The organism is Pseudomonas sp. B21-035 (assembly GCF_024748945.1).
Lineage (GTDB): Bacteria > Pseudomonadota > Gammaproteobacteria > Pseudomonadales > Pseudomonadaceae > Aquipseudomonas.
The window spans coordinates 5619977-5674363 of record NZ_CP087179.1; the positions used below are offsets into that span (position 1 = coordinate 5619977).

At 63.1% G+C, this 54387-nt stretch carries 55 protein-coding genes, 1 other RNA gene and 3 pseudogenes (2 of these 59 only partly in view); 26 read left to right on the forward strand and 33 right to left on the reverse strand.

The window, feature by feature from the left end; all coding sequences use genetic code 11:
- The 4 genes in view from LOY22_RS25735 to LOY22_RS25750 are tightly spaced (at most 23 nt apart) and all read right to left on the reverse strand, a layout consistent with a single transcriptional unit that may run on beyond the window.
- Positions 1-197 carry the 5' end (the start) of a DUF4442 domain-containing protein gene (locus tag LOY22_RS25735; RefSeq protein WP_045201076.1) on the reverse strand. Its footprint begins 286 nt before the window's first position, so 197 of the gene's 483 nt are visible here — the first part of the coding sequence; it begins with the start codon at positions 195-197; the stop codon falls past the left edge of the window.
- 2 nt (positions 198-199) lie between these two features.
- Positions 200-1393: a 2-octaprenyl-6-methoxyphenyl hydroxylase gene (gene ubiH / locus LOY22_RS25740; RefSeq protein ID WP_045201074.1), complete on the reverse strand. Its 1194-nt coding sequence runs from the start codon at positions 1391-1393 to the stop codon at positions 200-202.
- On the reverse strand, positions 1390-2724 hold the full coding sequence (pepP, locus tag LOY22_RS25745; protein ID WP_093378235.1) for a Xaa-Pro aminopeptidase: 1335 nt from the start codon (positions 2722-2724) through the stop codon (positions 1390-1392). Before pepP ends, ubiH begins: the two co-directional genes overlap by 4 nt.
- Positions 2725-2747: 23 nt before the next feature.
- The gene (locus tag LOY22_RS25750; protein ID WP_093378230.1) at positions 2748-3302 is read right to left on the reverse strand and encodes a YecA family protein; all 555 of its coding nucleotides are present in this window, start codon (positions 3300-3302) and stop codon (positions 2748-2750) included.
- 152 nt (positions 3303-3454) lie between these two features.
- Here LOY22_RS25750 and LOY22_RS25755 point away from each other — a divergent pair, with 152 nt between their 5' ends.
- The 4 genes from LOY22_RS25755 to LOY22_RS25770 all read left to right on the forward strand — a co-directional run bounded on the left by LOY22_RS25755 (position 3455) and on the right by LOY22_RS25770 (position 4875).
- Positions 3455-3664 carry a TIGR02449 family protein gene (locus LOY22_RS25755; RefSeq protein ID WP_010221172.1) on the forward strand — a complete coding sequence of 70 codons (210 nt, stop codon included), beginning with the start codon at positions 3455-3457 and terminating at the stop codon, positions 3662-3664.
- A complete protein-coding gene (locus LOY22_RS25760; RefSeq protein WP_195885287.1) occupies positions 3661-3978 on the forward strand; it encodes a cell division protein ZapA in 318 nt (105 codons plus the stop codon). The genes LOY22_RS25755 and LOY22_RS25760 overlap by 4 nt, the downstream gene beginning before the upstream one ends.
- Positions 3979-3996: 18 nt before the next feature.
- Positions 3997-4174, forward strand: a non-coding RNA gene (gene ssrS, locus LOY22_RS25765) — 6S RNA.
- Positions 4175-4254: 80 nt separating this feature from the next.
- A complete protein-coding gene (locus LOY22_RS25770) occupies positions 4255-4875 on the forward strand; it encodes a 5-formyltetrahydrofolate cyclo-ligase (protein WP_093378227.1) in 621 nt (206 codons plus the stop codon).
- Here the strand turns inward: LOY22_RS25770 and LOY22_RS25775 are convergent.
- Positions 4856-4996, reverse strand: coding sequence for a hypothetical protein (locus tag LOY22_RS25775; RefSeq protein ID WP_165392175.1), 141 nt, complete (start codon positions 4994-4996; stop codon positions 4856-4858). The two genes, LOY22_RS25770 and LOY22_RS25775, sit on opposite strands and share 20 nt — an antisense overlap.
- Positions 4997-5174: 178 nt before the next feature.
- On the opposite strand from LOY22_RS25775, the gene LOY22_RS25780 reads away from it, so the two are divergent.
- The 4 genes from LOY22_RS25780 to LOY22_RS25795 all read left to right on the forward strand — a co-directional run bounded on the left by LOY22_RS25780 (position 5175) and on the right by LOY22_RS25795 (position 10523).
- On the forward strand, positions 5175-5624 hold the full coding sequence (locus LOY22_RS25780; protein ID WP_093378222.1) for an EVE domain-containing protein: 450 nt from the start codon (positions 5175-5177) through the stop codon (positions 5622-5624).
- Positions 5625-5725: 101 nt separating this feature from the next.
- Positions 5726-6685 carry an HlyD family secretion protein gene (locus LOY22_RS25785; RefSeq protein WP_195885934.1) on the forward strand — a complete coding sequence of 320 codons (960 nt, stop codon included), beginning with the start codon at positions 5726-5728 and terminating at the stop codon, positions 6683-6685.
- The gene (gene rbbA / locus LOY22_RS25790; RefSeq protein WP_093378219.1) at positions 6682-9405 is read left to right on the forward strand and encodes a ribosome-associated ATPase/putative transporter RbbA; all 2724 of its coding nucleotides are present in this window, start codon (positions 6682-6684) and stop codon (positions 9403-9405) included. The genes LOY22_RS25785 and rbbA overlap by 4 nt, the downstream gene beginning before the upstream one ends.
- A complete protein-coding gene (locus LOY22_RS25795) occupies positions 9405-10523 on the forward strand; it encodes an ABC transporter permease (RefSeq protein ID WP_258595382.1) in 1119 nt (372 codons plus the stop codon). The genes rbbA and LOY22_RS25795 overlap by 1 nt, the downstream gene beginning before the upstream one ends.
- Here the strand turns inward: LOY22_RS25795 and LOY22_RS25800 are convergent, their stop codons facing one another.
- Positions 10524-10928, reverse strand: coding sequence for a flagellar basal body-associated protein FliL (locus LOY22_RS25800; RefSeq protein ID WP_045201057.1), 405 nt, complete (start codon positions 10926-10928; stop codon positions 10524-10526).
- A 156-nt stretch (positions 10929-11084) separates the two neighbouring features.
- On the opposite strand from LOY22_RS25800, the gene LOY22_RS25805 reads away from it, so the two are divergent.
- A complete protein-coding gene (locus LOY22_RS25805) occupies positions 11085-12062 on the forward strand; it encodes an NADPH:quinone oxidoreductase family protein (RefSeq protein WP_258595384.1) in 978 nt (325 codons plus the stop codon).
- A gap of 16 nt (positions 12063-12078) precedes the next feature.
- Here LOY22_RS25805 and LOY22_RS25810 read toward each other — a convergent pair whose 3' ends face one another.
- From LOY22_RS25810 to trxA, 5 genes and pseudogenes are all read right to left on the reverse strand, one after another.
- Positions 12079-12720, reverse strand: coding sequence for a gamma-glutamylcyclotransferase (locus LOY22_RS25810; RefSeq protein WP_045201052.1), 642 nt, complete (start codon positions 12718-12720; stop codon positions 12079-12081).
- A 275-nt stretch (positions 12721-12995) separates the two neighbouring features.
- Positions 12996-13964 carry a CDP-6-deoxy-delta-3,4-glucoseen reductase gene (locus tag LOY22_RS25815; protein WP_045201050.1) on the reverse strand — a complete coding sequence of 323 codons (969 nt, stop codon included), beginning with the start codon at positions 13962-13964 and terminating at the stop codon, positions 12996-12998.
- Complete coding sequence (ubiD, locus tag LOY22_RS25820) at positions 13965-15431, reverse strand: 4-hydroxy-3-polyprenylbenzoate decarboxylase (protein WP_045201047.1); 1467 nt, start codon at positions 15429-15431, stop codon at positions 13965-13967.
- A gap of 129 nt (positions 15432-15560) precedes the next feature.
- Positions 15561-16819 (reverse strand): annotated as a pseudogene (gene rho, locus LOY22_RS25825) (transcription termination factor Rho).
- A 229-nt stretch (positions 16820-17048) separates the two neighbouring features.
- Positions 17049-17378, reverse strand: a complete 330-nt coding sequence (gene trxA, locus LOY22_RS25830) for a thioredoxin TrxA (protein ID WP_045201042.1) — start codon at positions 17376-17378, stop codon at positions 17049-17051.
- Positions 17379-17619: 241 nt separating this feature from the next.
- On the opposite strand from trxA, the gene ppx reads away from it, so the two are divergent.
- Positions 17620-19122 (forward strand): exopolyphosphatase, encoded by a 1503-nt coding sequence (gene ppx / locus LOY22_RS25835; protein WP_045201201.1) that lies wholly within the window; start codon positions 17620-17622, stop codon positions 19120-19122.
- Here the strand turns inward: ppx and ppk1 are convergent.
- Both ppk1 and hemB read right to left on the reverse strand, forming a co-directional pair.
- Positions 19109-21340, reverse strand: coding sequence for a polyphosphate kinase 1 (ppk1, locus tag LOY22_RS25840; RefSeq protein WP_093378207.1), 2232 nt, complete (start codon positions 21338-21340; stop codon positions 19109-19111). The genes ppx and ppk1 overlap by 14 nt on opposite strands.
- A gap of 19 nt (positions 21341-21359) precedes the next feature.
- The gene (gene hemB / locus LOY22_RS25845; RefSeq protein WP_045201037.1) at positions 21360-22370 is read right to left on the reverse strand and encodes a porphobilinogen synthase; all 1011 of its coding nucleotides are present in this window, start codon (positions 22368-22370) and stop codon (positions 21360-21362) included.
- A 207-nt stretch (positions 22371-22577) separates the two neighbouring features.
- Here hemB and LOY22_RS25850 point away from each other — a divergent pair, with 207 nt between their 5' ends.
- The gene (locus LOY22_RS25850) at positions 22578-23222 is read left to right on the forward strand and encodes a DedA family protein (protein WP_082075496.1); all 645 of its coding nucleotides are present in this window, start codon (positions 22578-22580) and stop codon (positions 23220-23222) included.
- Positions 23223-23723: 501 nt separating this feature from the next.
- Here LOY22_RS25850 and LOY22_RS25855 read toward each other — a convergent pair.
- Positions 23724-24362: pseudogene (locus LOY22_RS25855) on the reverse strand (sterol desaturase family protein); the annotation flags it as partial.
- Between the two features lie 102 nt (positions 24363-24464).
- Here LOY22_RS25855 and elbB point away from each other — a divergent pair.
- Complete coding sequence (gene elbB / locus LOY22_RS25860; RefSeq protein WP_093378198.1) at positions 24465-25133, forward strand: isoprenoid biosynthesis glyoxalase ElbB; 669 nt, start codon at positions 24465-24467, stop codon at positions 25131-25133.
- Between the two features lie 87 nt (positions 25134-25220).
- On the opposite strand, the gene LOY22_RS25865 is transcribed toward elbB, so the two are convergent.
- Both LOY22_RS25865 and LOY22_RS25870 read right to left on the reverse strand, forming a co-directional pair.
- The gene (locus tag LOY22_RS25865) at positions 25221-25688 is read right to left on the reverse strand and encodes a YaiI/YqxD family protein (protein WP_093378193.1); all 468 of its coding nucleotides are present in this window, start codon (positions 25686-25688) and stop codon (positions 25221-25223) included.
- Between the two features lie 59 nt (positions 25689-25747).
- On the reverse strand, positions 25748-27646 hold the full coding sequence (locus LOY22_RS25870) for a cytochrome c/FTR1 family iron permease (protein WP_258595396.1): 1899 nt from the start codon (positions 27644-27646) through the stop codon (positions 25748-25750).
- Between the two features lie 345 nt (positions 27647-27991).
- On the opposite strand from LOY22_RS25870, the gene LOY22_RS25875 reads away from it, so the two are divergent.
- The 4 genes from LOY22_RS25875 to LOY22_RS25890 are packed head-to-tail and all read left to right on the forward strand — an operon-like array spanning position 27992 to position 31126.
- On the forward strand, positions 27992-29389 hold the full coding sequence (locus LOY22_RS25875; protein WP_045201029.1) for a COG3014 family protein: 1398 nt from the start codon (positions 27992-27994) through the stop codon (positions 29387-29389).
- Positions 29390-29398: 9 nt separating this feature from the next.
- On the forward strand, positions 29399-29770 hold the full coding sequence (locus LOY22_RS25880) for a YcfL family protein (protein WP_045201027.1): 372 nt from the start codon (positions 29399-29401) through the stop codon (positions 29768-29770).
- A 24-nt stretch (positions 29771-29794) separates the two neighbouring features.
- Entirely contained in the window at positions 29795-30382 is a 588-nt protein-coding gene (gene lpoB / locus LOY22_RS25885) for a penicillin-binding protein activator LpoB (protein WP_045201026.1), read from the forward strand.
- A gap of 3 nt (positions 30383-30385) precedes the next feature.
- Positions 30386-31126, forward strand: coding sequence for a hypothetical protein (locus LOY22_RS25890; protein ID WP_045201024.1), 741 nt, complete (start codon positions 30386-30388; stop codon positions 31124-31126).
- A gap of 51 nt (positions 31127-31177) precedes the next feature.
- Here LOY22_RS25890 and LOY22_RS25895 read toward each other — a convergent pair whose 3' ends face one another.
- From LOY22_RS25895 to LOY22_RS25905, 3 genes are all read right to left on the reverse strand, one after another.
- Entirely contained in the window at positions 31178-31810 is a 633-nt protein-coding gene (locus tag LOY22_RS25895) for a LysE family transporter (protein WP_045201023.1), read from the reverse strand.
- An 83-nt stretch (positions 31811-31893) separates the two neighbouring features.
- The gene (locus LOY22_RS25900) at positions 31894-32481 is read right to left on the reverse strand and encodes a mechanosensitive ion channel family protein (protein WP_045201021.1); all 588 of its coding nucleotides are present in this window, start codon (positions 32479-32481) and stop codon (positions 31894-31896) included.
- Positions 32481-34391: an ATP-binding cassette domain-containing protein gene (locus LOY22_RS25905; protein ID WP_258595400.1), complete on the reverse strand. Its 1911-nt coding sequence runs from the start codon at positions 34389-34391 to the stop codon at positions 32481-32483. The genes LOY22_RS25900 and LOY22_RS25905 overlap by 1 nt, the downstream gene beginning before the upstream one ends.
- 50 nt (positions 34392-34441) lie before the next feature.
- Between LOY22_RS25905 and LOY22_RS25910 the strand changes: the two genes are divergently transcribed.
- Complete coding sequence (locus LOY22_RS25910) at positions 34442-34924, forward strand: TIGR02444 family protein (protein WP_093378179.1); 483 nt, start codon at positions 34442-34444, stop codon at positions 34922-34924.
- Here LOY22_RS25910 and LOY22_RS25915 read toward each other — a convergent pair.
- A complete protein-coding gene (locus LOY22_RS25915; RefSeq protein WP_258595403.1) occupies positions 34900-36000 on the reverse strand; it encodes an AlgP family protein in 1101 nt (366 codons plus the stop codon). The two genes, LOY22_RS25910 and LOY22_RS25915, sit on opposite strands and share 25 nt — an antisense overlap.
- Before the next feature lie 226 nt (positions 36001-36226).
- Between LOY22_RS25915 and LOY22_RS25920 the strand changes: the two genes are divergently transcribed.
- On the forward strand, positions 36227-36892 hold the full coding sequence (locus LOY22_RS25920; RefSeq protein ID WP_045201016.1) for an FKBP-type peptidyl-prolyl cis-trans isomerase: 666 nt from the start codon (positions 36227-36229) through the stop codon (positions 36890-36892).
- 15 nt (positions 36893-36907) lie between these two features.
- Here LOY22_RS25920 and rsd read toward each other — a convergent pair whose 3' ends face one another.
- The 8 genes and pseudogenes from rsd to LOY22_RS25960 all read right to left on the reverse strand — a co-directional run.
- Positions 36908-37378, reverse strand: coding sequence for a sigma D regulator (rsd, locus tag LOY22_RS25925; RefSeq protein ID WP_258595405.1), 471 nt, complete (start codon positions 37376-37378; stop codon positions 36908-36910).
- A gap of 227 nt (positions 37379-37605) precedes the next feature.
- Positions 37606-38127 (reverse strand): disulfide bond formation protein B, encoded by a 522-nt coding sequence (locus tag LOY22_RS25930; protein WP_045201012.1) that lies wholly within the window; start codon positions 38125-38127, stop codon positions 37606-37608.
- Between the two features lie 216 nt (positions 38128-38343).
- Positions 38344-39582 carry a heme biosynthesis protein HemY gene (locus tag LOY22_RS25935; RefSeq protein ID WP_093378165.1) on the reverse strand — a complete coding sequence of 413 codons (1239 nt, stop codon included), beginning with the start codon at positions 39580-39582 and terminating at the stop codon, positions 38344-38346.
- The gene (locus LOY22_RS25940; RefSeq protein WP_093378160.1) at positions 39579-40670 is read right to left on the reverse strand and encodes a uroporphyrinogen-III C-methyltransferase; all 1092 of its coding nucleotides are present in this window, start codon (positions 40668-40670) and stop codon (positions 39579-39581) included. The genes LOY22_RS25935 and LOY22_RS25940 overlap by 4 nt, the downstream gene beginning before the upstream one ends.
- Before the next feature lie 46 nt (positions 40671-40716).
- A complete protein-coding gene (locus tag LOY22_RS25945) occupies positions 40717-41484 on the reverse strand; it encodes a uroporphyrinogen-III synthase (RefSeq protein ID WP_045201006.1) in 768 nt (255 codons plus the stop codon).
- Positions 41481-42422 (reverse strand): hydroxymethylbilane synthase, encoded by a 942-nt coding sequence (hemC, locus tag LOY22_RS25950; RefSeq protein WP_045201004.1) that lies wholly within the window; start codon positions 42420-42422, stop codon positions 41481-41483. The genes LOY22_RS25945 and hemC overlap by 4 nt, the downstream gene beginning before the upstream one ends.
- 121 nt (positions 42423-42543) lie before the next feature.
- Entirely contained in the window at positions 42544-43290 is a 747-nt protein-coding gene (locus tag LOY22_RS25955; protein WP_045201002.1) for a LytTR family DNA-binding domain-containing protein, read from the reverse strand.
- Positions 43287-43394: pseudogene (locus LOY22_RS25960) on the reverse strand (sensor histidine kinase); the annotation flags it as partial. The pseudogene LOY22_RS25960 and the gene LOY22_RS25955, both read right to left, overlap by 4 nt.
- Positions 43395-43613: 219 nt before the next feature.
- Here LOY22_RS25960 and argH point away from each other — a divergent pair.
- A complete protein-coding gene (gene argH / locus LOY22_RS25965) occupies positions 43614-45008 on the forward strand; it encodes an argininosuccinate lyase (protein ID WP_093378152.1) in 1395 nt (464 codons plus the stop codon).
- 17 nt (positions 45009-45025) lie between these two features.
- On the opposite strand, the gene LOY22_RS25970 is transcribed toward argH, so the two are convergent.
- On the reverse strand, positions 45026-45706 hold the full coding sequence (locus LOY22_RS25970) for a glutathione S-transferase family protein (protein WP_093378148.1): 681 nt from the start codon (positions 45704-45706) through the stop codon (positions 45026-45028).
- Positions 45707-45825: 119 nt separating this feature from the next.
- Positions 45826-46488 carry a glutathione S-transferase gene (locus tag LOY22_RS25975; RefSeq protein ID WP_045200996.1) on the reverse strand — a complete coding sequence of 221 codons (663 nt, stop codon included), beginning with the start codon at positions 46486-46488 and terminating at the stop codon, positions 45826-45828.
- 146 nt (positions 46489-46634) lie between these two features.
- Between LOY22_RS25975 and LOY22_RS25980 the strand changes: the two genes are divergently transcribed.
- From LOY22_RS25980 to LOY22_RS25990, 3 genes are all read left to right on the forward strand, one after another.
- A complete protein-coding gene (locus tag LOY22_RS25980) occupies positions 46635-46919 on the forward strand; it encodes a hypothetical protein (protein ID WP_045200994.1) in 285 nt (94 codons plus the stop codon).
- 84 nt (positions 46920-47003) lie between these two features.
- A complete protein-coding gene (locus LOY22_RS25985; RefSeq protein ID WP_045200993.1) occupies positions 47004-47249 on the forward strand; it encodes a TIGR02647 family protein in 246 nt (81 codons plus the stop codon).
- Positions 47250-47427: 178 nt separating this feature from the next.
- Positions 47428-50274, forward strand: coding sequence for a class I adenylate cyclase (locus LOY22_RS25990; protein WP_093378134.1), 2847 nt, complete (start codon positions 47428-47430; stop codon positions 50272-50274).
- 3 nt (positions 50275-50277) lie between these two features.
- Here the strand turns inward: LOY22_RS25990 and rnk are convergent, their stop codons facing one another.
- The 3 genes from rnk to cyaY all read right to left on the reverse strand — a co-directional run bounded on the left by rnk (position 50278) and on the right by cyaY (position 51384).
- A complete protein-coding gene (rnk, locus tag LOY22_RS25995) occupies positions 50278-50697 on the reverse strand; it encodes a nucleoside diphosphate kinase regulator (RefSeq protein ID WP_258595410.1) in 420 nt (139 codons plus the stop codon).
- A gap of 133 nt (positions 50698-50830) precedes the next feature.
- Positions 50831-51052, reverse strand: a complete 222-nt coding sequence (locus tag LOY22_RS26000; RefSeq protein ID WP_010221127.1) for a DUF1289 domain-containing protein — start codon at positions 51050-51052, stop codon at positions 50831-50833.
- Complete coding sequence (gene cyaY, locus LOY22_RS26005; protein ID WP_045200985.1) at positions 51052-51384, reverse strand: iron donor protein CyaY; 333 nt, start codon at positions 51382-51384, stop codon at positions 51052-51054. Before cyaY ends, LOY22_RS26000 begins: the two co-directional genes overlap by 1 nt.
- A gap of 195 nt (positions 51385-51579) precedes the next feature.
- Between cyaY and lptM the strand changes: the two genes are divergently transcribed.
- The 4 genes in view from lptM to LOY22_RS26025 are tightly spaced (at most 13 nt apart) and all read left to right on the forward strand, a layout consistent with a single transcriptional unit that may run on beyond the window.
- A complete protein-coding gene (gene lptM / locus LOY22_RS26010) occupies positions 51580-51717 on the forward strand; it encodes an LPS translocon maturation chaperone LptM (RefSeq protein ID WP_045200983.1) in 138 nt (45 codons plus the stop codon).
- Positions 51718-51726: 9 nt separating this feature from the next.
- Positions 51727-52974 (forward strand): diaminopimelate decarboxylase, encoded by a 1248-nt coding sequence (gene lysA, locus LOY22_RS26015; protein WP_258595421.1) that lies wholly within the window; start codon positions 51727-51729, stop codon positions 52972-52974.
- A gap of 4 nt (positions 52975-52978) precedes the next feature.
- Complete coding sequence (gene dapF, locus LOY22_RS26020; protein ID WP_093378122.1) at positions 52979-53809, forward strand: diaminopimelate epimerase; 831 nt, start codon at positions 52979-52981, stop codon at positions 53807-53809.
- A 13-nt stretch (positions 53810-53822) separates the two neighbouring features.
- On the forward strand, positions 53823-54387 hold the 5' portion of the coding sequence (locus LOY22_RS26025) for a DUF484 family protein (protein ID WP_045200976.1). The gene runs 173 nt beyond the window's last position; 565 of the gene's 738 nt are visible here — the first part of the coding sequence; the start codon lies at positions 53823-53825; the stop codon falls past the right edge of the window.

Sequence of the window (54387 nt, forward strand, 5' to 3'; positions counted from 1 at the left end):
ATCGAGTACAGGCTGCCGCCGAACTGGGTGCCGACATAGTTGCGGTTGAACCAGCGCAGGCCCATGCGCACGCGGATGTGGCGCAGGTCGGGGCTGACGCTGAGCACGCGAATGCCCGCGCCCAGGTACGGCGGGTAGATATTCAGCAGCCAGCGCAGCCTGCGCGCACGCCGGGCCAGTTTGCGCGGGTCGCTCATGCTCAGCTCCGTGGATCCGGGCGAGTTCCCAGGCCCATGGCCTGGCGGGCGAACCAGCGCTTGGCCGGAGGCAGCAGGTCGAGGCCGAGCAGGCCCAGGTTGCGGCCGGTAGCGACCAAGGGTTGGGCGCTGCCGAACAATCGGGTGACGCGGTCGGAGAAGCCCACGGTCAGGTCCTGGTCCAGGCGCTGACGCTCACGGTAGGCCTGCAGGGTGGCGAAATCACCCGGCACTCCAGGGCTGGCCAGCAAGCCGTCGGCCAGCGACTGCACATCGCGCAGTGACAGGTTGAAGCCCTGCCCGGCAATCGGGTGCAGGCTGTGCGCAGCGTTGCCAAGGACTACCAGATGCGGGCGCACCTGCTCCTGGGCCTCGACCAGCGACAACGGATACAAGTGCCGGGCGCCGACCTGGCGCAGCGCACCGAGGCGGTAGCCGAACACGTCCTGCAGCTCGCTGAGGAAGCTGCGTTCGTCCAGCTCGGCCAGGCGCTTGGCGTCCATACCGGCGCGGGTCCAGACCAGCGCGCAGCGGTTCTCCGGCAATGGCAGCAAGGCCATCGGCCCTTCGTCGGTAAAGCGCTCGAAAGCCTGGCCGCAGTGGGCTTCGCTCGGGGTGATATTGGCGATCAGGGCGCTCTGGTTGTACGGCCGCTGGCTGACATGAATACCCAGTTGCTCGCGCAGGCCGGAGCGGCCGCCATCGGCCAGTACCGCCAGGTCGCATTCAAGCGTGGTGTCGTCGTTGAGCGACAGCCGGTAACCGTCTTCCAGCGGCTGCAGGGCGGTGACCTCCGCCGGGCAGCGCCAGCTCACCACCTCAGCGTCCAGGCCCTGCCACAGGCACTGGCCAAGCCAGGCGTTCTCGACCACGTAGCCGAGCGCCGGTACCCCTTCTTCCAGGGCGTCCAGGCGGGTGGCGCCAAAACGGCCACGGTCGGAGACCTGGATCTGACGGATCGGCTCGGCGCGGCGGCTGATCTGTTGCCACAGGCCAAGACGCTCGTAGATTTGCCGGGTACCGAAAGACAACGCCGAAGAGCGGGCGTCATAGCTCGGCTGGAAACTGTCACCCGGGGCGAACGGTTCGATCAGCAGGATCTTCCAGCCACGCGCCTTGGCGCCGGCTTGCAGGGCCAGGGCCAGGCTGGCGCCGACCAGGCCGCCGCCAATGATCGCAAGGTTGACCCGGCTCATGCTGCGGCACTGCGCGCAGCAGCCATCAAGGCTTCGATTTCGGCAACCGTCTTGGGTACGCCGGAGGTCAGGATTTCACAGCCCTGCTTGGTTACCACTACGTCATCCTCGATTCGCACACCGATGCCACGCCATTTTTTCGCGACACTCTGGTTATCGGCACCAATGTAAATGCCAGGTTCAACAGTCAGGGACATGCCCGGCTCGAGCACTCGCCACTGGCCGCCGACCTTGTACTCGCCGACATCATGCACATCCATGCCCAGCCAGTGCCCGGCGCGGTGCATGTAGAAAGCCCGATAGGCTTCGCTTTCAATCAGTTCGTGCACCTGGCCCTTGAGCAGGCCCAGTTCCACCAGGCCTTCGGTAATCACTTGCACCGTGGCCTCATGGGCGTGATTCCAGTGCTTGCCCGGGGCGATGACCGCAAAGGCCGCTTCCTGGGCCTTGAGCACCAGCTCGTAGATGGCCTTCTGCTCCGGCGAAAAACGCCCGCTGACCGGGAAAGTGCGGGTGATGTCGCTGGCGTAGCAGTCAATCTCGCAACCGGCGTCGATCAGCACCAAGTCGCCGTCCTTGAGCAGCGCGTCGTTCTCCTGGTAATGCAGGATGCAGCTGTTGCGCCCGGCGGCGACGATCGAGCCGTAGGCCGGCATCTTCGCCCCGCCCTTGCGGAACTCGTAGTCGAGCTCGGCTTCCAGGCTGTATTCGCGCAGACCGGCGCGGCAGGCCTGCATGGCCCGCACGTGGGCACGGGCGGAAATCGCCGCGGCCTCGCGCATCACTTTCACTTCCGCCGCCGATTTATACAGGCGCATGTCGTGCAGCAGATGATCCAGGGCAACGAATTCGTTCGGCGGCTGCGCACCCAGCCGCGCTTTGGAGCGGATGACGTTGATCCACTCCATCAAGTGGCGGTCGAACTCGGCGTTGCTGCCCATGGCCGAATACACCCGGTCGCGACCTTCGATCAGGCCGGGGAGGATGTCGTCGATATCGGTGATGGGGAAAGCATCATCGGCGCCAAAATCGCGGATCGCCCCTTCCTGGCCAGCGCGCAGGCCGTCCCAGAGCTCGCGCTCGGGATTGCGCTCGCGGCAGAACAATACGTACTCGCCGTGCTCGCGGCCGGGGATCAGGGCGATCACCGCCTCGGGCTCGGGGAAGCCGCTGAGGTACTGGAAGTCGCTGTCCTGGCGGTACACGTGCTCGACGTCGCGGTTGCGGATGGCAACCGCGGCGGCGGGCAGGATGGCGATGCTGTTGGGTTCCATCTGCGCCATCAGCGCCTTGCGTCGACGGGCGTATTCCGACTTGGGGATGTGGCTCATGGGCAGTGGCAGTCCGTGGTTAATCAGTGCAACGAAGGTTTGGCCGCAGGCTCGACCGGCTGCTTCAGCTCGGTGTAGAGCAGCAGCGGGGCGACGCGCAGGTATTCCATGACTTCCATATAGTCGTTTTCGCCGTCTTCGGACTCTTCCAGGGCGTCCTGGACCTGAGAGATCGCGACCAGGTCCTGCAGCACTTCCTTGGCCTCGGTGCTCAGGTCCTTGCCACCGGCATTCAAACCGAAACCGGCAATGAAGCCCTGGCACCATTGACCCAGGGCGGTGGCACGCTCGGTCAGCGGCTCATCATCACCCGGCAGCAACAGCACCACGGTGATATCGTCGCTGGTCAGTTCGCCCTTGACCATTTCTTGCAGGCCGATCAAGGCGTTACGAACGTTGTCTGCCGGTTCGCTTTCCAGCAGGCCGGCGGCGTCTGCCAACCATGCCTCGGCATCGAAGCCGGCACCGGCGCAGCTGCGCCCGAGCAACAGCCCGTGCAGTTCGGCAGGGGAAACAGGATGCCCGTTGCTGCTGAGCAAGGTGGCGAAGGCGGTGTACGGCGAATTGATATTGGGCATGGGCAACTAGGCGCCAGACGGCGCAATGACTAGAATGAAGACCTTGTATCCTAGCACCGGCAGGCGCGCCAAGACCATCGACGCGGCCAACTCCGGGCCGGCCAGGGCATAAACCGGGCAACCACCCGCACGACCGAATCGAGTGGCAACCAATGCAAGAGAACGATCTGCAAGCGCTGATGGGCCGATTCGAACTGCTGATTGAGCGGGTCGAGCAACTAAAACGGCAAAACGCACTCTTATTAGCTCAGGAAAAATCCTGGCGCGAAGAGCGCGCCCACCTCATCGAAAAAAATGAAATCGCCCGGCGTAAGGTCGAATCGATGATTTTGCGACTCAAGGCCCTGGAGCAAGACTCATGAGCTCAAGCAATAGCGTCACTGTTCAGATTCTCGACAAAGAATATTCGATCATCTGTCCGCCGGAAGAACGCAGCAACCTGGTCAGCGCCGCGCGCTACCTGGATGGCAAGATGCGCGAAATCCGCAGCAGCGGCAAAGTCATCGGTGCCGACCGCATCGCCGTGATGGCTGCGCTGAACATTACCCACGACCTGCTGCACAACCAGGAACGCCCGCAAGCGACCGGCACTGGCGTCAACCGTGAACAGGTGCGCGACCTGCTTGAACGCGTCGATAGCGCACTGGCCGACGATCAAGATTCAAATAAGGGTTGAGTATCGGTATACTGGCGCCACTCCCTGGAGTGCTTGCCAGTCGGTCATGTCCCTGAGCCGATACGCACAACCACGGGGGTTGCACGTGGGGCCGGTGTGCATGTCCGCTTGACGGAAAGCCTTAACGCCTCCTGCAATCTCCACCTTGAACTTTCGGGTTCAAGGGCTACACCGACAGCGGTTCGTCGGGGAGCCTGAATTCTTTGCCCGCCCTTCTGCGCGGGCAATCGAGCTGTCACCCGGCGGGTGGCAGCCCTCTCTGGGACCGCCCGTGCCATGACCGACACCGCGCCGCTGACCCGCCCGCAACTTCGCCGCCTGCTTCGCGATGCCCGCCGTGCCCTGACGCCGGCCGAACAACGCCAGGCAGCCCGTGGCCTGTACCGTCAGCTGGCACAGCATCCGTTGTTTCGCCGGGCCCGGCACATCGCCCTGTACCTGCCCAATGATTGCGAGATCGACCCGCGCCTGCTGATGCGTGAAGCCCAGCGCCGTGGCAAACGCACCTACCTGCCGGTACTGCACGCCTGGCCAAAAACCAAGATGGTGTTCCAGCGCATCGAAGCCGGCGAGAAGCTGCGGCGCAACCGCTTTCGCATCCCCGAGCCGCACATCAGCCTGGCCCGGCAACGACCGATCTGGGCGCTGGACCTGATCCTGCTACCGCTGGTGGGTTTTGATGAAGTGGGTGGCCGGCTGGGCATGGGCGGCGGTTTCTATGACCGCAGCCTGGCCTATCAGGCCCGCCGCAAGGCCTGGAAAAAACCCTTGCTGCTGGGCCTGGCGCATGAATGCCAGAAGGTCGAACGACTGGCGCAAGCCAGCTGGGATGTGCCGCTGCAGGGGACGGTCTCGGACCGTGGCTGGTACCTGGCTATCAACGTTGTTGCGGATTGACCGGCATTTCGTAAGGGGCGTCGAGTTTGCGTTCCCAAAGGCTTTGCGCATAACCGGTAGTGACAACACCCAAACCGAACAGAAACACCAGAATCCAGAGCAAATCCGGTTTGCGATTCATCGATTGCCCCCCTCAGGCAAACTGATCACGTTGTCAGCAACGTTTTTGTTGTTGCAGCAGCGTCAAGCTTAAAATGCGCGCATTCTCCGACAACCTGAGGCGACACGCAAACGTTGACGCCAACCGACCGTCGGTTTCCTGAAACAGGTTATTTCAAACATTGTCTGGAGCACCACCCATGGCCTACTGGCTGATGAAATCCGAGCCCGACGAACTCTCGATCAAGGACCTCGCGCGGCTGGGCGAAGCGCGCTGGGATGGCGTGCGCAACTACCAGGCGCGCAATTTCTTGCGGGCCATGGCAGTCGGTGACCAGTTCTTCTTCTACCACTCCAGTTGCCCGGAGCCGGGCATTGCCGGCATTGCCCGCATCAGTGCCGCAGCCTATCCCGACCCCACTGCACTCGACCCGCAAAGCCACTACTTCGACGCCAAGGCCAACGACGCCAAGAACCCCTGGAGCGCTGTCGATGTCGCCCATGTCGAAACCTTCGGCAGGGTCCTGCAACTGGGCTACCTCAAGCAGCAAACCGCCCTTGCCGAACTGGCGCTGGTACAGAAAGGCAGCCGCCTTTCAGTGATGCCGGTGACCGCCGAACAATGGGCAGCGGTACTCGCACTGCGTTAAACAGGGTAGGATGGCCGCTCATTTGACGAACATCAACGCACCAGGACCGGTGCGGCGTCACAATTTGACGTTAATGCAGCAAGGATTGCCCAACCATGTCGATGAGCCAACACGCCCCGAAATTCTTCGCCGGTGCCTTGATCGCCCTGCTCCTGGCCGCGGGTGGCCTGGGCTACTGGAAGTCCCTGCATGACCGCCTGCCCGAAGGCCTGAGCATGGGCAACGGCAGGCTCGAAGCCACCGAAGTGCAGATCGCCAGCAAGATCCCCGGGCGCCTGGCCGAGGTGCTGGTCGACGAAGGCGATACCGTCAAGCAGGGCCAGTTGCTCGCCCGCATCGACACCCGCACCCTCGAAGCCCAGCGCAACCAGGCCGAAGCCGAAGTGCTACGGGCCCGGGAAAACTACTCCGCCGCCCAGGCCACGGTGCAATTGCGCCAGAGCGAACAACTGCTGGCCAGCCAGGAGCTCAAGCGCGTCCGCGAGATCTTCCAGCGCAAATATGCCAGCCAGCAGCTGCTCGACCAGCAGCAGGCCCGCTACGACACCAGCAACTCCGCCGTGGTCGCCGCCCGCGCGCAACTGGCGGCAATCAAGGCCGCCATCGGCGCCGCTGAAGCCCAGGTGGCACAGCTGACCAGCGAAATCGACGACAGCAGCCTGCGCGCGCCAATCAACGGCGTGATCCAGCTGCGCCTGGCCGAGCCAGGTGAAGTGCTCGGTGCCGGCGGCCGCGTGCTGATGCTGATCGACCCCAGCGACCAGTACATGAACCTTTACCTGCCCGCCTCCACGACCGGCCGCCTGACCGTCGGCGACCAGGCGCGCATCGTTCTCGACGCCCTGCCCGACCGGGCCTTGCCGGCGAAGATCGCCTTCGTCGCGGCCAAGGCGCAGTTCACCCCCAAGCAGGTGGAAACCCGTGACGAGCGCCAGAAGCTGGTGTTCCGGGTCAAGCTGCGCCTGACCGAACCAAGCGCCGTGCCCCAGGCCAAACCCGGCATGCCGGGCGCAGGCTATGTGCGCACCGCTGATGTGGACTGGCCGGCCAACCTGCAATGAGCGCGCTGGCGCTGCACGCCGAGGGCATCAACCACCGCTACGGCGGGCTGAACGCCCTGCAGGACATTGCCTTCAGCCTGCCGGCCGGCACCCGCTGCGGCCTGATCGGCCCGGACGGCGCCGGCAAGTCGAGCCTGCTCGGGCTGATCGCCGGGGTGAAGAAGCTGCAAAGCGGCGAACTGCAGGTGCTTGGCGGCTCGATCCGCCAGCGCCGCCATCGCAACAGCCTCTACCCGCGTATCGCCTTCATGCCCCAAGGGTTGGGCGGCAACCTTTACCCCGAGCTGTCGATCAGCGAGAACATCCGCTTCTTCGCCACCCTGTTCGGCCTTGGCGCCACGGAGTGCGAGCAGCGCATGCACAACCTGCTGCTGGCCACCGACCTGCTGCGCTTTGCCGAACGCCCGGCGGGCAAGTTGTCGGGCGGCATGAAGCAGAAGCTCGGCCTGTGCTGTGCGCTGATCCACGAACCGGACCTGCTGATCCTCGACGAACCCACCACTGGCGTCGACCCGCTGTCGCGCCGGCGCTTCTGGGAGCTGGTCGAGCAGGTGCGCCAGGAACGCCCGCAACTGACCCTGCTGGTCGCCACGGCCTACATGGAAGAGGCCGAACAGTTCGAACACTGTCTGATGCTCGATCGTGGCCGGCTGATTGCCGCAGGCTTGAGCGAAGAGCTGGCCGCAGCCACCGCCAGCCACAAGCTCGATGACGCCTTTACCCACTTTCAGGGCGACAGCCAGCGCAGCCAGCAGCCCCTGGTGATCCCGCCGCGCGATAGCGGCGATGCCGAGATCGCTATCGAAGCCCATGAACTGACCTTGCGCTTTGGTGACTTCACCGCCGTGAACAAGGTCAGTTTCGCCATCGGCCGTGGCGAGATCTTCGGTTTTCTCGGCTCCAACGGCTGCGGCAAGACCACCACCATGAAGGTGCTCACCGGGCTGATGCCGGCCAGCGAGGGCAGCGCCACCCTGCTCGGTCGCCCGGTGAACGCCAAGGACCTGGCCACGCGTAAGCGCGTTGGCTTCATGTCCCAAAGCTTCTCGCTGTATGGCGAACTCAGCGTGCGGCAGAACCTTGAACTGCATGCGCGGCTGTTCGACCTGCCCAAGGCCGACAGCGGCCCGCGCATCGCTGAGCTGATCGAGCGTTTCGATCTGGGCGCCATCGCCGACCAGCAGTCCGGCGCCCTGCCCCTGGGTTTGCGCCAGCGCCTGTCGCTGGCAGTGGCGGTACTGCACCGTCCGGAAGTGCTGATCCTCGACGAGCCCACCTCAGGTGTGGACCCGGCAGCGCGCGACGACTTCTGGCGCCTGCTGATCGAGCTGTCGCGCGATCAGGGGGTGACGATCTTCCTCTCTACTCATTTCATGAATGAAGCCCTGCGCTGCGACCGGATCTCCCTGATGCATGCCGGCAAGGTCCTGGCCTGCGACACCCCGGCGGCGCTGCAGCAGCAGTTCGGCGGTGAAACCCTGGAAGACGCCTTCGTCACCTGCCTGGAACAGGCCCAGGGCGCCAGCGAAGCGCCAACGGCCCCAACCCAGTTCGACAGCCCGGCCAATACAGCAACGCAACCCCTGCGCCATGGCTTCAGCCTCAAGCGCCTGGTCGCCGTCGCCACCCGCGAAGGCAAGGAACTGCTGCGCGACAAAGTGCGCCTGGCGTTCGCCCTGCTTGGCGCGCTGTTCATGATGGTGATCTTCGGCTACGGCATCTCCCTGGACGTGGAAAACCTCGCTTTCGCCGTTTATGACCAGGACCAGAGCCCGCAAAGCCGCGCTTATCTTGAAGCCTTCCGCGGCTCGCGCTACTTCGCCGAACAGACGCCGATTCGCGATGCCGCACAGTTACACAAACGCCTGCAGCGCTCGGAAATCAAGCTGGCCCTGGAGATTCCACCAGGTTTTGGTCGCGATCTGCACGCCGGTCGCCAGCCGGTGGTAGCAGCCTGGCTGGATGGCGGCATGCCATTTCGCGCCGAGACCAGCCGTAACTATGTCGAAGCCGTGCACCAGGGCAACCTCGAACAACTGGCGGCGCTGAGCAGCAAGGCCCGGGCCGGGCAAACTCCAGTGCGCCTGGAAACCCGCTTTCGCTACAACCAGGACGTGGTCAGCGTCAACGCCATCGGCCCCGGGGTCATGGCGCTGATCCTGGCGTTCATTCCGGCAATGCTCACCGCACTGGGCATCGTGCGCGAAAAAGAGCTGGGCTCGATCACCAACTTCTATGCCACGCCCCTGACCCGACTGGAGTTCCTGCTCGGCAAACAGGCGCCCTACCTGGCGGTAAGCCTGGTCAACCTGGCGCTGCTGGTAGCAATGAACCGCTGGCTGTTCGGCGTGCCGTTCAAGGGCAGCGCCCTGGCCCTGGCCTGCGGCGGCGTGCTCTACCTGCTGGCGACCACCAGCCTGGGCCTGCTGATCTCGGCGTTCACCCGCACGCAGATCGCCGCGATCCTCGGCACCATGATCATCACCAGCCTGCCGACCATTCAGTTCTCCGGGCTGATCGTGCCGCGTTCCTCGCTCGATGGCGCGGCGGCCTTGATGGGCCAGTTGTTCCCGGCCGGTTACTTTCTCGATATCGCCGTCGGCACCTTTACCAAAGCCCTGGACCTGCGCGAACTCTGGCCCCAGTGCCTGGCACTGCTGGGCTTCTTTGTCGGTTTCACTGGCCTGAGTCTGGCCATGCTGAAGAAGCAGGAGGTCTGATGCATCGTCTGGCACATACCCTGCGCCTGGGGCTCAAGGAGCTGACCAGCCTGCGCCACGACAGCGTGCTGCTGTTGTTCCTGCTGTACGCCTTCAGCGTGGCGATCTACATGCCGGCCGCAGGCTCGGTGATCGGCGTGCACAACGCCAGCGTGGCGATCATCGACGAAGACCACAGCCTGGTCTCGCGCAAGCTCGCCGAGGCCCTGCAACCACCGGAATTCCAGCACGCCGTGCCGTTGCCCTACGACCAGCTCGACCAGGCCCTGGACAGCGGCCGCTACACCTTCGTGATCAACGTACCGGTGAACTTCCAGACCGACCTGCTGGCCGGGCGCTCGCCCGAGCTGCAAGTCAACGTCGACGCCACGGCCATGAGCCAGGCGTTCATGGGCGCCGGTTACATCGGCAGGATCGTCGAGCGCGATCTGCTCGACTATGCCAAGCAGGGCTCGGCTACCGCCGGCAGCCCGGCGCTGCTCAGTGCCCGGGCGTTGTTCAACCCCAACCTTGAGGGCGGCTGGTTTCTGGCGGTGATCCAGATCGTCAACAACATCACCATCCTGGCCATCATCCTCACCGGCACGGCACTGCTGCGCGAGCGCGAGCACGGCACCCTCGACCACCTGCTGGTGCTGCCGCTGACCGCGCTGGAAATCATGCTGGCGAAGATCGCCAGCAACGCCCTGGTGGTGGTGCTGTGCACCTGGGTATCGCTTGAGGTGATCGTCAAGGGCGCGCTGGGGGTACCGCTGGCGGGATCGTTGGGGTTGTTCCTGGCGGTGACGGCGCTGTACCTGTTCGCCAGCACCGCATTGGGGATCTTCCTCGCCACCCTGGCGCGCTCGACCCCGCAATTCGGCCTGCTGGCGATTCCGGTGATCATCCCGATGCTGTTGCTGTCAGGCGGCAGCACGCCGCTGGACAGCATGCCGCAATGGCTGCAGTGGGTCATGCAGGGCTCGCCCTCGACCCACTTCGTCAGCCTCAGCGCGGCGATCCTGTTCCGTGACGCCGGGCTGGCAGTGGTCTGGCCAGACATCGCGGCGCTCGCCGCCATTGGCCTGGCCTTCTTCGCCATTGCCCTGGCGCGTTTTCGCCGCAGCCTGACCTCGTGATTACTGGACGATCAGGTTGTTGAACAGCAGGTCGTCGACGGTCGGCTTGCCTTCTTCGGATTCGAGCACCTGCTGGACCTGCTTCAGAGCTTCCTGACGCAGTTTTTCCTTGGCCTCGACGTTACTCATGGCCTCCAGGTTCTGCTGGGTGAACAGCGCCACCAGCTGGTTGCGGATCAGCGGCTCATGATGCTTTACCGCTGCGGCGGCGGCATCGCTGTTGACCCGCAGGGCCACGTCGGCCTTGTACACGCGCAGCTTCGGCCCGCCATCAAGGGCGTAGTTGCCCACAAAAGGCGGGCTCAGGGAAATGTAGGAGACCTTCGGTTCCCCTTCCTTGGCTTCCTCGGCCATGGCCGCCATCGGCAGCATCAGCGCCAGTACCATCAAGATCCACGCTTTCACGAATTCGCTCCTCATACAGTTGGCGCCAGCATACCCAGCGCACCGGTCAAACCCAAGCCCGGGCTTATGCCGGCCTATCAGGGCGGGCCATGCTCGTTGACCCGGCACCTCGCCCACCTACACTTATCGGCCACTACGCGCAAAGGAATAGTCCCGATGAAAGCAGTGTTGTGCAAAGCCCTTGGCCCGGCGCAAAACCTGGTCCTGGAAGAAGTCGCCAGCCCCGTGCCGAAAAAGAACGAGATCCTCCTCGACGTGCAGGCCGCCGGGGTCAACTTTCCCGACACCCTGATCATCGAAGGCAAGTACCAGTTCCAGCCGCCGCTGCCGTTCTCCCCTGGGGGCGAAGCCGCCGGCGTGGTCAGCGCCGTGGGTGAAAAAGCCGGCAACCTGAAGATCGGCGACCGGGTCATGGCCCTGACCGGCTGGGGCAGCTTTGCCGAACAAGTGGCGGTGCCGGCCTACAACGTATTGCCGATCCCGGCGCAGATGGACTTCACCACGGCGGCGGCCTTCGGCATGACCTACGGCACCTCGATGCATGCGCTCAGCCAGCGCGGCCAGCTCAAGGCCGGGGAAACCCTGCTGGTGCTGGGCGCCTCGGGCGGGGTTGGCCTGGCGGCGGTGGAAATCGGCAAGGCCATGGGCGCGCGGGTGATTGCCGCCGCCAGCAGCGCCGAGAAACTTGCCGTAGCCAAGGCGGCAGGCGCCGACGAGCTGATCAACTACAGCGAAACCAGCCTCAAGGACGAAATCAAGCGCCTGACCGGCGGCAACGGCGCCGATGTGATCTACGACCCGGTTGGCGGCGATCTGTTTGACCAGGCGGTGCGCGGCATTGCCTGGAATGGCCGGCTGCTGGTGGTCGGTTTTGCCAGCGGGCGCATCCCCGAGCTGCCAGTGAACCTGGCGCTACTCAAAGGTGCAGCGGTGCTCGGGGTGTTCTGGGGCGCCTTTGCCCAGCGCCAACCGGCCGACAATGCGGCGAACTTCCAGCAGCTGTTTGCCTGGTTCGCCGAAGGCAAGCTCAAGCCGCTGGTATCGCAGACCTTCCCGCTGGCTGAAGCAGGTGCAGCCATCGAGTTGCTGGGCCAGCGCAAGGCGGTGGGCAAGCTGGTGGTGACCATGGCCTGAACAGCTGAGCCCGCTCCTACCTGGAATGGCAGCGCCGAAAGCGCGCCTCCAGGTTGCGATCGGGCATGGCATGGCTGCGCAAGGCATTGAGGGTCTGCTCGACATAATCGCGAGTGCTGCCGTAACGGCCCTTGGCATTGGCAAATATCTGGCTGAGCAAGGTGTCCGGCAGGTTGCCGGCATAGCATGGCAAATGCCGCTCCAGCACAAACCCCAGGGCCTGGACCTTGCTGCCGTCCTCAAGCCGGCAATTGAGCCAGTGCGGGCGGTACGCAGGGTAAGGCATTTCTCGTTGCCACAAGGCCAGCAACGAATCTTCCAGGCAGTCGTCCGGCAGGCGGTAGGCAAAACCGCTGCATGAACCACCACGATCAAGACCGAATACCAGCCCGGGGCATTCCGGCGTGCCGCGGTGCTCGTGGGACCACAAATACAGCCCGCGATGATAGCCGTGCACCCGTGCCCGTCGCCGTTCGGCGGCATTGCACTCCGGGCGCCAGATCAATGAGCCGTAGGCAAACAACCATACCGGGCCACCCTGGTGCCGGGACATGGTGTGTTGAACTGAATGCACAAGTTGCTCGCGAGTTAACTGTTCGCCGAAATCAAGCAACGGCGGATAGGCCACATTCAAAGATACCGTTTCGATCGCCGACATAGCTGCCGCCACACTTCCCCATGAATTACCAACGCATTGCACTATAAAGCAACGCACTGTGCACAGAGTTACCGTACGGCAGATAAGCGCCGCAATACAAGCCCCCAGACGCCATGAGACGGCGATAAAGGCCGCACCGGTGCGATAACAGGTGCACTGTTTCAAGTGTAGCGAAAGTTATTTTCGTTGCCGGCAATAATTAGTGGCTTATACCGCTGGCGGCACCGGCAGTTATTTAAACCGGCACGCTGTTGCAGCGTGCCTTATTCCGTCAATCAATTGCGCGGGGCATAAGCGAATACATCGGCGCGCATTTGATGCGCATCCATGCCGGCGTCGACCAGTGCGTCGAGGGTGGCGTAGATCATGTTTGGCGAACCGCTGGCGTACACATGCACGCCGGCCAGGTCACTGATGTCTTCGCATACCGCCTCGTGCAACAGGCCGCAGCGCCCTTCCCAGCCGCACAGGTCGCTGACCACCTTGTGCAGGAACAGGTTGGGCAGACTCTCCCACTCGGCCCAGTGCTCGATCTGGTAGAAGTCGTCCGGCAGGCGCACGCCCCAGTACAGGTGCACCGGGTGCTTGAAGCCGCTGGCCCGGCAATGTTCGATCAGGCTGTGCATCTGCGCCATGCCGGTGCCGGCCGCGATCAGCACCAGCGGGCCGTCCGGCAATTCGGCCAGGTGGGTGTCACCAAAGGGCATCTGCAGCCGCGCCATGCCGTTGCGCCGCAACTGAGCGATCAGCTCCAGGGCACTGTTCTCGCGGGCCAGTACATGCAGCTCGAGGTCGCGGCCACTGTGCGGCGCCGAGGCCAGCGAGAAGGCAGCCTTGTCGCCGCTGTCTCGCTCGATCATCAGGTACTGGCCAGCATGGTAGCGCGGTGGCTTGCCGGCAGGCGCCCGCAGGCGCACGCGCCAGACGTCGCCGCCGACTTCGACACACTCGCTGAGCTGACAGGCCAGGGTCCGTACCGGCAGCTCGCCCAGGGCCAGCACGCCATCCCACAACAAGACGCAATCCTCCAGTGGCTCGGCGATGCAGGTGAACAGCTCGCCGTGATCACGCTCGACGCCATCCTGACGCACCCGGCCCTCGACCAGCAGCGCGGCGCAGACATGGCAGTTGCCATTGCGACAGCTTTGCGGGCAGTCGTAGCCCAGGCGTCGCGCCGCATCCAGAATCCTTTCTCCGGGCTTGAGCGCCAACACGGCCCCGGACGGCTGCAAGGTTACCTGCATTTAGTCTATTCCCAACTGGTTCCACAGCTCATCGATCCGCCGGGTGACGGCTTCGTCCTTGACGATGACCCGTCCCCACTCGCGGGTGGTTTCTCCCGGCCACTTGTGCGTCGCATCCAGGCCCATCTTCGACCCCAAACCGGACACCGGCGAAGCGAAGTCCAGGTAGTCAATCGGGGTGTTGTCGATCATTACCGTGTCGCGCTTGGGGTCCATGCGCGTGGTAATCGCCCAGATCACGTCGTTCCAGTCACGCGCGTTGATATCGTCGTCCGTGACGATAACGAACTTGGTGTACATGAACTGTCGCAAAAACGACCAGACACCCAGCATCACGCGCTTGGCGTGTCCTGGGTACTGCTTTTTCATGGTCACCACCGCCATGCGATACGAGCAGCCTTCCGGCGGCAGGTAGAAGTCGGTGATTTCCGGGAACTGCTTTTGCAGGATCGGCACGAATACTTCGTTCAGCGCCACACCCAGAATCGCCGGCTCATCCGGCGGACGGCCGGTGTAGGTGCTGTGATAGATCGGCTTGCTGCGGTGTGTGATGCGCTCGACAGTGAACACCGGGAAGCTGTCGACTTCGTTGTAGTAGCCGGTGTGGTCGCCGTACGGGCCTTCCGGGGCCATTTCACCCGGATGGATCACGCCTTCGAGGATGATTTCAGCGGTGGCCGGCACCTGCAGGTCGTTGCCACGGCACTTGACCAGCTCGGTACGGTTGCCGCGCAACAGGCCGGCGAAGGCGTACTCGGAGAGGGTATCGGGCACCGGCGTCACGGCACCAAGGATGGTCGCCGGGTCGGCGCCCAGGGCCACCGCCACCGGGAACGGCTGACCCGGGTGCTTCTCGCACCATTCGCGATAGTCCAGGGCGCCGCCGCGATGGCTCAACCAGCGCATGATGACCTTGTTGCGGCCAATCACCTGTTGACGGTAGATGCCGAGGTTCTGGCGGTCCTTGTTCGGCCCGCGGGTCACTGTCAGGCCCCAGGTGATCAGCGGCGCAACGTCGCCCGGCCAGCAGTGCTGCACCGGCAGCAGGCCGAGGTCGACATCATCACCTTCGATGACCACTTCGTGGCATGCCGCGTCCTTGACCACCTTCGGCGCCATGGACACGACCTTCTTGAAGATCGGCAGCTTCGACCAGGCGTCCTTGAGGCCTTTCGGCGGCTCGGGCTCTTTGAGAAAGGCCAGCAGCTTGCCGATTTCACGCAGCTCGCTGACCGACTCGGCGCCCATGCCCATGGCCACCCGCTCCGGGGTGCCAAACAGGTTGCCCAGCACCGGGATGTCGAAGCCGGTAGGTTTTTCGAACAGCAGGGCCGGGCCTTTGGCGCGCAGGGTGCGGTCGCAGACTTCGGTCATTTCCAGGACTGGAGAGATCGGCACCTGGATGCGCTTGAGTTCGCCGCGCTGTTCCAGGCCACGGATAAAGTCGCGCAAATCGCGATACTGCATGCAAAAGCCTCGTATTGGCTGCCGTAGCGGTCGGGCTGCAGAGTGTAGCGCCGAACTCGGCTGCTCAGAATAGCCAAAGTACAGATAGCAAAAAGCCGGGTCGCCCCGGCTCTTGCCCAGCGCAACAGTTTACTTGCGCTTCATCGACAAGAAGAACTCGTCGTTGGTCTTGGTCTGCTTGAGTTTGTCGATCAGGAACTCGATGGCAGCCACTTCATCCATCGGGTGCAGCAGCTTGCGCAGGATCCACATGCGCTGCAGCTCGTCGTCGGCGGTCAGCAGCTCTTCGCGACGGGTACCCGAACGGTTGATGTTGATGGCCGGGAAGACGCGCTTCTCGGCGATCTTGCGGTCCAGGGCAGTTCCATGTTGCCGGTACCCTTGAACTCTTCGTAGATCACTTCGTCCATCTTCGAGCCGGTTTCAACCAGCGCGGTGGCGATGATGGTCAGCGAGCCGCCCTCTTCGATGTTACGCGCGGCGCCGAAGAAACGCTTCGGCTTCTCCAGGGCGTGGGCATCGACACCACCGGTGAGGACCTTGCCGGAGCTCGGGATCACGGTGTTGTAGGCACGGGCCAGACGGGTGATGGAGTCGAGCAGGATGACCACGTCTTTCTTGTGTTCAACCAGGCGCTTGGCCTTCTCGATAACCATTTCGGCAACCTGCACGTGGCGGGTTGGCGGCTCGTCGAAGGTCGAGGCAACCACTTCGCCGCGCACGGTGCGCTGCATTTCGGTTACTTCTTCCGGGCGCTCGTCGATCAGCAGGACGATCAGGTGGCACTCGGGGTTGTTACGGGTGATGTTGGCCGCGATGTTCTGCAGCATGATGGTCTTGCCCGCTTTTGGCGGAGCGACGATCAGGCCGCGCTGGCCTTTGCCGATCGGGGCGCAAAGGTCGATAACCCGGCCGGTGAGGTCTTCGGTGGAGCCGTTGCCGGCTTCCATCTTCAGGCGCTCGTTAGGGAACAGCGGCGTCAGGTTTTCGAACAGGATCTTGTTCTTCGCGTTTTCCGGCCGGTCGAAGTTGATGGTGTCGACTTTCAGCAGGGCGAAGTAACGCTCGCCTTCTTTTGGCGGGCGGATCTTGCCGACGATGGTGTCGCCGGTACGCAAGTTGAAGCGACGGATCTGGCTTGGCGACACGTAGATGTCGTCCGGACCGGCCAGGTACGAGGCATCGGCCGAGCGCAGGAAGCCGAAGCCGTCCTGGAGAATCTCCAGCACGCCGTCACCGGAGATTTCCTCGCCGCTTTTCGCATGCTTTTTCAACAGGGAGAAAATCACATCTTGCTTGCGCGAACGGGCCATATTTTCTATGCCCATCTGTTCGGCCATTTCGAGCAGATCGGTAATCGGCTTTTGCTTGAGTTCAGTCAGGTTCATAAGGGGAGTGACGTAATCATGTAAGAAGGGGGAATTAAGCTTCTGGCTTAATGAAGCCGCGCCGCAAAGAAGGCGACAGGATCGCGTACTGATTCGAATTAGGGATGCGTCGGCGACGGCGTGCAGAGGGCACCGAAGAAACAGTGCGAGGCCGAATGTAACACCTGCTTTTTCTGGCGTCTAGTCACCAGATAAAGAAAAGCCCCGACGAATGCGGGGCTAATTTCACTCAGATATTGGCGTCCAGGAAGGCTGCCAGCTGAGATTTCGACAGCGCGCCGACCTTGGTGGCCTCGACGTTGCCGTTCTTGAACAGCATCAGCGTCGGGATGCCACGCACGCCGTGCTTGGCCGGGGTTTCCTGGTTGTCGTCGATGTTCAGCTTGGCGACGGTCAGTTTGCCCTGGTAGGTAGCGGCGATGTCGTCCAGAACCGGAGCGATCATTTTGCAAGGGCCGCACCATTCAGCCCAGTAGTCGACCAGCACCGGGCCTTCAGCCTTCAGGACTTCGGCTTCGAAGGTGGCGTCGGTGACGTGTTTGATAAGATCGCTGCTCATGGAAGTCTCCAAGGTCGTAAGCAAAAAAACGTGGCCCATCATAGCTGCACCGGCTGCCTACAGGAAGCCAGGAACGATTGAGTGTAACTATAGTTGTGCATGACCGCGCATATCGCTGCTGTCACGGGAAAGTCATAATTCCCGCACAACCTGCCCCATATCAAGCCTTGATACGCTGCGCGTTGGCGCCAGCGCCGGATCGTGGCAGGATTGCCGGGTTATCGACCGAGAACCCATGACCATGCCGCAAACCACAGCCAAGAATCTGTCCTTGATCGCTGCCATAGACCTGGGCTCCAACAGTTTCCACATGGTGGTCGCCAAGGCCCACCATAGCGAGATCCGCATCCTTGAGCGGCTCGGCGAAAAAGTTCAGCTGGCCGCCGGCATCAATGAAGAGCGCCAGCTCAGCGAAGAGTCCATGCAACGCGGCCTGGACTGCCTCAAGCGGTTTGCCCAACTGATCAACGGCATGCCCGATGGCGCCGTGCGCATCGTTGGCACCAACGCCCTGCGCGAAGCCCGCAACCGCGGCGAATTCATCCGCCGCGCCGAAGCCATTCTCGGCCACCCGGTGGAAGTCATCTCCGGTCGTGAAGAAGCGCGCCTGATCTACCTCGGCGTGTCCCACACGCTGGCCGACACGCCAGGCAAGCGCCTGGTCGCTGATATCGGCGGCGGCAGTACCGAATTCATCATTGGCCAGCGCTTTGAACCGCTGCTGCGCGAAAGCCTGCAGATGGGCTGCGTCAGCTATACCCAGCGTTATTTCCGCGACGGCAAGATCACCCCGGCGCGCTATGCCCAGGCCTACACCGCCGCACGCCTGGAGCTGATGAGCATCGAGAACGCCCTGCATCGCCTGACCTGGGACGAAGCCATCGGCTCCTCAGGGACCATCCGCGCCATCGGCCTGGCGCTCAAATCCGGCGGCATGGGCAGCGGCGAGGTCAATGCCGAAGGCCTGGCCTGGCTCAAGCGCAAGCTGTTCAAGCTGGGGGAAACCGACAAGATCGATTTTGACGGGGTCAAACCCGACCGCCGGGCGATCTTCCCGGCGGGCCTGGCGATTCTCGAAGCGATTTTCGACGCCCTTGAGCTGCAGCGCATGGACCACTGCGACGGCGCCCTGCGTGAAGGCGTGCTCTACGACCTGCTCGGCCGCCACCACCACGAAGACGTGCGCGAGCGTACCCTGACCTCGCTGATGGAGCGTTATCACGTTGACCAGGGCCAGGCGGCACGGGTCGAGCGCAAGGCGCTGCACGCCTTCGACCAGGTGGCCAAAGCCTGGGACCTGGAAGACGGCATCTGGCGTGAACTGCTGGGCTGGGCAGCCAAGGTGCATGAAGTGGGCCTGGACATCGCCCACTACCATTACCACAAGCACGGCGCCTACCTGATCGAGCACTCCGACCTGGCCGGCTTTTCCCGGGAAGACCAGCTGATGCTGGCGCTATTGGTGCGCGGCCATCGCCGCAACATTCCCAAGGATAAATTCGCCGAATTCGGCGAGGACGCCGCCAAGCTGATTCGCCTGTGCGTACTGTTGCGCTTCGCGATCCTGTTCCATCACATCCGCGGCACCCAGCAGATGCCCACAGTCACCCTGCACGCCAAGGGCGACAGCCTGGACGTCGAGTTCCCGGCCGGCTGGCTGGAAGAAAACCAGCTGACCCAGGCCGACTTCGGCCTGGAGGCAGAATGGCTGGCCCGGGTCGGCTTCGTCCTCAGCGTACGATAAGCACCGGGTTGCTCAGGCGCTCGAGCAGAGCGGCCTGGGCACTGCGCGGGTTCTGGTTGCCGGTTGGCGTGCTGCGTACGTAACGGCCATCCGGTTGCAGGATCCAGGCGTGGGTGTTGTCGGTCAGATACCCTTCGAGTTCCTTTTTCACCCGCAGGATCAGTTTCTTGCCCTCGACCGGGAAGCAGGTCTCGACGCGCTTGTCGAGGTTGCGCTCCATCCAGTCGGCGCTGGAGAGGAACATCTGCTCTTCGCCGCCATTGAGGAAGTAGAACACCCGCGTGTGCTCGAGGAAGCGGCCGATGATCGAGCGCACCTGAATGTTGTGCGACACCCCGGCAATGCCCGGACGCAGGCAGCACATGCCGCGCACCACCAGGTCGATACGCACCCCTGACTGGCTGGCCTTGTACAGCGCGCGGATGATCTTCGGATCGGTCAGCGAGTTGAACTTGGCGATGATGTGCGCAGGCTTGCCGTCGAGGGCGAACTGGGTTTCGCGCGCGATCATGTCGAGCATGCCCTTTTTCAGGGTGAACGGCGCGTGCAGCAGCTTCTTCATGCGCAGGGTCTTGCCCATGCCGATCAGCTGGCTGAACAGCTTGCCGACGTCTTCGCACAGGGCGTCGTCGGAGGTCAGCAGGCTGTAGTCGGTGTACAGGCGGGCGTTGCCGGCGTGGTAGTTACCGGTACCCAGGTGCGCATAGCGGACGATCTCGCCGGCTTCGCGGCGCAGGATCAGCATCATCTTGGCGTGGGTCTTGAAGCCCACCACACCGTAGATCACCACCGCACCGGCGGCCTGCAGGCGGCTGGCCATCTGCAGGTTGGACTCTTCGTCGAAACGCGCACGCAGCTCGATCACCGCAGTGACTTCCTTGCCGTTACGCGCGGCGTCGACCAGCGCGTCGACGATCTCCGAGTTGGCACCGCTGCGGTACAGGGTCTGGCGCACAGCCAGTACATGCGGATCCTTGGCGGCTTGGCGCAGCAGGTCGACTACCGGGGTGAACGACTCGAAGGGGTGCATCAGCAGGATGTCCTGCTTGCTGACCACGCTGAAAATGTTCTCGCTGTTCTGCAACAGCTTGGGGATTGCCGGGGTAAACGGCGTGTATTGCAGCTCCGGATGGCTGTCCAGGCTGGTGATGCTGAACAGCCGGGTCAGGTTGACCGGGCCGTTGACCTGGTACAGCTCGCTCTCGCTCAGGCTGAACTGTTTGAGCAGGTAGTCGGAGAGGTGTTTGGGGCAAGTGTCGGCCACTTCCAGGCGCACCGCATCGCCGTAACGACGCGAGAACAGCTCGCCGCGCAGGGCCCGGGCCAGGTCTTCGACATCTTCGGAGTCCAGCGCCAGGTCGGCGTTGCGGGTCAGGCGGAACTGGTAGCAGCCCTTGACCTTCATGCCCTGGAACAGGTCATCGGCGTGAGCGTGGATCATCGACGACAGGAACACATAGTTGTCGCCAGGCCCACCGACCTCTTCCGGCACCTTGATCACCCGCGGCAGCAAACGCGGCGCCGGGATGATCGCCAGGCCCGAATCGCGGCCGAAGGCGTCGATGCCTTCAAGCTCGACGATGAAGTTCAGGCTCTTGTTCACCAACAACGGGAACGGGTGAGTCGGATCGAGGCCGATCGGGGTGATGATCGGCGCGATTTCGTCGCGGAAGAAGCGCCGCACCCAGGTCTTGAGCTTGGTGTTCCAGTGGCGGCGGCGAATGAAGCGGATCTGGTGCTTTTCCAGCTCCGGCAGCAGCACGTCGTTGAGGATCGCGTACTGGCGATCGACCTCGCCGTGCACCAGCTCGCTGATCCGCGCCAGCGCCTGGTGCGGCTGCAAGCCGTCGGCGCCGGCCTGTTCACGGGCAAAGGTGATCTGCTTCTTCAGGCCCGCCACACGAATTTCGAAGAACTCATCCAGGTTGCTGGAGAAGATCAGCAAGAACTTCAGTCGCTCCAGCAGCGGATAGGACTCATCCAGCGCCTGCTCAAGCACGCGGATGTTGAACTGCAGCTGGGACAATTCGCGGTGAATGTACAGGCTGCTGTCGTCCAGACCGGGAATGACGATGGCAGGCGCAGCCACTGGCGCCGGCGCCGGCGCCTCGACCACCGGCTCGGCAACCGCAGGCGGCTCCGGCGGGGTCTCGACCAGTTGCTCGGGCACGGGCTGGGCGTCTTTGACTGCAACGTCGGTAAGTACTTCGTTATTCATCTAGCGTTCCTGAAGGGCGTTACTGCCCTCTCATCAATTGAGCAGCGCGAACAGCGAAATAGGTGAGGATGCCATCGGCGCCCGCCCGTTTGAAAGCGGTGAGGGATTCAAGGATAACCCCTTCACTGAGCCAGCCGTTCTGAATCGCCGCCATGTGCATGGCGTACTCGCCGCTGACCTGGTAAACGAAGGTCGGCACTTTGAATTCGTCTTTGACCCGGTGAAGGATATCCAGGTACGGCATGCCCGGTTTGACCATGACCATATCGGCGCCTTCCGACAGGTCGGCGGCCACTTCGTGCAGGGCCTCGTTACTGTTGGCCGGGTCCATCTGGTAGGAGGCCTTGTTGGCCTTGCCCAGGTTCAGCGCCGAGCCGACCGCATCGCGGAACGGACCGTAGTAGGCACTGGCATACTTGGCCGAGTAGGCCATGATGCGGACGTTGACGTGACCGGCCAGCTCCAGCGCTTCACGGATGGCCTGGATGCGCCCGTCCATCATGTCCGATGGCGCGACCACCTGGGCACCGGCATCGGCGTGGGACAGCGCCTGGCGCACCAGGGCGTCGACGGTGATGTCGTTCTGAACGTAGCCTTCTTCGTCGAGGATACCGTCCTGGCCGTGGGTGGTGAATGGGTCCAGGGCAACGTCGGTGATCACCCCAAGTTCCGGGAAGCGCTCACGCAGGGCGCGGGTGGCGCGCTGGGCGATGCCGTCGGGGTTCCAGGCTTCAGCGCCGTCGAGGGATTTTTTCTCTACCGGGGTGACCGGGAACAGCGCCAGGGCTGGAATCCCGAGGTTTACCCACTCTTGCGCAGCTTCCAGCAACAGGTCGATGGACAGACGCTCGACGCCCGGCATCGAAGCGACTTCTTCGCGGCGGTTTTCGCCATCGAGGACAAACACCGGGAGGATCAGGTCATCGACAGTCAGAACATTTTCGCGAACCAGACGACGGCTGAAGTCGTCACGACGGTTGCGACGCAGACGGGTGGCAGGAAACAAACGGTTAGCGGGGGTAAAGCTCACGGCAGACTCCTGAGCCCGCGCAGGCGGGCGAGCGCGACAGTTATAAGCGGCCATTATGACGCCTGTATGACAGGCAAGGGCAACCCTGCGACTTGAGGACGCAGTCATTGTCCTTGTAGGAAATGTTCACGTCGAGACACATTTGGACACTTTCCCCAAAGGCCACGAAGGGTTAGGCTGCGCGTTCATTTCGCCAGCACCCAGAAAATGCTCCAACAATTCCTGCAGGATTTCGGCTACTTTGCCCTTTTTCTCGGCACGTTTTTCGAAGGTGAGACCATCCTGGTTCTCGCAGGCTTCCTTGCGTTCCGCGGATACATGGATATCAACCTGGTGGTCGTGGTGGCCTTCTTCGGCAGCTATGCCGGCGACCAGCTGTGGTACTTCATGGGGCGCCGTCACGGGCGCAAGTTGCTGGCACGCAAGCCGCGCTGGCAGATGATGGGCGACCGTGCGCTGGAGCACATTCGCCGCCATCCGGACATCTGGGTCCTGAGTTTTCGCTTCGTCTACGGTTTGCGCACGGTGATGCCGGTGGCCATCGGTTTGTCCGGCTACCCGCCGCGCCGCTACCTGCTGCTCAACGGCATTGGTGCGGCCATCTGGGCCCTGGCCCTGGGCGCCGCCGCCTATCACTTCGGCGCCATTCTCGAAGGCCTGCTGGGCAACGTGAAGAAATACGAGCTATGGGTGCTCGGCGGCCTGCTGGTGCTCGGTGGCTGCCTGTGGCTGCGCCGGCGCTTCAAGGCCGCGCGCATTGCGCGCAAGGAAGCGGCTGCCGTAGAGGCCGAAAAGGCTGAGCAGGCTGTAGCCAAGCAGCAGGACCCAAGCCAGGGCAGTGACCGGCCCTGAGCCCGTCATCCCGGCCAGGACCATGGCCGGGACATTCAGCCCCAGGCGCAGTAGCTCCAGCCGCAAAGCCCAGGGGCGGTTCTCCAGGGCCGTGCCAAGCACGAACAAGCCAAATGCCATCAAGCCGCAGCCCAGCACCAGGGCAGCCACCGACAACTGCTCGGCGTGCTCCATCAAGTAACTGCCCAAGCCCACGTACACCGCGAACTGCAGCGCCACATACAACTGTTGCGGCCAGGCCAGCGGCACCTCGAATTTCTGGAAGCGGCTCAGGTCCTGCTTGGCTTGCGCAAACCTCCTGACCACGTCATCCGGGCGCCAGCCGGTAGGCATGAACCAGATTCGCAGCTTGTCCCACCAGTGCTCGGCATGCCGCGCATCGCTCCACAGCTGGGCATAGAACTGCAGGTTGGCCCACAGCGGGTTCCAACTGGCCAGCGGCGTGGTCACGCCGAAAATCACCGGCTGATTGTCGTCCTCCTCCTGGAACGTGCCGAACAGACGATCCCAGACAATGAACACTCCGCCGTAGTTGCGATCCAAGTACAGAGGGTTCTGCGCATGGTGGACGCGATGATTGGACGGGGTAATGAACAGCCATTCCAGCCAGCCCAGCTTGGGGATGTGCCGGGTGTGCACCCAGAACTGGTACAGCAGGTTCAGCGCCGCGACGGTGATGAACACCAGCGGCGGCACCCCCAACACGGCCAGCGGCAGGTAGAAGATCCACGACAGCAAGAAGCCGCTGCTGGTCTGGCGCAGGGCCGTCGACAGGTTGTAGTCCTCGCTCTGGTGATGCACCGAATGGGCGGCCCAGAGGATGTTGCGCTCGTGGCCCATACGGTGCAGCCAGTAATAGCAAAAGTCATAGACGACGAACGCCAGTACCCACACCCACAAGGCTTCGCCCGGCAGTTTGAACAGTGCCAGGTGCTCCCAGGCCAGCGCATAGGTCACCAGGCCGACGCCCTTGGTCAGCAGGCCGGTAGTGGTCGACAGCACGCCGGTGCTGAGGCTGTTGATGGCATCTGCCAGGCGATAGGTCCGCATGCCGCGCAATCGATCGGCGAGCAACTCGGCAACGATCAGAACAATGAAAAACGGTACCGCCAAAAGGATCAGGTCCATGGGTCTTTTCATCTCCAGCCTATCCAGCAAGATTAGGCCGGGAATGGCATAAACCCTATGGCGACATCTGCCAAACTAGAGGACATTTAGCGCCTCGAATCGGGAGTAGTGAGCATGACCCAGAAAAAAGTTGCTGTGATTCTTTCCGGCTGTGGCGTGTATGACGGCGCCGAAATTCACGAAAGCGTGATCACCCTGCTGCGCCTGGACCAGCGCGGTGCGCAGGTGCAGTGCTTTGCGCCGAACATTGCGCAGATGCACGTGATCGACCACCTGACCGGCGAAGAAATGCCCGAGACCCGCAACGTGCTGGTGGAATCGGCGCGCATCGCTCGCGGCGAGGTCAAGGACCTGCGCGAAGCCGACGCCAAGGACTTCGACGCGCTGATCGTGCCGGGCGGCTTTGGCGCGGCGAAAAACCTTTCGAACTTTGCCGTTGAAGGCGAAGGCTGCAGCGTGCACCCGGACGTCCTGGCCCTGGCTGAAGCCTTTGCCGAAGCCGGCAAGCCGGTCGGCCTGATCTGCATCTCGCCGGCCCTTGCGGCGAAAATCTACGGCCCCGGCGTGGTCTGCACCATTGGCAGCGATGCCGGCACCAGCGCGGCCATCGTCAAGATGGGCGGCACCCATGAGGAATGCGATGTCCATGACATCGTCGAAGACACCCAGCGCAAGCTGGTCAGCACCCCGGCCTACATGCTGGCGAAAAGCATCAGCGAAGCCGCCGGCGGCATCTACAAACTGGTCGACCGGGTGCTGGAACTGACCCACGAGAATGACTGAACACCCCTGTAGGAGCGGGCTTGCCCCGCGATCGCGCGCGAAGCGGTCGTCGTCCAGGCACCACATGATGCGCTGAGATCACGGACCTCATCGCGGGGCAAGCCCGCTCCTACTCAGCCGCGTAAGAATGCGGTCCAGGGCGTTGGCAAACGCCTGCTTCTCGCGATCGCCATACGGCGCCTGGCCGCCGCCGACCTGCCCCTGCTCGCGCAGGTCGGTGAACAGGTTGCGCACCGCCAGCCGCTCACCCATATTGCGCTCGTCGAACTCCTTGCCGCGCGGGTCGAGGCAGGCAACGCCTTTCTTGACCAGGCGATCGGCCAGCGGCACGTCGCTGCAGATCACCAGTTCGCCGGGCACCGCGTGCTCGACCAGGTAATCGTCGGCGGCATCCGGCCCGCTGGGCACGACGATCAGCTTGACGCAGGCAAAAGCCGGCTTGATCTGGCTCTGGCCGGCCACCAGCACCACTTCCAGCTGACGCTTGAGGGCGAACTTGACCAGTTGATCCTTGGCCGCCTTGGGGCAGGCGTCGGCATCGATCCACACACGCATGGCACAGATTTCCAACAAAACGGGCAAACAGTATCCCTGCTCGCCCGTTTGCCTTCAAATCAGCCCGCTGGCTGGCGGCGCTTCTCGGCCAGGCGGCTGCGCCCGTAAAGGATGGCAATGGCCAACAAGGCCACCAGCTGCGCGGCCAGTGAATAGGCGTCGGCGTGAATGCCCAGCCAGTCGAAATCGAAGAACGCCACCGGCCGGGTACCGAACACCCCGGCCTCTTGCAGCGCCTTGACCCCGTGCCCGGCAAACACCACCGACAAGGCGCACAGCAGCGCCGCGTTGATGCTGAAGAACAACGCCAGCGGCAGTTTGGCCGAGCCGCGCAGGATCACCCAGGCCAGGCCCACCAGCAGCACCAGTGCCGTGGCACCACCGGCCAGTACCGCGTTGTGCCCGGCAGGGCCGGCCTGCAGCCAGAGGGTTTCGTAGAACAGGATCACCTCGAACAGCTCACGGTACACCGAGAAAAACGCCAGCACGGCAAAACCAAAGCGCCCGCCACCACTGACCAGGCTGCTCTTGATGTAATCCTGCCAGGCCGCCGCGTGCCGGCGATCGTGCATCCACACACCCAGCCACAGCACCATGACGCTGGCAAACAGCGCCGTGCAGCCTTCGAGCAGTTCACGCTGGGCGCCGCTAACGTCGATTACATAGGCCGCCAGCGCCCAGGTACCCAGCCCGGCCAGCAAGGCCAGGCCCCAGCCGACGTTGACACTGCGCACCGCCGATTGCTGGCCGGTATTGCGCAGGAAGGCGAGGATCGCCGCCAGTACCAGAATCGCTTCCAGACCTTCGCGCAGCAGGATCAGCAAGCCGGAAATGTAACTCAGCGACCAGCTCAGGCCATCGCCGCCGAGCAGGCCGGCGGCGTCCTTGAGCTTGGCCTTGGCGGCATCCAGGCGTTGCTGCACCTGCTCAAGCGGCAAGCCGTCCTGCAGCGACTGACGGTAGGCCATCAGGGATTTCTCGGTGTCTTTACGTACGTTGGCATCGACGTTGTCGAGCGAGCTTTCGACCAGCTCGAAACCTTCCAGGTAGGCCGCTACCGACAGGTCGTAGGCTTGCTCGTGATCACCGGCCTGATAGGCCGCCAGGCTCTTGTCCAGGGTGCTGGCGGTGTAGTCCAGCAGTTGCGCCGGGCCGCGCTGGACCTGCGGCGGTTGCGCACGCTGGGCGCGGAACCGGGCGAGCGCCTCTGGCCCTTCGCTGGCTTCAATTTCGGCCGGGGTCTGGCGGGCCAGGTCGGCCAGGTTGTAGGTTTTATCGCCTTTGGCCTTGGCCGGGTCGGCAGTGAAGCTGGCGACATAGGTCGCCAGGTCCCAGCGTTGGCGCTCGTCGAGCTGGTCGGCGAACGACGGCATGTCGGTGCCTTCGATGCCCAGGCCGAGGGTGTTGTACAGGTCGAACAGGCTCAGGCGATCCAGCCGTTCGAGGCTGCGCAGGTTGGCCGGCGGCGGGGTCAGGCCGAGGCCGGCGGGGCCGTCGCCGGCGCCAGTGTCGCCATGACACACCGAGCAATGCTGGGCATACAGCGGCGCGCCGCGACTCGGGTCCGGGGTAATGATCGGCGCCTGGCTGACCTCATAGGCCACCGCCAGTTGCGCGCCAAGCTGACGGGCCTGGCGGGCGACCACCGCGCCGTCCTGGCGCTGGCTGACCGCCGTACGCAAGTTGACCACGCCCTGCTCCAGGGCCTGGCGCTCAGCGCGTGCCGGCAAGGCGCCGATCAATCCCTGCAACACATCGAGGAATTCGAGCTGTTCGCGGTATTCGCCGTCGTCGATTACCTTGCCCGCCTCGACGGTGGCCGGGTAATCGGCACCGATGTAATCGAGCAGGTGCAGGGCCTTGGAAGCGCCATCGGGGCTGTCGGCCAGCAGCGTGGCACTGCTCAGCGCCAGCACCGGCCAGAGCAGCCAGGCGAGTAAGCGGGAACGGGGAATCATGAGCGACTCTCAAATGGAAATACGAGGTAAAGCATTGTTCACTTCCACTGCCGTTCGCTCAAGGCTTGCCAGATGAATCCTTGAAAAATTTTGTGACAAATACCCTGCGACACCTCCCGATTAAAGAACGACCGTTCGTCGGCCGATAGCTGAATGCTGGCACGACGGCAAATTCCTAAAGCACAACGCCATTATTTAGCCAGCAAATGCGTTTATAATGCCGCGCCGCTATATAGCGGATCAGAATTTTGGCTCTTCTTTTAAGAGGATTTGGCGATATTGCCAAAGGGATGACAGCCTTCTCGCCCCCCAGGCTTTTCATCAATTCAGGGAAGAAGAATTCAGATGGCATCCCGTGTCCTCACCGTCGCGACACTGCTCGCGGCCGTTCAACTGGCTGGTTGCTCGGCCTTTCGCAGCTATGACAGCGAACTTCAGGAAACCAACCAGCACCTGACCAGCGGCAACGTCGACGCTGCCCTGGCGCTGCTGGAAAAAAACAACAAGGGTGAGGACAAAGACCTTCTCTACTACTTCGAGAAAGGCGAGCTGCTGCGCTCCAAGGGCGACCTGGCCGGCAGCCAGCTGGCCTGGCGCAGTGCCGATGACGTGGTGTTCAAGTGGGAAGAGTCGGTCAAGCTCGACACCGACAAGTACCTGAGCCAGTTCGGCAGCTACCTGGTCAACGACAAGGTGCGCCGCTACGAAGGCTATGACTACGAAAAAGTCATGCTGACCACGCAGATGGCCCTCAACCTGCTGGCCCAGAACGACTTCGACGGCGCCCGTACCGAAATCAAGAAGACCCACGAGCGCGAAGCGGTGATTGCCGAGCTGCGCGACAAGGAATACCTCAAGCGCGAAGAAGAGGCCGAGAAAGAAGGCGTCAAGACCGAGTACAAGGACCTTCAGGGTTACCCGGTCGCCAGCCTCGACGCGCCAGAAGTGGTGGGCCTCAAGAACAGCTACCAGAGTGCGTTCAGCCACTACCTGTCTGGCTATGTCTACGAAGCCCTGGGTGAGAAAGGCCTGGCCGCACCGGGCTACCGCAAGGCTGCCGAACTGCGCCCGAACACCCCGCTGCTGGAAAAAGCCCTGCTCGACCTGGACAAGCCAGCGGCGAAAGCCACTGAAAGCGATGTCCTGATCGTGATCCAGAGCGGCCTCGCTCCGGCCCGCGACTCGGTGCGCGTCCCGCTGCCGCTGCCGATCAGCGGCAACCTGGTGATCACCCCGCTGTCGTTCCCGGTGATCAAGGAAGACACTTCCACCGCGCATTTCAGCGAAATCTACCTCAACGACCACTCGCTGAAGCTGACCGCACTCAACAGCACCACTGCCATGTCCCGCCGCGCCCTGCGTGACGACATGCCGGGGATCATCCTGCGCACCAGCGTGCGGGCTATCTCTCGTGGTGTGGCGCAAAAGCAACTGAACGACGCCAACCCGCTGGCTGGCCTGGCACTGGGTATCGCCTCGACCATCACCGAAGGTGCCGACACCCGTACCTGGCGCACCCTGCCGGATGAAACCCAGGTAGCCCGCGTGCGCCTGCGTCAGGGCGAACACCAGTTGAGCCTGCCTTCGAGCCTGGGCGGCAGCCAGGTCAGCGTGAAGATTGACCGGCCGTTCCAGGTGGTCACCCTGCGCGTAGTCGGCAACCAGGTCTTCGCCGGTGGCCCTGCCCTGCAGGTGGCACCAAAAGCCACTGGCCAGGCCGTCGCCAGCCTCAAACAACCTTAAGGAAACGCCATGCGTATCAAATTGCTCGCCGTTCTCGTCACAGCCCTGCTGGCCGGTTGCGCGACCCCGCCACCACCAGAGCCGGGCAGCGCTGCCAGCAAAGTGGTGAAAATGGGCAACCTGAAGAACATCGAGACCGGCCCGATGCGCGTTGCGCGCGAGAACGGCTTCTTGACCGTCAAGGTGTCCCTGAACAACACCAGCAGCAGCAACAAGACCCTGTTCTACCGCTTCGCCTGGCTGGGCAACGACGGTTTCCCGGTGGCCGATGAAGAGAGCTGGAAGACCGTCACCCTGTATGGCAAGCAGGCCAGCGTGTTGCCGGCGATTGCCCCGGTATCCCAGGCCACCGACTTCCGTATCGAAGTTCAGTCTCAGTAATCATTTTTGCAGGAGCACATTTTCATGATTGCACGCATTTCCCTCGCCGCCATCGCCATTGCCCTGGTCAGCGGCTGCAGCACCCCGTCGCCGGTCCTGGGCGGCAAGAACATCGGCTACGGCGACAGCAAGGCCGTAGAACTGGTCACCAACGAGTTCGGTTCGACCGACCTGCAGATGATCGCCGAGTCCATGACCCGCTCGCTGGCCCAGTCCGGCATCCTCCAGGGTCGCCCGGTGGTGCAGGTCTATGACGTGAAGAACAAGACCAGCGAGTACATCGATACCCGCGAGATCACCACGTCGATCAAAACCCAGCTGATGAAGTCCGGCACCGCCCGCTTCGCCAGCGACAACACCCAGATGCAGAGCCAGGTTGACCAGCTCAAGCTGCAGAACCAGAGCGGCCTGTACAAGAAAGGCACCGTGGCCAAGACCGGCAACATGATCGCCGCCAAGTACCGCCTGGAAGGCTCGATCAGCTCGATCGTCAAGCGCAGCAGCGACTACAAGGACGTGTTCTACAAGTTCAGCCTGCAGCTGATCGACGTCGAGAGCGGCCTGGCCGAGTGGATGGACGAGAAAGAAATCCGCAAGACCACGGAGCGCTAAGCAATGCGTGCATGGATGGGCATTCTGGGCCTGGCTTGCGCGTTCAGCGTGCAAGCGGCCCCAAAAGTCGCAGTAACCGACCTCGCCTACCAGGAGCGTGTGGAGCAGTACATCCACATGGTCTCGGCGCAGAACAGCAGCCAGGCGAGCATGTACCACGCCAGTGGTTCGTCGAGCTACAGCGAGTTCGAAAGCAGCGAGAGCTACATCGAGCAGACCGAGCTGCGCAAGTTCAGCGGCGACATCAAGGGCGAGATTCTCAAGTCCGGAATGTTCCAGCTGGTCCAGGGTACGCCGTACACCGCCGATGCCAAGGCTGACGTCTACGACGTTATCCGCCGCATCAAGAACGGCAACTTCAAAGGTGCTGACTACGTGCTGTTCGGTACCTTGTCGGATATCGACTTCCAGCGCGATATCACCTCCCTGGACAACACCAACAGCTATTCGGCGATCCTCGGCCTGAGCCTGGTGGCCGACTTCAGCCTGATCAACACCAAGACCTACGAGATCACCTCGGCGTTCACCGCCATGGGTGAGGGCCAGGACACCAAGCTGGTCAACAGCCAGGATGTTCGGGTCACCCTCAACCGCCCACGGGTGGTACGTGAGGTTTCCAAGGAACTGGGCATGGACGTTGCCAAGCAACTGGCCGAACAGCTGGTAGGCGCGATGCCGGAGCGTGAACGCACCCCGGCGCGCAACAACCTGCCGCCTGACGAGCCAGCGCAGATCCTGCGTTGAGAAAGTAAAAAGGCGACCTTCGGGTCGCCTTTTTTTATGCTGATTGTTTTCCTACACCGGCGCGCGGCGAATGGTCGCCAGCAAGGTCGCAGCCCCCAGGAACAGTCCGGCAAAGGTGCGGTTCATCCGCCGCTGCTGCCGGGGCGTACGCAACAGGCGCAGCACTTTGGCCGCAAGCCCGGTGTAACCGGCCATGACCATCAGATCGACCGTGACCATGGTCGCGGCAATGATCAGGTACTGCGGCACCAGCGCCGCATGCGGATTGATGAACTGCGGCAGCACCGCGAGCATGAAGATCAGCGCCTTGGGGTTGCTGACGTTGACCAGAAAGCCACGGAACACCAGGCTCAACGGCTTGCCGATCGGGCGCACGGCGGATTCGTCGCTGATGTCAGCCGGCAGCGCCCGCCACTGCTTGACCGCCAGGTACACCAGGTAGGCCACGCCGAACCATTTGATCACCTGGAATGCGGTGGCCGATGCCGCGAGGATGGCACCGACGCCGGCGGCAATGATCGCAATCTGCAGCACCAGGCCCAGCTGCAGGCCTAGCGCGTTCCAGTAGCCGCGCCAGAAGCCGTATTGCAGGCCGCAGGACATCGAGGCAATGGCCCCGGCACCCGGCGACAGACTGATCACCCAGCAAGCGGCAAAAAATGCCAACCACGTTTCCAATGACATCGCGCACCTCGGCACTAACTTGTTACAAACCTCTAAGCTAGTGCCGTGGCGAAAAAATCACCACGATTTTTTTCTGCGATCGATCAATTGCCCGGGGTTTTGCTCTCGCTCACCAGCGGCAGCACTTCGGCACCGCGCCAGCGCCGCACCGATTTCTGGAAGAACTGGCTGTTGGGCACTTGCACCAGCGCACCGCCCGCTTCCGGCAGTTCGATCAAGGTGGTGAACAACAGGTTGATGGCCACCACCCGGCCTTTGACGCCCGGCTTGTCGATGGTTTCCACCAGTTCCACCACATCGCCGATGCGAAACGGCCCGACGGTAAAGATCAGCACCGCGCACAGCAGGTTCGACAGCACGCTCCACATGGCGAAGAACGCCACTGCGGCAACCGCCACGAACCCGGACAGTGCGGTCCACAGCACCGTGGCGGAAACCCCCAGGCGCTCGAGCACGAAGATCAGCGCACTGCCCATGATCAGCCAGCGCAGGCCACCACGCAGCGGCATCAGCAGCTCCGGTGGCAACGGGTAGCGCTCGCCCAGGCGCTTGAGGCAACGGGCAACCACGCGCTGCAGGATGAACGCCGCCGAAAGTATCAGCAGGATCTGCAAACCCAGCCAGAACGGAGCGATCCATTCCACCGGCAATGGCAACTGCAAAGACTCCATCAGGACAACGCCTCCAGCTCCGCCTGCATGCCCTCGAGGGTCTCCAGGGCTGCCATCCAGGCTTCCTCGAGCTCCCCTTCACGAACCTTGAGCTTGGCCTGCTGGGCCAACAGCTCTCGCAACTCGTCCTTGCGCGCGGCTTCATACAGGGCGCTGTCAGCCAGGCTGGCATCAACCTTGGCCAGTTGCTCATGCACGATGCCCAGCTCGCGTTCGAGCTTGTCGGCTTCACGCTTGTGCGGTGCCAGTTGCTGACGCAGGGCGGCAGCGGCCTGGCGCTGGGCCTTTTTGTCGGTTTTGTCGGCATTGACCGGCGCAGTGCTGACCGGGGCATTGCGTTGACGGTACTCGACCAGCCAGCGGGTGTAGTCGTCCAGGTCACCGTCGAAGGTCTCGACCTTGCCGTCGGCGACCAGCAGGAAGTCATCGGTGGTGCTCTTGAGCAAGTGACGGTCGTGAGAGACCACCAACACCGCACCACTGAATTCCTGCAGGGCCATGGTCAGCGCCAGGCGCATTTCCAGGTCCAGGTGGTTGGTCGGTTCGTCGAGCAGCAACAGGTTCGGCCGCTCCCAGGCGATCAGGGCCAGGGCCAGGCGGGCTTTTTCGCCACCGGAGAAATTCACCACCGGCTCGTCGATGCGCGCGCCGCGGAAATCGAATCCACCCAGGAAGTCTCGCAAGGTCTGCTCGCGCTCGGTCGGCGCCAGGCGCTGCAGGTGCAGCAACGGGCTGGCCTTGTTGTCCAGCGAGTCGAGCTGGTGCTGGGCGAAGTAGCCAACCGAGAGGTTCTCGCCGCGTACCAGGCGCCCGCTGAGCGGCTCCAGTTCGCCGGCGAGGTTCTTGATCAGGGTCGACTTGCCCGCGCCGTTGGGGCCGAGCAGGCCGATCCGCGCCCCCGGGGTGAGCTGCAACTTGACCTTCTCGAGGATGGTCTTGTCGCCATAGCCCAGGCGGGCTTCGGACAGGTCGAGCAGCGGGCTGGAGATTTTCTCCGACTCGCGGAAAACGAAGTCGAACGGCGAATCGACATGCGCCGCCGACAGCTCCTCCATGCGCTCCAGAGCCTTGATCCGGCTCTGCGCCTGACGGGCCTTGGTGGCCTGGGCCTTGAACCGGGCGATGTACTTTTCCATGTGCGCGCGCTGCGCCTGCTGTTTCTCGTAGGCTTGCTGCTGCTGCGCCAGGCGTTCGGCACGGGTGCGCTCGAACGCGGTGTAGCCACCACGGTAGAGGGTCAGCTTGCACTGCTCGACATGGGCGACGTGATCGACCACGGCATCGAGGAAGTCACGGTCGTGGGAGATCAGCAGCAGCGTGCCCGGATAGCCCTTGAGCCAGTCTTCGAGCCAGAGGATGGCGTCCAGATCCAGGTGGTTGGTCGGTTCGTCGAGCAGCAACAGGTCAGACGGGCACATCAGGGCCTGGGCCAGGTTCAGGCGCATCCGCCAGCCACCAGAGAAGTCGCCGACCCGGCGGTCCATCTGCTCGTTGGTAAACCCCAGGCCTGCCAGCAGCTTGCGCGCCCGCGCATCGGCGGTATAACCGTCGGCGCTGTCGAGCTCGATATGCAGGCGTGCCAACGCAGTGCCGTCGTGGGCAGCTTCGGCCGCAGCCAGGTCGGCCTGGACCTTGCGCAGGCGGGCATCGCCGTCGAGCACATAGTCGACCGCCAGGCGCTCGAGGGTGTCGACCTCCTGGCGCATGTGCGCGATGCGCCAGTCGCCAGGCAGCTGGCAGTCGCCGGAGTCGGGCGTCAGCTCACCGCGCAGCAAGGCGAACAGGCTGGATTTGCCGGCGCCGTTGGCACCGATCAGGCCGGCTTTCTGGCCGGCGTGTAGGGTCATCTCGGCGCCTTCTAGCAGGCGCTGTGGACCACGCTGTAAAGTGAGGTTCGATAGTCTGATCATAATGGCCGCGGAGTCTACCAGCTTCGTCGGCAACTGGCGCGAGTGGGACCATGCACACCGACCTGTGGAATTTTGCCCTGAAGCTCTACGCTCGACCGGGCGTAGAAGCCGCCTGCCTGCAATGGCAGGCCCGGGGTGGCGACGTCTGCCTGCTGCTGTGCGGCGTGTGGCTCGGCGCACGCGGTATCGCAGCGAACGAACAACGGGTTAAACAACTCAAGGAACTCGCCGAGGCTTGGCAAACCGAGGTGGTGAAACCGTTGCGCGCACTGCGCCAATCCTGGCGTGACGAAGCAGCCAAGGATGTGCAACTGGCGGTATTGCGCGAGCAGGTAAAAGGCCTGGAGTTAGCGGCAGAACGCATCCTGCTGGAGCGCCTGGAGACGGCCTGCAAAGACTGGGCAGCAACGCCCGAAGCCGAAGTGGACTGGATAGGCTGGCTGGCACCCGAAGGCGCCGGTGCGCATCACGACGCGCTGCAAAGGCTGCGCGCCGTGATGCTGACGACTCAGGACGCCGAAGACGGGGTCTGAGTGGTCGATGCTACCGAAGCTGCTGGCGCAGTGGTTGCCGGTGCAGAAGCAGCGGGTGCTGCAGGTGCTGCTGGAGTAGCAGGCTTGGCAGCTACAGGCTGAGCTGGCTTGGCAGCGGCTGGCCTGGCTGCAGGTTTAGCGGCTGCCGGTTTGGCAACGGGTTTGGCCGGCGCTTTAGCTGCGGCAGGTTTAGCAGCCGGCTTGGCTGCAGGTTTTGCCGCTGCTGGTTTGGCTGCAGGCTTGGCAGGTGCTTTCGCCGCTGCTGGTTTGGCCGCTGGCTTGGCCGCTGCGGTTTTAGCCGCTGGCTTGGCTGGCGCTTTAGCCGCAGGTTTGGCCGCTGGCTTGGCTGCTGCGGTTTTTGCCGCAGGTTTTGCCGCAGGTTTAGCCGCAGGTTTAGCCGCAGGTTTAGCCGCAGGTTTAGCGGCGGCAGGCTTGGCTGCTGCAGTTTTTGCTGCAGGCTTGGCAGGTGCTTTCGCCGCTGCTGGTTTGGCCGCTGGCTTGGCGGCAGGTTTAGCCGCTGCGGTTTTAGCCGCTGGCTTGGCTGGCGCTTTGGCCACAGGTTTAGCCGCTGGCTTGGCTGCGGGTTTGGCTGCTGCGGTTTTCGCCGCAGGTTTGGCCGGTGCTTTGGCGGCAGGTTTTGCTGCGGGCTTGGCTGCTGCAACAGCAGGTTTGGCCGAACGCACGCTCAATGCCTTGGCGGCAGCTTCCTTGACCTTGCCAACGCCCTGGGCCAGTTTCAGGCTTTCCTGAGCGTCACGCTTGAGCTGCAGGATGTAGGTGCGGGTTTGCGTTTGGCGGTCTTTCAGCGAGTCGAGCAAACCTTCCAGTTCACTCACCCCGTCCTTGGCTTTTTTCTGCGCCTTGGCTTTGCCAGCCTTGGCAGCGTCCTGCAGTTTCAGCCGCGACTTGTGCAGTTTTTCCTGGGCCTTGCCACGTTGTTTTTCCAACTTGGCGAGTAGTTTTTCAGCATCAGCCAGCGCTTGCGAGCAGGCATTTTCCAAATGATCGAGCAGGCTGCCCGAGAGTTGCTGGAGCAGGTGCAACGGCGTACTTACTGGCTTCTTATTGGCCGACATGGTTTACCTCCTGGCTGACGAGATTGCGGCTCATACTATGCTTCTGCTGCTACCGCCGCTAGGGCATGTTGACAGTATTAAATGCGCCGCGTTGCATGCCTGGGCAAAGTTGTTATCGCTGCAGCTGGAAACAAGTGTAGATGCTGCACAAAGTGTTGCTGATATTTACACGAAGTGACGAGCGAAGGCTGGCATACTTTATTTCCTCTGAAGCAGGAGCGAGCCTGTGCCGCGTTATCTAGTCCTTACCCTGTTGCTGTTGCCAACAGCGTTAATTGCAGCGCCTGATACTAAACCCGCCAGCGACCATGACCTGGCTTACAGCCTGGGTGCCAGCCTGGGCGAGCGCCTGCGCACGGAAGTTCCCGGCCTGCAACTCGATGCCTTGATCGATGGCTTGCGCCAGGCTTATCAGAACAAGCCATTGGCCCTGAGCCAAGAACGCATGGCGGCAATACTCAGCGAACATGATGCCCAGGCCAACCAAGCTGCAGTTCAAGCACAAAGCGAACAATTGCTGAGCGCGGAAAAACGATTCCTGGCCACTGAACGGGCCCGGGCCGGAGTGCGTGAACTGGCTGAAGGGATACTCGTGAGCGAGTTGCAGGCCGGTACTGGCAGCAAGCCAAAAGCCGGCGGCAAAGTCCAGGTTCGCTATGTTGGCAAGTTGCCGGATGGCACGGTGTTCGATCAGAACCAGCAGCCGCAGTGGTTCAATCTGGACAGTGTGATCGAGGGCTGGCAAGTGGCATTGCCACAGATGGCGAGCGGATCGAAATGGCGACTGGTGATTCCTTCGGCGCAGGCCTACGGAGCCGAAGGCGCGGGCGACCTGATTGCGCCCTATACGCCGCTGGTGTTCGAGATCGAGTTGCTCGGGGTTGCCGACTGAAGGTCGGCAGCACCCTCAAGCCTGGACTGCGCCTTCTTCGCTGTGCGCGGTGTGCAGCACTTCGATCAGGCAGTCTTCGAGTTCGAAACGTTCGTGCAGCAAACTGCCCAGCTCGCGAAGCTTTTTCGCGAAGCGCTCAGAGTCATTGCAGTCGCCCTTGTCGCAATGATCGTTGAACGCCGACGCGATTTCGGTAATTGCATCAATGCGCGGGCTGATCTGCTTGGCCAGCTCGAGCCCGCGAGTATCGCCAAACGCCTTGGCTTCGCTGACCAGTTGCTCGCTCACTTCGAAATGCCAGGCTGACACGTAGTCGACCAGTACCGCACAGAAGTCCCGGCTCTTGTCCTTGTCGGCAAAGGCCGGTTTGGCATCACGCAGCTCGCGGAAAGCCGTCACCAGCTCTGTACGCTCATCCAACCAGCGGTCAATGAGTTTATGGACCCCACCCCAGCGTTCCTGAGCATTCTGACAACTATCTAGCATGGCGATCTCTTCCCTTCTGGGTAATGCCCCCTGCCCCCGCGCCGCAAATGTGCAGAGCAAAGGTGAAGTCAGCAGAGCGGCATCGAGCAGCTGTGTTTTCGGTATGCGTGCAGGGAGATTATTCCCGTGCGCCCTAGCCTTCAAGGTACGCACGCGACAAAGTTCATACAAGTGTTTAATCCGCCCATCCTTTGCCGCCGGTCGCTTGCACAGTGAAAAACTTCGCCTCAGTTTTTTACCGAGCGACTGAACAGTGGCCGGGTGCGCCCGAGCAGGCGACAGGTCGGCAGGGTTGCCAGCAAGACGAACGACAAAAGGCTCCACTCAGGGATGGTCAGGTCGAGGAAACTCCAGGTGATTGGCACGCAATCCGGGCTGCCGATGATCATTGCCTTGACGACCTGAAGCATAGGCATGCTTTCGAGGACATAGTCAAAAGCCGGTTCGCATTCGATGCTCGAGAGCGCCGGATTGCCTTGCAGCCAGACATGCCGGGCGGCCAACAGTGCCCCGCCGGTGGCGAAGAACAACGCCAGCGCGGCATAGATGCGGGTGCCCAGACGCCCTGGGGAATGCACTACCGCGCACAGGCAAACCAGAGCAAAGGCGCCCAAAAACAAACGTTGGCTGTAGCACAGCGGGCAAGGCACCAGGCCCATGCCGAATTCCAGGTAATAGGCGGCAGCCTGGACCAGTACCGATGCCAGCAACGCCGGGAAGAACAGTGAACGCAAGCGGGCCAACGACATGGCGAATCCAGGAGCGCGATGGACAGGCGACAACGGTAGAGGAAAGGCGCGGCTTGTATCAAGGCAAGACAGCCGGGACAAGTCCCTGAACGACAAGGGAAGTATCCCGAACTAAGCAAGAAAGATAGCTGGGCATCTGAAGGAAAAATTACCGGCTAAAGCAGGAGATATGCTCGAGCCCATGGGCACGCGTTTTTTCGCGCGCCCATGGGTAGCTCAAGCTCGCACGGCCTCTGGCAACGGCAATGCCAGCAGACGCTGATCAAGCATGCCCAGGCCTTCCTGGAACAGCTGGTTGCTGCGCTCGGTATCGCCCAGGCCAGCGAGCAAGCGCGCAAGTTCTGCACAGGCTTCAGGATTGCGCTGCACGCGCAGGCTGCTTTCCAGGTAATCCCGTGCCTTGCCCCACAGGCGGTTCTGCAGGCTCAAACGGCCCAGGGTCAGCAGCAGGCTGGGGTCGTCGGGATGGTCCTTGAGCCAGCCTTCGGCAGTTTGCAGCTGGCGCGCCAGGTCACTGCCGCGCACCAGCCCGTACAAGCGCGCCAGGTGACTTTCGTACTGGCGCTTGAGGGCGGCGCGCAGGGCTTGCTCGGCTTCGCTTTCGGCGCCCAGCTGGCGCAGTTGCTCGGCATAGGCCAGCACCAGCTGAGGCTCCTGGCGCTGCGCAGCAGTGAGCTGCTGCCAGGCGCGCTCAAGGGATTGCCGGGCGGTTTGCTCATCGCCTTCGCGGCTGGCCGCCAGGTTGAGGTTCTCGCCCCAGGCGCGACGCTCAAGCTCGGTCAGCTCCGCTGCCGGCAGCACTTTATCCTTGCGCAGGTCGGGCAGCAGGCGGATCAGTGCCGACCAGTCGCCACGCTCGCGGTACAGGCGTTGCAACAGGCGCAGCACCTGAACGTTATGCGGATGACGCTCCTGCATGGCCTGCAGGGTTACCAGGGCAGCGTCGCTGTCGCCGCGGTCCATCTGCAACTGGGCATGACTCAGGGCAATGGCCAGTTCCGCTTCGGGCTGGCGCTCCAGTGCCCGCTCCAGGAGGTTGTCGCTGTCTTCGCTGCGGCCCAGCTCGTTGGCGGCACGCGCAGCGCCGAGGTAGTACAGCAGCGGTTGACGCTCGGCTTCGGCAGCGCGGTGCAGGTGGCGCTGGGCACTGGCCCAGCGACCCTCGGCGAGATCCAGTTGGCCCTGCTCGATCGCCAGCTGGGTACGACGGCTGCGGTTACGCCGCGACCAGGGGTTGACCACCCCGCCGGAGGTCAGCACCAGGCCCACCAGGTAGCGCACCAGCAACAGCGCCAGGATGATCCCGGCCAAGGCTGCGAGCGCTGCCCACAGGCCCGATTGATAGCGAAAGCTGCCGTAGGAAATCAGCACATAACCGCTGTGCTTGGCGATCGCGATGCCGAGCGCGGCTGCCACGGCAATGGCCACCACCGCCAGCAGGTAGACGCGCTTCATGGCTTGGCCCCCTCGACTGGCTGATGCCGGCGCTCAAGGTAGGCCTGCACGGCACTGATGCTGTCGGCCAGGTCCGGCACCAGCACGGTGACCGGCTGCTCGGCCAGTTCGTTGAGGGCGGCAAGCATCGCCTGGCTCTGCGGGTTGTCCGGGTTGAAGTTGGCCAGCAGTACGCTGCGGGCGTCGTCCAGGGCCTGGGTATAAACCTTGGCCTCGCCGTTGAGCGCCGCCCACTGGGCTTGTTCGATGGTCAGGCTCAGAGCCAGGCGCAGCTGGTTGAGTGACTGCCCGGATAGTAACGGACGAATATTGTCGTCAGCATCGAAATCGATCTGGAAGTACTTCGACAGCTCTGCCCACCACTGCGACCAGCGGCTGGCGCCATCGCCGTCGGCGGTCAAGGCACCCAGCGCATCGGCATTGCTGGTGAATTCCGGCGATTGCGCACTGAGCTGCAACACCTGCTCGCGCTGGGCCGCCAGCTTGAGGAAGAGGCCGGTGCGGTCGGGCTGCTGGACGCTGTTGAGGGTCGCCAGGCTCTTGGCCAGTTGCTCACGGGCGGCAAACGAACCGGGGTCGCTCTGTTCACGAAGGATTTCATCGGCGCCCTTGACCAGCTCGCGCGCACTGGCGATGTCCTGCAAGGCAGACAGGCGCAGGCTGGCCAGGCGCAGCAGGTGCTCGGCCTCGGCCAGGCGCCAGTCCTTGCGGCTGGCGCCGAGGATGGTTTCCAGACGCTGGCTCAAGCGTTGCTGATCGCCTTGCAACTGCGCCACCAGGCGCCGGCGATCTTCAAGCTCGGATGCGGGCGGCAAGCCGGCCAGCTGCGCAGACATCTGCTGTTCACGTTGTTGCAGGGCCAGGGCTTGCTGGCTCAGGGCCTGCAGGCTCTGCACCTGGCCCTGCTCGCTACCCTGGAGCTGGCGAACCTGCCATACGCCCCATCCGCCAACGGCGACACCTGCCGCGCCCAGCAGCAAGGCCAGGACTGCCAGGCCGTTGCCGGAGCGTTTGGCAGGTTCCACGGGGGTTTGCGCAGGAGCCTCTGGGGCCTTCAGTTCATCGTTGGGCAAGACAGTTTCGCTCACGTATCCATCCTTTGCTTTGTGGCACGTCGCCAATCAGCTTAGCGCCTTAGGGGGCTGGTGCAGGAGTTTCCTGCAATGTTGCCAGCAAAGCCGCGGCGCTGGCACCACGGCAATCCACTACATTCTGTGCGCCACTGGCGCGGGCAAGTTCCGCCACCCGTGGGCTGGGCACGAACAACGGCAATTGCGCCAACTGCGGCCAGTGTTCACCGGCCAGTTGGCGCAAGTGTTGAAAACCCTGCCCACTGCTGACCACCAGGCCGTTCAGGCGTTCCCCGGCGATACACCGGACCAGGGTGGCCTCAGGGTAATGCGGCAGGTAGCGGCGATACAACTCAAGGTAATCGACCCGCGCGCCGAGTGCCGCCAGACGCTCGGCGAGCAGCTCGCGCCCGCCTTCGCCACGGATGATCAGCACCCGGGATTGCGGGCGCTTGATCGCCGCGGTCAACGCCGGCAGTTGCAGCAGCGCTTCGCTGTCATCACCTTGTGCCGGGTAGCTGACATTCAGACCGTGGTCGTCGAGGATCTGTGCGGTGGCAGCGCCAACGGTGAACCAGGCTTGCGCGGGCAGCTGCGGCCAGTGCGCGTTCAGTTGCTCAAGCGCCAGGCGCGCCGCCGGCTTGCTGACGACGATGATCGCGCTGTACTGGTCGAGCGCCTGCACCTGGCCAAGCTGCGCCGGCGTCAGCGCCAGCGGCTCGGTTTCCAGCAACGGCAGGCTGCTGCTGAACACGCCCTGCTCAGCAAGCGTGCGGGCCAGCGCGCTGCACTCTTCGGCCGGCCGGGTCAGCAGCAGGCGCCAGGCGCTCACGGGTGCCCGGCCTCGCCGTAGACCGCCTTGAGGATGTCTTCGGCACCTTGAGCCAGCAGGTCTTCAGCGACCTTGATACCGAGCGCTTCGGCCTCCTCGCGCGGCGCACGGGCCTGAGCCGTGAGCAGCTTGCCGCCAGCCGGTTCGCCAACCAGGCCGCGCAGCCACAGCTGCTCGCCTTCGAGCACCGCGTAGCAGGCAATCGGCACCTGGCAGCCACCATTGAGGTGTTTGTTAAGGGCGCGCTCGGCAGTCACCCGGTCGGCGGTGTCGGCGTGATGCAGCGGCGCCAGCAGCGCATGGATTTCGCTGTCGGCACTGCGGCACTCGATGCCCACTGCGCCCTGGCCGCCTGCGGGCAGGCTGTCGTCGACGCTGATGCTGGAGGTGATACGGTCTTCGAAGCCCAGGCGGATCAGGCCGGCGGCGGCGAGGATGATGGCGTCGTACTCGCCGGCATCGAGCTTGGCCAGACGGGTGTTGACGTTGCCGCGCAAGAAGCGGATCTCGAGGTCCGGGCGGCGGGTCAGCAACTGCGCCTGGCGGCGCAGGCTTGAGGTACCGACGATACTGCCGGCCGGCAACGCCTCAAGGCTGTCGAAGGTGTTGGAAACAAAGGCATCGCGCGGGTCTTCGCGCTCGCAGATGCAGAACAGGCCCAGGCCTTCGGGGAAGTCCATCGGCACGTCTTTCATCGAGTGCACGGCGATGTCGGCCTGGTTTTCCAGCAGCGCGGTTTCCAGCTCTTTGACGAACAGGCCCTTGCCGCCGATTTTCGACAGCGGCGAGTCGAGCAGTTTGTCGCCACGGCTGACCATCGGCACCAGGGTCACGACCAGGCCGGCGTGGGCCTGTTCCAGACGGGCTTTGACATATTCGGCCTGCCACAGGGCCAAGGCACTTTTGCGGGTGGCAATGCGGATTTCGCGAGTGGACATGGAACGATCCGTACGAGATAGATTCGCCCGATGATAACAGCTCAGTCCAGACCGCTAGCAGATCTAAATCATGGTAGGAGCCGACCATCCCTGGCCGTCGACCGCTCCCTGGTCCCCGCCCTTAAAGCTGTTGCATCATTTTGCGTACACCAGCCACATGCCGGCGGCTGACGATCAGGGCATCACCGTTGAGGCCCTTGAGGAATAGCTGAAAATGCCCAAGCGGCGTGCGTTGCAGACGTTCGATGCGGTTGCGGGCGACCAGCGCATTGCGGTGAATGCGCACAAAGCGTTCACCAAACTCGTCTTCCAGAGCCTTGAGCGGCTCGTCCAGCAGCACTTCGCCGGCCTCGTGGCGCAAGGTCACGTATTTGTGGTCGGCAATGAAGTAGATCACCTGGTCGAGCGGAATCAGCTCGATACCCTTGCGGGTGCGCGCGCTGATATGGCTGCGCGGGCCGCTGCCGCTCTCGGCGGCCGGGCGGGTCAGGGCCGCCAGTTGCACGCGGTTGGGCCGTTCGGCCTTTTTCAAGGCGTCGCGCAGGCTGTCGGGCTGCACCGGCTTGAGCACGAAGCCCAGGGTGCTGTCCTTGAACGACTCGACGGTGAACTCATCGTCACCGGTGCAAAACACCACCGCAGGCGGTGCTTCGCGTTCGCACAGCCGGGCAGCGACCTGCAGGCCATCCAGGCCCGGCATGCGAATGTCGAGCAGGACCACCTCAGGCTTGAGGCTGTCGATCAGGGCCAGGGCCTCTTCGCCATTGGTGGCGCTGGGCTCCAGCACGGTATAGCCCTCCAGTTCGCCGAGCAGTCGGCTCAGGCGTTCCCGGGCTTGGGGTTCGTCATCAACGATCAGGACATTCATATAGCGCTGGATTCCTGCGTGAGTCTCGCACAAGGATAGCGTAGACAGGTGAGGTGACGACCGTCACGGCGATCCACGCTCAGACTCGCACGATGGCTAAAGATTCACTGGCCCGGCAGGAAACATGCCGCGCCTCTGTCCAACTGTAGACGGTTGCCGCAACACTGCCGTTCAATCGATAAATATCCTGTTGCAAGCGCGCTGTCGCGGGCCTGTGCTGCGACATAAACCCGCATTTGCCCCGACCGCCGCACTCCGGCAGCCCCGCCAATCCTGCTATGATCGACGCCACTTTTTCCGTTCACGCCTTCAAGAGTGAATCCATGAGCACCGACAAGACCAATCAGTCCTGGGGCGGCCGCTTCAGTGAGCCCGTCGACGCCTTCGTCGCCCGTTTCACCGCCTCCGTCAATTTCGACCAGCGCCTGTACCGCCACGACATCATGGGTTCGATCGCCCACGCCACCATGCTGGCGAAGGTCGGCGTCCTCACCGACGCCGAGCGCGACACCATCATCGATGGCCTGAAAACCATCCAGGGCGAAATCGAGGCCGGCAACTTCGACTGGCGCGTCGACCTTGAAGACGTGCACATGAACATCGAAGCGCGCCTGACCGACCGCATCGGCATCACCGGCAAGAAGCTGCACACCGGCCGTAGCCGCAACGACCAGGTCGCCACCGACATCCGCCTGTGGCTGCGTGACGAAATCGACCTGATCCTGGCCGAGATCACCCGCCTGCAGCAGGGCCTGTTGGAGCAGGCCGAGCGCGAAGCCGAGACCATCATGCCCGGCTTTACCCACCTGCAAACCGCGCAGCCGGTGACTTTCGGCCACCACCTGCTGGCCTGGTTCGAAATGCTCAGCCGCGACTACGAACGCCTGGTTGATTGTCGCAAGCGCACCAACCGCATGCCCCTGGGCAGCGCCGCGCTGGCCGGCACCACCTACCCGATCGATCGCGAACTGACCTGCCAGCTGCTGGGCTTCGAAGCTGTGGGCGGCAACTCGCTGGACGGCGTTTCCGATCGCGACTTTGCCATCGAGTTCTGCGCCGCCGCCAGCGTGGCGATGATGCACCTGTCGCGCTTCTCCGAAGAGCTGGTGCTGTGGACCAGCGCGCAGTTCCAGTTCATCGACCTGCCCGATCGCTTCTGCACCGGCAGCTCGATCATGCCGCAAAAGAAGAACCCGGATGTCCCGGAGCTGGTGCGCGGCAAGACCGGCCGTGTGTTCGGCGCCCTCACCGGCCTGCTGACCCTGATGAAAGGCCAGCCGCTGGCCTACAACAAGGACAACCAGGAAGACAAAGAGCCGCTGTTCGACGCCGCCGACACCCTGCGCGACTCGCTGCGTGCCTTTGCCGACATGATCCCGGCGATCAAGCCTCGCCACGCCATCATGCGCGAAGCGGCCCTGCGCGGCTTCAGCACCGCCACCGACCTGGCCGACTACCTGGTGCGCCGCGGCCTGCCGTTCCGTGATTGCCACGAAATCGTTGGCCACGCGGTGAAGTACGGCGTCGATACCGGCAAGGACCTGGCCGAGATGAGCCTGGAGGAACTGCGCCAGTTCAGCGACCAGATCGAGCAGGACGTGTTCGCCGTACTGACCCTCGAAGGCTCGGTCAACGCCCGTGACCACATCGGCGGGACTGCGCCTGCGCAAGTACGCGCCGCCGTAGCCCGCGGCAAGGCGCTGCTCGCCGCGCGCTAAGCCCTTCCTGCGTCTTGCTACCCAGCCAGTTCTGCCTGGGTAGCCGCACGCAAGCGCTGAAGGAAAGCCGGCGTTTCGGCTTTCCTGTCAGCTGCGACCTTGTGCACATTCGGATTTTCCCCCAGTCGCTCGAACAGTGCCCGGGCGCCCGGCAATGGCTGCAGGTAATCAATGCCGAACAGACGCTGGCCAACCTGGCAGGCCAGGTCGACGCTATAGAGAAAGTACAGGTCCGCCAGGGTAAGGCACTCGCCTGCCACATACGGGGCGAATCGACCGCGCTGGGCCAGGGCGGCAAAGCCCTTGTCCAGATCACGCCGGGCCTTGGCCTTCAAGGCCTCCGGGGTCGCCCTGCCGGCAAAGAACACTTCGACATAGCAGTAGCGGGCGGGCAGCTCGATGTACAGCTCGATTTCCTTGGCCAACGCGCGCACCTGGGCGCGCTGGAAAGGATCGGCCGGCAACAGCGCCACCTCAGGGCAGGCCTCTTCGAGGTAATCGAGGATGGCGTCGGTTTCGCTGATAAAGCCCTGCGCCACCTCCAGCACCGGCACCTTGCCGCGCGGGCTGATCGCCAGCACTTGCGGGTTCTGGCAACCATGCAGGGGCACCTCCTCGAACGGCAGGCGTTTTTCCAGCAGGGCGAGCTTGACCATGTTGTAGTAGTTGCTTGCAGAGAATCCGTGCAGTCGGAACATTTCCGGCCTCCTAGCCGCGTGAAGTCTCTGCATTTTTGGAACGAATCAAGCCAGAAAGCTGCCGTATGCTTCCGATAGACACGTAGGAGCTTTCTGCTTTTGCCTCAATAGTGCTCCAATCAGCGCTTGCCCGAGCGCACCATCTCGAGGAAAGCCGGCATCTGCGCTTCCTTGTCGGCGACGATCTTCTGTACGTTCGGGTTGTTCTTGAACTGCTCCAGCAGCGCCTTGGCCTGTGGGAAGTCTTCCAGCACATCGATGGCAAAAACCTTCTTGCCCACGGCATAGGCCAGGTCGACGCTGAAGCAGAACAGCAAGTCGGCGATGGTCAGGCTGTCGCCGGCCACATAAGGGCTGAACTTGCCGTTGCGCTTGAGGGTAGCGATACCGGCCAGCAGTTCGGTCTTGGCCTTGGCCTTGATGGCTTCATCGACCTGGGCGCCGAAAAACGCTTCGGGGTAGCAGGCACGTGCGGGCAGCTCGATGTACAGCTCGATTTCCTTGGCCAGCTCGTGAACCTTGGCCTGGGCAAATACCCCCTCCGGCAGCAATGCCTTGCCTGGCTGGGTCTGCTCGATGTAGTCGAGGATCAGGCTGGTTTCACTGAGAAAACCGTCTTCGCTCTGCAGCGCCGGTACTTTGCCGCGCGGGCTGATTTTCAGCGCTTCGGGGCTCTGGCCGCCGAAAAACAGCACTTCCTCAAACGGTACGCCCTTTTCCAGCAGCGCCAGTTTGACCATGTTGTAGTAGTTGCTGACCGCGAATCCATGAAGCTTGAGCATGAAACAGCCTCCAGGCCGAAAAGGGGTTGGCCGGGTTGTTATAGACCCAAGTGCCGGGTACTGACCAGCATCATGAAGATTGTCGATAACAAGGCATTGCTGCCGGGCCCGTGGCAAACTGGGCACCCCAAAAGAGGAAAGCGCCCATGAGCGAACCTACCGATATCGACAACGACGACGAAGCGTTCGCCGAGTCGACCCTGATCGAAGCGATCGAGAACCAGATCGAAAGCGACAACCCGCCAGCGGCCAAGGCCACGTTCAACAAGCTGACCCTGGTGGGCTACGAGCGTGAAGACATCCTCAACCTTATGGCCCACGTGCTGGCCTACGAGATTGATGCGATGCTTGAAGACGACCGCGCGTTCAACACCGAATGGTACGAAACCGCCTTGCGCGCCCTGCCCGAGCTGCCGCCGGAAAAGGACTGAAGCAAAGCAGGATTTCCCTGACTACACTGCAAAACCAGGCACCGGCGACGGTGCTGCCCTCCTTGTCTGGAAGTCGGAGTCTTTATGTCGTTTACCCCCGAACTGATTGCCGAGCTGGAAGTCCTTGCCTTGTTCAACCTGGATAGCAGCCAGGAAGGCATCAAGGTCCATAACACTGCCTCCAAGGAGGTGATCGCCGCTGCGCGTCGCCTGTACGAGAAAAAGCTCACCGACCAGCCCGATGGCGGTTATCTGACCAGCCTTGGTCACGATGCTGCCGAGAACGTGCAGGTGTTGCTGAACATTCTGAACGTCGTCGAACCTGCCTGATAACTGCAATCGCGGGGCAAGTCGGAACGCCGCACCGCCGCTCCTACCGGCCTGGTGGGTGCGGCGGTGCGGCGACCCGACTTGCCCTGCGATGCGTTAAGCGCTAATAAAATGGCGTCAAATTCCAAATACCACTTAAACTCGCCATTGCTCCCTAGACGGCCGGTTTCAGCTCGCCATGAACCACCCCCACGAAATTCGCCCCGACCTCGACCAGGGCATTGACCGCAAGGTGCTCAGCCAGCTGCGCCAACGCTTCCTGAAGCTCAACCAGGGGCGCCTGGGGCGGGCCATGGACGGGCTGTCGAGCCGCCAGCAGCAGGTCTTGACCCTGCTGCCGCTGTTTTTTCACGTCAATCACCCACTGTTGCCCGGTTATGTCTCCGGCACGACGCCAGCGGGGGTCGCCAACTTCGAGCCTGATGCGCAACTGCTGGCCGAAGCCCAGCGCCTGACCCGCTCATTTTCGTACAAGGCCCGGCGCGGCAACCCGCCCCAGCCGATTCACGGGCTGTTCCTGATGGGCAGCCTGGGCACCCTGGCCCAGGCCGAGCAGAGCGACATGGACGTCTGGGTCTGTCACGCCGCCGACCTGAGCGAAAGCGACCTGGCGGAGTTGCGCAAGAAATGCCTGCTGCTGGAAATCTGGGCCGCCAGCCAGGGCGCCGAAGCCCACCTGTTCTTGATCGAGCCGCAAGGCTTCGTCCAGGGCGAACGCGACGGCCAGCTCAGCTCCGACGACTGCGGCACCACCCAGCATTACCTGCTGCTCGACGAATTCTACCGCACCGCCATCTGGCTGGCCGGGCGCACACCCTTGTGGTGGCTGGTGCCGGTCTATGAAGAACCACGCTACCGGCAATACATCCAGACCCTGCTGTCCAAGCGTTTCGTGCGTGCTGAAGACCACCTCGACCTCGGCCACCTGGCGCACATCCCTCCGGGCGAATTCGTCGGCGCCGGGCTCTGGCAACTGTTCAAGGGCATTGAATCGCCCTACAAGTCGGTGCTCAAGCTGCTGCTTACCGAGGTCTACGCCAGTGAACACCCGCAGGTGCAGTGCCTGAGCCTGCAGTTCAAGCAGGCGGTGTTCAGCAATCGCCTCGACCTCGACGAGCTCGACCCCTACATGATGGTCTACCGGCGTATCGAGCAGTACCTGCAAGGCCGCGGCGAACGCGAGCGGCTGGAGCTGGTGCGGCGCAGCCTGTACCTGAAGGTCAACAAGAAGCTCAGCGGCCTGGCCCGCCAGCGCAGTGCCAGCTGGCAGCGGGACCTGCTGCAGCGCCTGAGCCAGGAATGGAGCTGGGATCAACGCCAGCTGGCGCTGCTCGACAACCGCAGCCAATGGAAAGTCCGCCAGGTGGCGGTCGAGCGCCGGGAGCTGGTAGCCGAGCTGAACTACAGCTACCGCTTCCTCTGCCAGTTTGCCCGCAGCCAGAACGCCACCAGCCGCATCGACCAGCGCGATCTCAGCGTGCTCGGCCGGCGCCTGTACGCCGCCTTTGAACGGCGCGCCGGCAAGGTTGAGTTCATCAACCCGGGCATCGCCCCGGACCTCGCCGAAGACACCCTGACCCTGGTGCAGTCACCCAACCGCAAAGAGCCCGGGCAGACCCACTGGGGCCTGTACAACGGCAACCTCGGCGTGCACGAGTGGGAGCACTTCGCGCCGATCAAACGCTGCCGCGAACTGCTCGAACTGCTGACCTGGGCGCACCGCAACGGTGTGATCGACAGCAGCACGCGCCTGGCCCTGCACCCGGGCAGCAGCGACCTGAGCGAGTATGAGCTGTTCAACCTGCTCGGCAGCCTGCAACAGAGCGTCGCCCTGCCCCTGACGGTGGTCAGCGAACAGCGCCTGCTGCAACCGAGCGTGGTGGACGAGATCCTGCTGCTGGTCAATGTCGGCATCGACCCGCTACAGCACCACCGCGACCTGAACATCCTGATGACCACCGAGCGCACTGACTCGCTGAGCTACGCCGGGGTGCGCGAAAACCTGGTGCTGACCCTCGACCAGGTCACCCTCAACAGCTGGAACGAAGTGCAGGTGCACCGCTACGACGGCGAACATGCCCTGCTGCGTTGCCTGCGTGATTACCTCAACAGCCTGGGCGCCGGCCACACGCCCAGGCTGCGGGTCCGCTGCTTCTGCCACAACCGCGCCCAGGCCATCGCCCTGCGGGTCGAGGAAGTGTTCGCCAGCACTCAGGCGCTGCTGGCGCAGAACCTCAACCAGCGCTACTTGTTGCAAGTCGAGCAGCACACCCATGTACTGGAACTGCAACGCGGCGCGGTAAACCTGGTGACCCTCGACGATCCGGACGCGGTGCTGCGCTACCTCGGTGAAGAACGCAGTGACTACAGCCCCCTGCACCTGGACGCCAATGCCCTGCAGGAGCTCGACCTGGCGCAACTGCTGCCGCTGGGCCAGCCGCAGTGCATCCAGCTGTTCTATCGGCTGCAGGACACCTGGGCGGATGTCTACGTACTCGATGAGCACAATGCCCTGTGGCAGCAGCGCTTGCCGTTTCACGATGAAAACAGCCTGTTGTTGCCGCTGCAGCGCTTCTTGCAATCGATCGTGTTTCGCCGCGATGCGCGCCTGCCACTGGACAGCCTGCAGGCCCAGGGTTCACTGGATATTCTTTATTACCAATTGTTGCCATCAGGCACTGGCAAGGTTCGCCAGGTAGAAGCGCGCCAGGTCGAGGTCAAGGCCATCGACCGGCCCTACTACGAAGTGCAGGCGATTCTGCAGGCCGGCGCCAGCGATGACGTGCAAGTCACGCTGTACTGCAATCAGCGGGAGTTTTCCCAGCTCGAGCATGGCGACCAGCTGTATGCGGTGGTCGCCCGCGAGATCATCGAGCAGCGCCGCGAGGCTGAGCGCTACCGCTGCTACATCACCGACCTGGACTTATCGGGCCTGCTGGCCGATGGCCTGGGCTCGAGCATTCTCTACCTGCGCTACAAGGGCGAACTGGAGCGGGCGCTCAACGAGGCCCTGGCGCAGGCTTGAGGCTCAGAGGTCGAAGTCACCTGCCGCTTCTGGCTGGTATTCGACTTCAAGCAGCTTGAGCTTGAGGGTCTTGCCGCCCGGGGCCGGCCAGTCGATCTGCTCGCCTACCGACAAGCCCAGCAGCGCGCTGCCGATCGGCGCGAGGATAGAGATCTTGCCTTCGTCGGCGTTGGCGTCTTTCGGGTAGACCAGGGTCAGGTGGTAGTCCTTGCCGCTGGCTTCTTCGCGGCAATGAACCCGGGAGTTCATGGTCACGACACCGGCCGGAACTTCCTCGTGACCGACCGTTTCGGCGCGGTCCAGCTCGTCCTGCAAGGCGAGCACACCCGGCGAATCCTGCGTCTTCTCATCGAGGCTGTCGATCAGACGCTCGAGACGCTGTACGTCCAATCGGGTGACGATAATGGAAGGCTTGGTGCTCATGATCCGGTCAGACTCCTTTTTCTGGGCGATATAAAGCAAAACCCCGCCCAAGGGCGGGGTTTGCAGGAATTCGGCACAGCCGAAACAGGTTCGACACTACCACAGCCAAGTAAATACACAATACCCGGAGGGTCTATGCCGACCCGGCCAGCTGGCGACGCGCCAGCGCCTCACGGCAGATCTGCCGGCGCTGCTCATCGTCGGCCGCACGCCACTGGCGAATGTCCTCGACATGGCGAAAGCAACCGATACAAACCTTGTGCTCATCCAGCCGGCAGGTGCTGATGCACGGCGACGGTACTGCCGGGCTGACGTTACTGTAGAGCGGCTTGGCCGGCTTGGCTGCGCTGCTCATCAGATGTCGTCGAAATCGAGCTTTTCACCCGCCCGCTCCCAGACGATGCGCTCCAGCATCTCGCCCAGCAGCTCCTCGGTCTTTTCACAGGTCCACTTGCCGTTCTGCTCGTCGTAGTCGAAGTGGAAACCACCGGACTTGTCGGCCAGCCACAGCTGGCGCAGCGGTTCCTGGCGGCTGAAGATCAGCTGGCTGCCGTTGTCGAACTTGATGGTCAGGACCCCTGCCGAGTTCTCCATGTCCAGATCCAGGTCAGTCTCGTCGAACAGGTCTTCCAGCGCCTGTTGGGTCGCGTCGACCAGGTCGTGAAAACGCGCTTCGGTCAAACTCATTGCAAGAACCTCAAAAATGTCTGCACACACGCAAGCCGGGCAAGATACGAGCGCGGCGCGCCGAATGCAAAGGATACCGACCTGCGCCAGGCAGCGCAGCCACCACCCCGCCCGACGGCGGGTTGCCCGCATAGGCAAGGGGCCGGGCGCTCGGTATACTCGGGCGCAATACTGCTTATTACAAAGGATTACGCCATGAAGCGCCTGATCTCCACCCTCGCGGCGCTCGTCGCGGTTGCCTGCCTCGTTTCCGCCTGCGGCCAGAAGGGCCCGCTGTACCTGCCAGACGACAGCAAAGACGGTAAAAAGTCGCAATCGCACAAGCACCAGTAAGGGTAACCCATGGACGCTTTCAACTACCGCGACGGTCAGCTGTTCGCGGAAGGCGTGGCCCTGTCGGCCATCGCCGAACGTTTCGGCACGCCGACCTACGTCTACTCGCGCGCCCACATCGAGGCCCAGTACCGTAGCTACGCCGATGCTCTGGAGGGGGTTTCGCACCTGGTGTGCTTCGCCGTCAAGGCCAACTCCAACCTCGCTGTGCTGAACCTGCTGGCCCGCCTGGGCGCAGGTTTCGACATCGTTTCCGGCGGTGAGCTGGAGCGTGTACTGGCCGCGGGCGGGCGTGCCGATCGCGTGGTGTTCTCCGGCGTCGGCAAAACCCGCGAAGACATGCGCCGCGCCCTGGAAGTCGGCGTGCACTGCTTCAACGTCGAATCCACCGACGAGCTCGAGCGCCTGCAGGTAGTGGCCGCCGAAATGGGCGTACGCGCGCCGGTTTCGCTGCGGGTCAACCCGGACGTCGATGCCGGTACCCACCCGTACATCTCCACGGGCCTGAAAGAAAACAAGTTCGGTATCGCCATCGCCGATGCCGAAGAGGTGTACATCCGCGCCGCGCAACTGCCGAACCTGGAAGTGGTCGGCGTCGACTGCCATATCGGCTCGCAGCTGACCACCCTGGAACCCTTCCTCGATGCCCTCGACCGCCTGCTGGCGTTGATCGACCGCCTCGGCGACTGCGGCATCCTCCTGCGTCACCTGGACCTGGGTGGCGGCGTCGGTGTGCGTTATCGCGACGAAGAGCCGCCGCTGGCCGGCGACTACATCAAGGCCATCCGCGAGCGCGTCGGCGACCGCGACCTGGCCCTGGTGTTCGAACCGGGCCGCTATATCGTCGCCAACGCTGGCGTGCTGCTGACCCAGGTCGAGTACCTCAAGCACACCGAGCACAAGGATTTCGCCATCGTCGATGCGGCGATGAACGACCTGATCCGCCCAGCCCTGTACCAGGCCTGGATGAACGTCACGGCGGTGCAGCCGCGTGCCGGCGAAGGCCGTGTTTACGACATCGTCGGGCCGATCTGCGAAACCGGCGACTTCCTCGCCAAGGAGCGCGAGCTGAACCTGGCCGAAGGCGACCTGCTGGCGGTGCACTCGGCGGGTGCCTATGGTTTTGTCATGAGCTCGAACTACAACACCCGTGGTCGTTGTGCCGAAGTGCTGGTCGATCGTGACCAGGCCTTCGAAGTGCGTCGTCGCGAAACCGTGGCCGAGTTGTTCGCCGGCGAAAGCCTGCTGCCGGAGTAAACCCATGCTGCTGCGTTTTACCAAGATGCATGGGCTGGGCAACGACTTCATGGTCCTCGACCTGGTCAGCCAGCATGCGCACATTTTACCCAAGCACGCCAAGCAATGGGGCGACCGCCACACCGGCATCGGTTTCGACCAGTTGCTGATCGTCGAGGCGCCGAGCAATCCGGAAGTGGATTTCCGCTACCGAATCTTCAACGCCGACGGCTCCGAGGTCGAACAGTGCGGCAACGGTGCGCGCTGCTTTGCGCGCTTCGTGCTGGACAAGCGCCTGACTGCGAAAAAACGCATCCGCGTTGAAACCAAAGGCGGCATCATCGAGCTGGACGTGCGCAACGACGGGCAGATCAGCGTCGACATGGGCCCGCCGCGGCTGGTGCCGGCCGAGATCCCGTTCGACGCGCCGGCCCAGGCCCTGAGCTACCCGCTCGAGGTCGCAGGGCGCAACGTCGAACTCTTCGCCGTGTCGATGGGCAACCCCCATGCCGTGCTGCGCGTCGACGACATCAACGCCGCGCCAGTGCACGAGCTGGGCGCGCAGATCGAACATCACCCGCGCTTCCCGCAGCGGGTCAATGTCGGTTTCATCCAGGTCATCGACCGTCACCGCGCGCAACTGCGGGTGTGGGAACGCGGCGCGGGCGAAACCCAGGCCTGCGGTACCGGTGCCTGCGCCGCTGCCGTGGCGGCGATCAGCCAGGGCTGGATGGATTCACCGCTGTTGATCGACCTGCCGGGTGGGCGCCTGTCCATCGAATGGGCAGGCCCGGGCAAACCGGTGTTGATGACCGGCCCCGCCGTACGCGTGTTTGAAGGACAGGTTCGTCTATGAGTGAGTACCAGCCATGACCGATCAGCCCCAGGCTCCCGCCGAACAGCCCACCGACCTTAGCGCCGAGGGCTCGACGCCCACCCTCGGGGCTGAGGCCGTGGTTGCCTACCTGCGCGACAACCCGACGTTCTTCGCCGAGCACGACGAACTGCTCAGCGAGCTGCACATTCCCCATCAGCGTGGCGATAGCGTGTCGCTGGTCGAGCGCCAGCTCAAGCTGCTGCGCGACCGCAATATCGAGATGCGTCACCGCCTGTCGCAACTGATGGACGTGGCCCGCGACAACGACCGGCTGTTCGACAAGACCCGCCGGCTGATCCTCGACCTGCTCGATGCTGACAGCCTCGAAAGCGTGGTGATGGCTGTCGAAGACAGCCTGCGCCAGGAGTTCAAGGTGCCCTTCGTCAGCCTGATTCTGTTCGGCGAAACTGCCGCGCCGGTCGGCCGCTGGGTCAACAGCGGCGACGCCCAGCAAGCCATTGGCGGCCTGTTGTGCGCCGGCAAGACGGTCAGTGGCAACTTGCGCGATCATGAGCTGGACTTCCTGTTCGGCGAAGAGCAGCGCAAGGAAGTCGGCT

Coding starts and splice junctions, on each gene's coding strand:
- LOY22_RS25900 (WP_045201021.1), bottom strand. CDS start 32,481: ATGGAGTCTTTGCAGTTGCCATTGCCGGTGGAATGGATCGCTCCGTTC.
- LOY22_RS25970 (WP_093378148.1), bottom strand. CDS start 45,706: ATGTTCCGACTGCACGGATTCTCTGCAAGCAACTACTACAACATGGTC.
- LOY22_RS25750 (WP_093378230.1), bottom strand. CDS start 3,302: ATGCCCAATATCAATTCGCCGTACACCGCCTTCGCCACCTTGCTCAGC.
- LOY22_RS25930 (WP_045201012.1), bottom strand. CDS start 38,127: ATGTCGTTGGCCCGCTTGCGTTCACTGTTCTTCCCGGCGTTGCTGGCA.
- dapF (WP_093378122.1), top strand. CDS start 52,979: ATGCTGCTGCGTTTTACCAAGATGCATGGGCTGGGCAACGACTTCATG.
- LOY22_RS25915 (WP_258595403.1), bottom strand. CDS start 36,000: ATGTCGGCCAATAAGAAGCCAGTAAGTACGCCGTTGCACCTGCTCCAG.
- LOY22_RS25990 (WP_093378134.1), top strand. CDS start 47,428: ATGAACCACCCCCACGAAATTCGCCCCGACCTCGACCAGGGCATTGAC.
- lptM (WP_045200983.1), top strand. CDS start 51,580: ATGAAGCGCCTGATCTCCACCCTCGCGGCGCTCGTCGCGGTTGCCTGC.
- lpoB (WP_045201026.1), top strand. CDS start 29,795: ATGATTGCACGCATTTCCCTCGCCGCCATCGCCATTGCCCTGGTCAGC.
- LOY22_RS25815 (WP_045201050.1), bottom strand. CDS start 13,964: ATGCAGGTAACCTTGCAGCCGTCCGGGGCCGTGTTGGCGCTCAAGCCC.
- LOY22_RS25910 (WP_093378179.1), top strand. CDS start 34,442: ATGCACACCGACCTGTGGAATTTTGCCCTGAAGCTCTACGCTCGACCG.
- trxA (WP_045201042.1), bottom strand. CDS start 17,378: ATGAGCAGCGATCTTATCAAACACGTCACCGACGCCACCTTCGAAGCC.
- hemC (WP_045201004.1), bottom strand. CDS start 42,422: ATGTCCACTCGCGAAATCCGCATTGCCACCCGCAAAAGTGCCTTGGCC.
- argH (WP_093378152.1), top strand. CDS start 43,614: ATGAGCACCGACAAGACCAATCAGTCCTGGGGCGGCCGCTTCAGTGAG.
- LOY22_RS25805 (WP_258595384.1), top strand. CDS start 11,085: ATGAAAGCAGTGTTGTGCAAAGCCCTTGGCCCGGCGCAAAACCTGGTC.
- ppk1 (WP_093378207.1), bottom strand. CDS start 21,340: ATGAATAACGAAGTACTTACCGACGTTGCAGTCAAAGACGCCCAGCCC.
- ubiD (WP_045201047.1), bottom strand. CDS start 15,431: ATGCAGTATCGCGATTTGCGCGACTTTATCCGTGGCCTGGAACAGCGC.
- elbB (WP_093378198.1), top strand. CDS start 24,465: ATGACCCAGAAAAAAGTTGCTGTGATTCTTTCCGGCTGTGGCGTGTAT.
- LOY22_RS25850 (WP_082075496.1), top strand. CDS start 22,578: ATGCTCCAACAATTCCTGCAGGATTTCGGCTACTTTGCCCTTTTTCTC.
- LOY22_RS25905 (WP_258595400.1), bottom strand. CDS start 34,391: ATGATCAGACTATCGAACCTCACTTTACAGCGTGGTCCACAGCGCCTG.
- LOY22_RS25890 (WP_045201024.1), top strand. CDS start 30,386: ATGCGTGCATGGATGGGCATTCTGGGCCTGGCTTGCGCGTTCAGCGTG.
- ppx (WP_045201201.1), top strand. CDS start 17,620: ATGCCGCAAACCACAGCCAAGAATCTGTCCTTGATCGCTGCCATAGAC.
- LOY22_RS25880 (WP_045201027.1), top strand. CDS start 29,399: ATGCGTATCAAATTGCTCGCCGTTCTCGTCACAGCCCTGCTGGCCGGT.
- LOY22_RS25780 (WP_093378222.1), top strand. CDS start 5,175: ATGGCCTACTGGCTGATGAAATCCGAGCCCGACGAACTCTCGATCAAG.
- LOY22_RS26000 (WP_010221127.1), bottom strand. CDS start 51,052: ATGAGCAGCGCAGCCAAGCCGGCCAAGCCGCTCTACAGTAACGTCAGC.
- rbbA (WP_093378219.1), top strand. CDS start 6,682: ATGAGCGCGCTGGCGCTGCACGCCGAGGGCATCAACCACCGCTACGGC.
- LOY22_RS25775 (WP_165392175.1), bottom strand. CDS start 4,996: ATGAATCGCAAACCGGATTTGCTCTGGATTCTGGTGTTTCTGTTCGGT.
- LOY22_RS25770 (WP_093378227.1), top strand. CDS start 4,255: ATGACCGACACCGCGCCGCTGACCCGCCCGCAACTTCGCCGCCTGCTT.
- LOY22_RS25870 (WP_258595396.1), bottom strand. CDS start 27,646: ATGATTCCCCGTTCCCGCTTACTCGCCTGGCTGCTCTGGCCGGTGCTG.
- LOY22_RS25795 (WP_258595382.1), top strand. CDS start 9,405: ATGCATCGTCTGGCACATACCCTGCGCCTGGGGCTCAAGGAGCTGACC.
- LOY22_RS25985 (WP_045200993.1), top strand. CDS start 47,004: ATGTCGTTTACCCCCGAACTGATTGCCGAGCTGGAAGTCCTTGCCTTG.
- LOY22_RS25810 (WP_045201052.1), bottom strand. CDS start 12,720: ATGTCGGCGATCGAAACGGTATCTTTGAATGTGGCCTATCCGCCGTTG.
- LOY22_RS25865 (WP_093378193.1), bottom strand. CDS start 25,688: ATGCGTGTGTGGATCGATGCCGACGCCTGCCCCAAGGCGGCCAAGGAT.
- LOY22_RS25975 (WP_045200996.1), bottom strand. CDS start 46,488: ATGCTCAAGCTTCATGGATTCGCGGTCAGCAACTACTACAACATGGTC.
- LOY22_RS25755 (WP_010221172.1), top strand. CDS start 3,455: ATGCAAGAGAACGATCTGCAAGCGCTGATGGGCCGATTCGAACTGCTG.
- cyaY (WP_045200985.1), bottom strand. CDS start 51,384: ATGAGTTTGACCGAAGCGCGTTTTCACGACCTGGTCGACGCGACCCAA.
- LOY22_RS25935 (WP_093378165.1), bottom strand. CDS start 39,582: ATGAAGCGCGTCTACCTGCTGGCGGTGGTGGCCATTGCCGTGGCAGCC.
- LOY22_RS25875 (WP_045201029.1), top strand. CDS start 27,992: ATGGCATCCCGTGTCCTCACCGTCGCGACACTGCTCGCGGCCGTTCAA.
- lysA (WP_258595421.1), top strand. CDS start 51,727: ATGGACGCTTTCAACTACCGCGACGGTCAGCTGTTCGCGGAAGGCGTG.
- LOY22_RS25955 (WP_045201002.1), bottom strand. CDS start 43,290: ATGAATGTCCTGATCGTTGATGACGAACCCCAAGCCCGGGAACGCCTG.
- pepP (WP_093378235.1), bottom strand. CDS start 2,724: ATGAGCCACATCCCCAAGTCGGAATACGCCCGTCGACGCAAGGCGCTG.
- ubiH (WP_045201074.1), bottom strand. CDS start 1,393: ATGAGCCGGGTCAACCTTGCGATCATTGGCGGCGGCCTGGTCGGCGCC.
- LOY22_RS25760 (WP_195885287.1), top strand. CDS start 3,661: ATGAGCTCAAGCAATAGCGTCACTGTTCAGATTCTCGACAAAGAATAT.
- LOY22_RS25980 (WP_045200994.1), top strand. CDS start 46,635: ATGAGCGAACCTACCGATATCGACAACGACGACGAAGCGTTCGCCGAG.
- LOY22_RS25895 (WP_045201023.1), bottom strand. CDS start 31,810: ATGTCATTGGAAACGTGGTTGGCATTTTTTGCCGCTTGCTGGGTGATC.
- LOY22_RS25785 (WP_195885934.1), top strand. CDS start 5,726: ATGAGCCAACACGCCCCGAAATTCTTCGCCGGTGCCTTGATCGCCCTG.
- rnk (WP_258595410.1), bottom strand. CDS start 50,697: ATGAGCACCAAGCCTTCCATTATCGTCACCCGATTGGACGTACAGCGT.
- rsd (WP_258595405.1), bottom strand. CDS start 37,378: ATGCTAGATAGTTGTCAGAATGCTCAGGAACGCTGGGGTGGGGTCCAT.